The 57,671-nt window shown below is 50.8% G+C and carries 44 protein-coding genes and 1 tRNA gene (2 of these 45 running past the window's edge); 22 read left to right on the forward strand and 23 right to left on the reverse strand.

Annotated features, from left to right (window positions below; all coding sequences use genetic code 11):
• The 8 genes from ACFMKP_RS18950 to ACFMKP_RS18985 all read left to right on the forward strand — a co-directional run.
• On the forward strand, positions 1–1,354 hold the 3' portion of the coding sequence (locus ACFMKP_RS18950; protein WP_382294082.1) for an aldehyde dehydrogenase family protein. It extends 143 nt beyond the left edge of the window; the window shows 1,354 of its 1,497 coding nt (coding positions 144–1,497); the start codon falls outside the window, past its left edge; its stop codon occupies positions 1,352–1,354.
• Between the two features lie 216 nt (positions 1,355–1,570).
• A complete protein-coding gene (locus tag ACFMKP_RS18955) occupies positions 1,571–4,087 on the forward strand; it encodes a flippase activity-associated protein Agl23 (protein WP_382294084.1) in 2,517 nt (838 codons plus the stop codon).
• Between the two features lie 43 nt (positions 4,088–4,130).
• Positions 4,131–7,646, forward strand: a complete 3,516-nt coding sequence (locus ACFMKP_RS18960; protein WP_382294086.1) for a flippase activity-associated protein Agl23 — start codon at positions 4,131–4,133, stop codon at positions 7,644–7,646.
• Positions 7,647–7,776: 130 nt separating this feature from the next.
• Positions 7,777–8,178 carry a hypothetical protein gene (locus tag ACFMKP_RS18965; RefSeq protein WP_382294088.1) on the forward strand — a complete coding sequence of 134 codons (402 nt, stop codon included), beginning with the start codon at positions 7,777–7,779 and terminating at the stop codon, positions 8,176–8,178.
• 39 nt (positions 8,179–8,217) lie between these two features.
• The gene (locus ACFMKP_RS18970) at positions 8,218–8,973 is read left to right on the forward strand and encodes a hypothetical protein (protein ID WP_382294090.1); all 756 of its coding nucleotides are present in this window, start codon (positions 8,218–8,220) and stop codon (positions 8,971–8,973) included.
• A gap of 82 nt (positions 8,974–9,055) precedes the next feature.
• Positions 9,056–9,355, forward strand: coding sequence for a CsbD family protein (locus ACFMKP_RS18975; protein WP_054535810.1), 300 nt, complete (start codon positions 9,056–9,058; stop codon positions 9,353–9,355).
• A gap of 152 nt (positions 9,356–9,507) precedes the next feature.
• A complete protein-coding gene (locus ACFMKP_RS18980) occupies positions 9,508–10,557 on the forward strand; it encodes a hypothetical protein (protein WP_382294092.1) in 1,050 nt (349 codons plus the stop codon).
• A gap of 369 nt (positions 10,558–10,926) precedes the next feature.
• Positions 10,927–11,445, forward strand: coding sequence for a hypothetical protein (locus ACFMKP_RS18985; protein ID WP_382294094.1), 519 nt, complete (start codon positions 10,927–10,929; stop codon positions 11,443–11,445).
• A gap of 57 nt (positions 11,446–11,502) precedes the next feature.
• Here ACFMKP_RS18985 and dnaE read toward each other — a convergent pair whose 3' ends face one another.
• The gene (gene dnaE, locus ACFMKP_RS18990) at positions 11,503–15,438 is read right to left on the reverse strand and encodes a DNA polymerase III subunit alpha (RefSeq protein ID WP_382294096.1); all 3,936 of its coding nucleotides are present in this window, start codon (positions 15,436–15,438) and stop codon (positions 11,503–11,505) included.
• 394 nt (positions 15,439–15,832) lie between these two features.
• On the opposite strand from dnaE, the gene ACFMKP_RS18995 reads away from it, so the two are divergent.
• Positions 15,833–16,270 (forward strand): hypothetical protein, encoded by a 438-nt coding sequence (locus ACFMKP_RS18995; RefSeq protein ID WP_382294098.1) that lies wholly within the window; start codon positions 15,833–15,835, stop codon positions 16,268–16,270.
• Between the two features lie 92 nt (positions 16,271–16,362).
• Here the strand turns inward: ACFMKP_RS18995 and ACFMKP_RS19000 are convergent, their stop codons facing one another.
• From ACFMKP_RS19000 to ACFMKP_RS19010, 3 genes are all read right to left on the reverse strand, one after another.
• The gene (locus ACFMKP_RS19000) at positions 16,363–18,525 is read right to left on the reverse strand and encodes a hypothetical protein (RefSeq protein ID WP_382294100.1); all 2,163 of its coding nucleotides are present in this window, start codon (positions 18,523–18,525) and stop codon (positions 16,363–16,365) included.
• A gap of 152 nt (positions 18,526–18,677) precedes the next feature.
• Complete coding sequence (locus ACFMKP_RS19005; protein ID WP_382294102.1) at positions 18,678–19,520, reverse strand: phosphatidate cytidylyltransferase; 843 nt, start codon at positions 19,518–19,520, stop codon at positions 18,678–18,680.
• Between the two features lie 54 nt (positions 19,521–19,574).
• Entirely contained in the window at positions 19,575–20,051 is a 477-nt protein-coding gene (locus ACFMKP_RS19010) for a DinB family protein (RefSeq protein ID WP_382294103.1), read from the reverse strand.
• Between the two features lie 167 nt (positions 20,052–20,218).
• Between ACFMKP_RS19010 and ACFMKP_RS19015 the strand changes: the two genes are divergently transcribed.
• Complete coding sequence (locus ACFMKP_RS19015; protein ID WP_382294105.1) at positions 20,219–21,508, forward strand: MFS transporter; 1,290 nt, start codon at positions 20,219–20,221, stop codon at positions 21,506–21,508.
• Positions 21,509–22,029: 521 nt separating this feature from the next.
• On the opposite strand, the gene ACFMKP_RS19020 is transcribed toward ACFMKP_RS19015, so the two are convergent.
• Together ACFMKP_RS19020 and ppgK are read right to left on the reverse strand one after the other, a co-directional pair.
• Entirely contained in the window at positions 22,030–24,135 is a 2,106-nt protein-coding gene (locus ACFMKP_RS19020; RefSeq protein ID WP_382294107.1) for an ATP-binding protein, read from the reverse strand.
• A 32-nt stretch (positions 24,136–24,167) separates the two neighbouring features.
• Positions 24,168–24,935, reverse strand: coding sequence for a polyphosphate--glucose phosphotransferase (gene ppgK, locus ACFMKP_RS19025; RefSeq protein WP_382294109.1), 768 nt, complete (start codon positions 24,933–24,935; stop codon positions 24,168–24,170).
• A 408-nt stretch (positions 24,936–25,343) separates the two neighbouring features.
• On the opposite strand from ppgK, the gene ACFMKP_RS19030 reads away from it, so the two are divergent.
• Both ACFMKP_RS19030 and ACFMKP_RS19035 read left to right on the forward strand, forming a co-directional pair.
• Positions 25,344–25,610, forward strand: a complete 267-nt coding sequence (locus ACFMKP_RS19030) for a hypothetical protein (protein WP_382294111.1) — start codon at positions 25,344–25,346, stop codon at positions 25,608–25,610.
• Positions 25,611–25,837: 227 nt separating this feature from the next.
• Positions 25,838–27,130 carry an MFS transporter gene (locus ACFMKP_RS19035; RefSeq protein ID WP_382294113.1) on the forward strand — a complete coding sequence of 431 codons (1,293 nt, stop codon included), beginning with the start codon at positions 25,838–25,840 and terminating at the stop codon, positions 27,128–27,130.
• 64 nt (positions 27,131–27,194) lie between these two features.
• On the opposite strand, the gene ACFMKP_RS19040 is transcribed toward ACFMKP_RS19035, so the two are convergent.
• The 7 genes from ACFMKP_RS19040 to ACFMKP_RS19070 all read right to left on the reverse strand — a co-directional run bounded on the left by ACFMKP_RS19040 (position 27,195) and on the right by ACFMKP_RS19070 (position 36,681).
• Complete coding sequence (locus ACFMKP_RS19040; protein WP_382294115.1) at positions 27,195–27,965, reverse strand: class I SAM-dependent methyltransferase; 771 nt, start codon at positions 27,963–27,965, stop codon at positions 27,195–27,197.
• Between the two features lie 394 nt (positions 27,966–28,359).
• Positions 28,360–29,316, reverse strand: coding sequence for an aspartate carbamoyltransferase catalytic subunit (locus tag ACFMKP_RS19045; protein WP_204753411.1), 957 nt, complete (start codon positions 29,314–29,316; stop codon positions 28,360–28,362).
• A gap of 73 nt (positions 29,317–29,389) precedes the next feature.
• Positions 29,390–32,473, reverse strand: coding sequence for an AAA family ATPase (locus ACFMKP_RS19050; protein ID WP_382294118.1), 3,084 nt, complete (start codon positions 32,471–32,473; stop codon positions 29,390–29,392).
• Entirely contained in the window at positions 32,473–33,009 is a 537-nt protein-coding gene (gene pyrR / locus ACFMKP_RS19055) for a bifunctional pyr operon transcriptional regulator/uracil phosphoribosyltransferase PyrR (protein ID WP_054535825.1), read from the reverse strand. Before pyrR ends, ACFMKP_RS19050 begins: the two co-directional genes overlap by 1 nt.
• 103 nt (positions 33,010–33,112) lie before the next feature.
• Positions 33,113–33,829 (reverse strand): dolichyl-phosphate beta-glucosyltransferase, encoded by a 717-nt coding sequence (locus ACFMKP_RS19060; RefSeq protein WP_110514117.1) that lies wholly within the window; start codon positions 33,827–33,829, stop codon positions 33,113–33,115.
• Positions 33,830–34,486: 657 nt separating this feature from the next.
• Positions 34,487–35,785 carry a fumarylacetoacetase gene (gene fahA, locus ACFMKP_RS19065; protein ID WP_382294121.1) on the reverse strand — a complete coding sequence of 433 codons (1,299 nt, stop codon included), beginning with the start codon at positions 35,783–35,785 and terminating at the stop codon, positions 34,487–34,489.
• On the reverse strand, positions 35,785–36,681 hold the full coding sequence (locus ACFMKP_RS19070) for a hypothetical protein (RefSeq protein WP_382294123.1): 897 nt from the start codon (positions 36,679–36,681) through the stop codon (positions 35,785–35,787). Before ACFMKP_RS19070 ends, fahA begins: the two co-directional genes overlap by 1 nt.
• 226 nt (positions 36,682–36,907) lie before the next feature.
• Here ACFMKP_RS19070 and ACFMKP_RS19075 point away from each other — a divergent pair, with 226 nt between their 5' ends.
• The 5 genes from ACFMKP_RS19075 (at position 36,908) to ACFMKP_RS19095 (ending at position 42,243) form a co-directional block, all read left to right on the forward strand.
• Positions 36,908–37,465 carry an RNA 2'-phosphotransferase gene (locus ACFMKP_RS19075; RefSeq protein ID WP_382294125.1) on the forward strand — a complete coding sequence of 186 codons (558 nt, stop codon included), beginning with the start codon at positions 36,908–36,910 and terminating at the stop codon, positions 37,463–37,465.
• A gap of 129 nt (positions 37,466–37,594) precedes the next feature.
• Positions 37,595–38,152 (forward strand): CvpA family protein, encoded by a 558-nt coding sequence (locus ACFMKP_RS19080; RefSeq protein WP_382294127.1) that lies wholly within the window; start codon positions 37,595–37,597, stop codon positions 38,150–38,152.
• Positions 38,153–38,194: 42 nt separating this feature from the next.
• Positions 38,195–40,618 carry an endonuclease MutS2 gene (locus tag ACFMKP_RS19085; RefSeq protein WP_382294171.1) on the forward strand — a complete coding sequence of 808 codons (2,424 nt, stop codon included), beginning with the start codon at positions 38,195–38,197 and terminating at the stop codon, positions 40,616–40,618.
• A gap of 53 nt (positions 40,619–40,671) precedes the next feature.
• Complete coding sequence (locus tag ACFMKP_RS19090) at positions 40,672–41,052, forward strand: hypothetical protein (protein ID WP_382294129.1); 381 nt, start codon at positions 40,672–40,674, stop codon at positions 41,050–41,052.
• Between the two features lie 90 nt (positions 41,053–41,142).
• Positions 41,143–42,243: a sensor histidine kinase gene (locus ACFMKP_RS19095; protein WP_382294131.1), complete on the forward strand. Its 1,101-nt coding sequence runs from the start codon at positions 41,143–41,145 to the stop codon at positions 42,241–42,243.
• Positions 42,244–42,276: 33 nt separating this feature from the next.
• On the opposite strand, the gene ACFMKP_RS19100 is transcribed toward ACFMKP_RS19095, so the two are convergent.
• Entirely contained in the window at positions 42,277–42,957 is a 681-nt protein-coding gene (locus tag ACFMKP_RS19100; protein WP_204753400.1) for a deoxynucleoside kinase, read from the reverse strand.
• Between the two features lie 655 nt (positions 42,958–43,612).
• Between ACFMKP_RS19100 and ACFMKP_RS19105 the strand changes: the two genes are divergently transcribed.
• Positions 43,613–43,688: transfer RNA gene (locus ACFMKP_RS19105), tRNA-Thr, on the forward strand.
• Positions 43,689–43,718: 30 nt separating this feature from the next.
• Here ACFMKP_RS19105 and ACFMKP_RS19110 read toward each other — a convergent pair.
• From ACFMKP_RS19110 to ACFMKP_RS19120, 3 genes are all read right to left on the reverse strand, one after another.
• The gene (locus ACFMKP_RS19110; RefSeq protein ID WP_382294134.1) at positions 43,719–44,597 is read right to left on the reverse strand and encodes a YitT family protein; all 879 of its coding nucleotides are present in this window, start codon (positions 44,595–44,597) and stop codon (positions 43,719–43,721) included.
• A gap of 512 nt (positions 44,598–45,109) precedes the next feature.
• Positions 45,110–46,663 (reverse strand): histidine kinase, encoded by a 1,554-nt coding sequence (locus ACFMKP_RS19115; RefSeq protein ID WP_382294136.1) that lies wholly within the window; start codon positions 46,661–46,663, stop codon positions 45,110–45,112.
• 110 nt (positions 46,664–46,773) lie between these two features.
• Positions 46,774–47,256, reverse strand: coding sequence for a DUF2306 domain-containing protein (locus ACFMKP_RS19120; protein ID WP_382294138.1), 483 nt, complete (start codon positions 47,254–47,256; stop codon positions 46,774–46,776).
• 203 nt (positions 47,257–47,459) lie between these two features.
• Here ACFMKP_RS19120 and ACFMKP_RS19125 point away from each other — a divergent pair, with 203 nt between their 5' ends.
• A complete protein-coding gene (locus ACFMKP_RS19125; RefSeq protein WP_382294139.1) occupies positions 47,460–48,041 on the forward strand; it encodes an AhpC/TSA family protein in 582 nt (193 codons plus the stop codon).
• A 3-nt stretch (positions 48,042–48,044) separates the two neighbouring features.
• Here the strand turns inward: ACFMKP_RS19125 and ACFMKP_RS19130 are convergent, their stop codons facing one another.
• The 6 genes from ACFMKP_RS19130 to ACFMKP_RS19155 all read right to left on the reverse strand — a co-directional run bounded on the left by ACFMKP_RS19130 (position 48,045) and on the right by ACFMKP_RS19155 (position 54,124).
• A complete protein-coding gene (locus tag ACFMKP_RS19130; protein ID WP_382294141.1) occupies positions 48,045–48,791 on the reverse strand; it encodes a tetratricopeptide repeat protein in 747 nt (248 codons plus the stop codon).
• Complete coding sequence (locus ACFMKP_RS19135) at positions 48,788–49,801, reverse strand: VWA domain-containing protein (RefSeq protein WP_382294143.1); 1,014 nt, start codon at positions 49,799–49,801, stop codon at positions 48,788–48,790. The genes ACFMKP_RS19130 and ACFMKP_RS19135 overlap by 4 nt, the downstream gene beginning before the upstream one ends.
• The gene (locus ACFMKP_RS19140; RefSeq protein WP_382294145.1) at positions 49,801–50,793 is read right to left on the reverse strand and encodes a VWA domain-containing protein; all 993 of its coding nucleotides are present in this window, start codon (positions 50,791–50,793) and stop codon (positions 49,801–49,803) included. Before ACFMKP_RS19140 ends, ACFMKP_RS19135 begins: the two co-directional genes overlap by 1 nt.
• A gap of 220 nt (positions 50,794–51,013) precedes the next feature.
• On the reverse strand, positions 51,014–51,934 hold the full coding sequence (locus ACFMKP_RS19145; protein ID WP_382294148.1) for a hypothetical protein: 921 nt from the start codon (positions 51,932–51,934) through the stop codon (positions 51,014–51,016).
• A 10-nt stretch (positions 51,935–51,944) separates the two neighbouring features.
• Entirely contained in the window at positions 51,945–52,832 is an 888-nt protein-coding gene (locus tag ACFMKP_RS19150) for a DUF58 domain-containing protein (protein ID WP_110514133.1), read from the reverse strand.
• Positions 52,833–53,146: 314 nt separating this feature from the next.
• On the reverse strand, positions 53,147–54,124 hold the full coding sequence (locus ACFMKP_RS19155) for a MoxR family ATPase (protein ID WP_239583658.1): 978 nt from the start codon (positions 54,122–54,124) through the stop codon (positions 53,147–53,149).
• 311 nt (positions 54,125–54,435) lie between these two features.
• Between ACFMKP_RS19155 and ACFMKP_RS19160 the strand changes: the two genes are divergently transcribed.
• The 3 genes from ACFMKP_RS19160 to ACFMKP_RS19170 all read left to right on the forward strand — a co-directional run.
• A complete protein-coding gene (locus ACFMKP_RS19160) occupies positions 54,436–54,918 on the forward strand; it encodes a plastocyanin/azurin family copper-binding protein (protein ID WP_382294150.1) in 483 nt (160 codons plus the stop codon).
• Between the two features lie 158 nt (positions 54,919–55,076).
• Complete coding sequence (locus tag ACFMKP_RS19165; protein ID WP_382294152.1) at positions 55,077–56,156, forward strand: PstS family phosphate ABC transporter substrate-binding protein; 1,080 nt, start codon at positions 55,077–55,079, stop codon at positions 56,154–56,156.
• Between the two features lie 2 nt (positions 56,157–56,158).
• Positions 56,159–57,671: the 5' portion of an ATP-binding protein gene (locus ACFMKP_RS19170; RefSeq protein ID WP_382294154.1), read on the forward strand. The gene runs 161 nt beyond the window's last position; 1,513 of the gene's 1,674 nt are visible here — the first part of the coding sequence; it begins with the start codon at positions 56,159–56,161; its stop codon lies off the right edge, out of view.

The following is a 57,671-nucleotide window of genomic DNA, read 5'->3' on the forward strand; positions in this document are numbered from 1 at the left end:
CGATGCGGTTGCTGCCGCCAAGGAAGCCTACAATGCATGGCGGCTCGTACCAGCGCCCAAGCGCGGCGAGTTGCTCTATCGGGCTTCGCAAATTCTTCAAGAACGCAAAGAGCAATATGCCAACGATATGACCCGTGAAATGGGTAAGGTTTTGGCTGAAACTCGTGGCGATGTGCAAGAAGCCATCGACATGGGCTATTTTATGGCTGGTGAAGGCCGCCGTTTATATGGCGTAACCACACCCTCGGAATTGCCCAATAAATTCCAGATGAGCGTGCGCCAACCCTTGGGCGTGTGTGGCTTGATTACGCCATGGAACTTCCCAATGGCCATCCCATCGTGGAAGATCTTCCCAGCGTTGATTTGTGGCAACACCGTGGTGATCAAGCCTGCCGAAGATACTCCGCTCTCAACCTACAACTTTGTACAAGCCTTGGTTGATGCAGGTGTGCCAAAAGGCGTAGTTAACATCGTTTCGGGCCATGGCCCAAGCGCTGGTGAGCCATTGGTGCAACATCCCGATGTCAAGGTGATTTCGTTCACTGGCTCGACCGAAGTTGGTCGCCATGTCTCAACTTTGTGCGCCCAACAAGGCAAGCATGTTTCGCTCGAAATGGGCGGCAAAAACCCCATGATCATCATGGACGATGCTGATCTTGATTTGGTCTTGGCTGGCGCAGTTTGGGGTGCGTTTGGCACGACTGGCCAACGCTGTACCGCCACCTCGCGGATTATTGCGCATCGCTCAATCGTCGATGAACTGACCAGCCGTATTCAAGCAGAAGCCAAAACCATTCAAGTGGGCAATGGCTTGCTTGATGGCATGCAAATGGGGCCATCAATCAACGAAGGTCAATTGAACGTGGTTGAAAAATACGTCAAAATTGGCCGCGAAGAAGGCGCTGAATTGGTATTGGGCGGCGAACGCTTGACCGATGGCGATTTGGGCCATGGCTTCTTCCACCAGCCAACCATTTTTGGCAATGTCAAACGCAACATGCGCATCGCTCAAGAGGAAATTTTCGGGCCTGTGGTTTCGATCATTCCCGTCGATAGCCTTGAAGAAGCGATTGATGTCGCCAACGATGTGCCATATGGCTTGTCATCGTCGATTTACACCCGCAACGTCAACAATGCCTTCATTGCCATGCGCGATCTCTACACGGGGATTGTCTATGTCAATGCGCCAACCATCGGGGCCGAAATTCACCTGCCCTTCGGTGGCACCAAAGGCACGGGCAACGGCAAGCGCGAAGGCGGCACGCAGGTGCTCGATACCTACAGCGAATGGAAATCGTTGTATGTCGATTACAGTGGCGGCTTGCAACGCGCCCAAATCGATAACGCCGAATAATACTAATTTCAAGCGTGAGCCAGCTCTTTGGTTGGCTCGCGCTTGGATGTTTGAGCGCGTTAAGACTTTGTTTCTTGTCACTCCCCCCTCGTTCGAGTACAATACCAAAAAATTCTGGCACATTTCGTTGTCTCAATGAGCAGCGCTGCTCCAACCCCTTTGCAACGACACAGAGAACACATACTTATGATCGCAACATCTTCACGACAGGTAGCCGTGCCACGCACACAACGTCGCCGCTTCACGGTTGAACATCTGGCCTATATTGGCCTTGGCTTGCTCTCGGTGCTTATGCATCTGTGGGCGCTTGGCGGTCGCTCATTGCACCACGATGAAACGATTCATGCGTACTACTCGTGGTTGCTCTATCGCGGCGATGGCTATTTGCACGATCCGTTGACCCACGGGCCGTTTTTGTATTATTGGACCGCCTTGCAATACTTTTTGTTTGGCGACAATGAGTTTACAGCCCGTTTGGCCGCCGCGACCTTTGGCATAGCCCTCACATTAACGCCGTGGCTGCTGCGCAAAAATATTGGGCGTGGCACGGCCTTGATGATGGCAGGCTACCTGTTAATTTCGCCAGTAACCTTGTATGTCGGGCGTTTTATTCGCCACGATATTTTTGCAGTTACCCAAGAAATTATCTGTTTGATTGCGATCGTTCGCTATATCTCCACCCGCCATGTGCGCTGGATTTATATTTTCTTTGCCTCGTTTGCTTTAATGTTTGTCACGATTGAGACCTCGTATCTCTTTACCTTGACCCTTGGCAGTTTTATTGTCTTGGTCACGCTCTGGCAGGTCAATCGCAAGCTCTTGATTCTGTTTGGGGTTTATGGCTTGTTGGCGGTAGCCTGTCTCAAGGGCATTCCTGATCATCGCGGCTTGGTGGTTTCGGGCAGTGGCAACCCTGCTCCGGTGCTCGATGCCAATGGTCAAGAGCAATGGTTACCGCTGCCATTGGTCACCGAAAGCCAAGCCTTGATCGTGCGCAACCAAGGGGATGATCTGTTTTTCGACGATACAGCGAATGGTGGTTTGCGCCAAGGCTACTTCTCGAAATTACGCGAAACCTTGTTTGGCATTAGCGATGCTGAAGCCCAAGCCAACCAAAGCCGACTCTATCATCAAGTCAAAAATCAAACCCTGTATGGCAATAATGGCGTGTTTATGCACATGCCAATTACGGCCTTGACCATTCTCACGGTGGTCTTTTTGATCGCAGTGATTGTGATTATTTGGTTTTACAAGGGCAAAGATCAAACCCAAACCATGTGGAAACGCGCCGTCAGCCAAGCACCAGAACGCAGTTTGCTGCCAGCCTTGGATTCACTTTGGGGTATGCATGGCGCTTTGGCGGTGGTCTTGGGCTTGGTGATTTACGCCGCCTTCTTCACCTCGTTTGGGGTGCATCCAGTTGGCGTGGTTTCGGGGATTGCTGGCTCGCTGCTGTATTGGGTAGCGCAACACGACGTTGAGCGTGGCGGTCAGCCCAGCCATTATTACTTTGTGCAATTGCTGGTGTATGAGCCATTGTTGTTGTTTGCTGGCTTTGCGGCCACCATCGCAGGTATTGGCCACTTGGCCTTACAAATCAAGCGTGGCGCTGCTTTGACTGCGCAGCGCATGGCTCCTGGCTTGTTGGCGTGGTGGGCAGCTGGCTCGTTTGCCCTCTATAGCTGGGCTGGCGAGAAAATGCCATGGATCACCTTGCACGTTGCAGTGCCCTTGATTTTTATTGCTGCTTGGGGCATAGGGCGCGTGTTTGCTTGGGGCTTCCAGCCAATTCAACGGGCATGGCTGAGCAAAGAATTACCAACGCGCCGCACCGAATGGCTTGGCCTAGTGAGCTATTTGGCGGTGATTGGCTTGGTTGCAAGCTACGCAGTGATGCAATTAACCAGAATGGTGCGCATTCAGCCGAATATTGCGCCAACTGGCAGCCCAGCTACGCCAATGTTCCTTGGTAGCATGATCTTGATTGTGTTGGCGATTACTGGCTTTTATAGCATGTTCCACGGCTGGCGACGGGCAGTAACTGGCTTAACATTGGCATTAACCATCATCTGGAGCATGTATTCATTCCGCTCGGCGTGGCGCTTGAATTACCAAAATGGCGATATTCCGATTGAAATGCTGGTGTATGTGCAAAGCTCGCCCGATGTTGGCCGCGTGATGGACGATTTGCGCAAGGTTTCAATTGCCGAAACAGGCCGCATGGAATTGCCGATTATGTACGATAATGAGCAAATCTGGAAGTGGTATGTGCGCGAATATACCAAAGCAACGGGCTTTTCTGGCGCGATGAACAGCCCTGCCACCCCAGAAACAGCGGCAATTTTGATGATCGATAGCAACTGGACGACCAACCAAGCCAATGTCGAAGGCTTCCTTGAAGGCCGCTTCCCATTGCGCTGGTGGTTCCCTGAATCGCAGTTCTATCGCTTTGCAGAGGTGCCTGAGCTTGATGCCAATGGCCAAACCATGCGCGATAGTAGCGGCGAACAAATGATGCAGCCAGCGCCATACGATCAAGATTCGACGATTGGCCGCCTGATTCGTAACCCATTTGATGCCAAAACCCAAAATGAGCTTTGGCGCTATTTGCTGTTCCGTCAGCCGCCAGGCCAGCTATCGTCGGTCGATTTCAAAGTCTATGTTCGTCCACGCTATGCCCATGTGTTGGGCGTGCAAACCCAAAATATGAATGGCCAATCGCAGGTGCGTTAGGCCGGTCTGTGTTTCCACTTTGTAACGAGATGATTTGTTGCTTATGACCACACCTGACTTAACCAAAAAGCGTCTGCGTCGCGCTCAGCCACTGCAAGTACGCCGTCGGCAGAGTTCATCATGGTTAGATCGTTCAATTGCCTTTGGCTGGCTGAATAGCGAGTTAATTGGCTATCTTGTGTTGATTGCGCTGAGTGTGTTTATGCACCTGTGGCAATTGGGCAATATGGCGATGCACCACGATGAATCAATTCATGCCAAATATAGCTGGCAGTTTTATATGGGCAAGGGCGGTTTTCAATGTGGCATCGACAATGCCGCCTCGGATACCTACTGCTATAACCCAGTGTTTCACGGACCAACCCTGTATCTCAGCACCTATCTGAGCTACTTTTTGTTTGGCGCAAGTGATGCGACCGCGCGTTTGCCCATGGCCGTGGCTGGCATCGCCCTCGTTGCTTCGTGCTGGATGTTGCGGCCATTGATTGGCAAACGTGCAGCCTTGCTCAGCGCAGGCTTGATGGTGATTTCGCCAACCTTGCTCTACTTTACGCGCTTTGCCCGCCACGATGCCTTGGCGATTTTGTTTACCTTCTGGCTGATGGTCGGATTGTTCCGCTTTTGGCAAGATGGACGTAGCCGTTGGCTGAATTTGGCAATGGCGAGCTTGGCATTGCTCTGGGCAACCCACGAGTTGGTCTTTATCATTGGCTTTATTATCATCAGCTTTTTGGTTCAGCGCCTGCTTTGGGAAGCGCTTGGCTCGAAAAAATTTGTGATTGCGTCAGGCATTCTGATGGCAATCACCGGGGTCTTGATGATCTTCCAACCCCATGTTTCGTTGCCAACCGCTGTCAATCAAACCGCCAATGAATTGAATTTTGGCGGCTTGGGCCTGATTGGCTTTTCAACGCTGCTGTTTGGTCAATTAGTGAGCCTGCGCTGGAGCGAAGCGCCGTTGTTTCGCCAAGGCTTGCGCTACGTGAGCAAACGGGTCTTTTGGCAAGCCTTTGCTGCCTTTGCCGTAACCTTTGTTGTGCTGTTTAGCACCTTCTTTACCTATCCACGCGGGATTGTCGATGGCCTGTTTGCCGGCATCAGCTATTGGTTTGGTACGCAGCAAACGTATGCCCGCGGCGACCAACCATGGTTCTACTATTTCATGCAATTGGGCATTTACGAGTTGTTGCCCGTGAGCTTGACCTTGGTTGGTTTAGGTGGTTGGCTGGCAAAAATTGGCTGGCGTAAGGCCGTTACCAATTCCAGCATTTGGGATGAAGCTGGCGATGAACCCGCCAAGCCTGCCGCTGACGCAACTGTTGCTGAAGCCGCAGCTGAGCCAGCAGTTGTCACAATTGAGCCAATCAGTGATGGCGTACCAGTTGGCGAAAATCCAGTTGTGGTTGCTGGCCAAACCTCGTATATGGCCCAAGCTGAGGCCGAAATTCGCGAAACCACGTTTGAAGAAACTGTGCCTGCAATTTGGCTGGGCTTTTTGTTCTACTGGTTCTTGATGGCGCTGACCCTGTTTTCGTGGGCTGGCGAAAAGATGCCTTGGCTGACGATTCACATGACCTTGCCAGCAGTCTTGGCCGGCGCATGGGCACTCGATAAAATTGTTGAGCGCACCAATTGGGCCGAAACCAAACGCAGCATTGCCTGGTTGGCAATTCCTTTGGGCAGCATCGGCTTTGCCCTAATTATTGCAATTATGGGGGCGATTGGCGCGGCGACCGGTGCCAGCCAACAAGTGATGAGCACCCGCGTTAGCGCTTTCTTGCTCGTGGTTTTGTTGCTGATTGTTGGCGTATTGCTGTGGATGTTGATCCAACGAGCACGCTTACGAGTGATTGCCGCCTTCGCTACCTTGGGAATTTTGGCCTTGCTTGGGCTCTATAGCCTGCGCTCAAGCGTAGTCGCGGCCTATATTCAACCAGATGTGCCAGTTGAATTTTTGGTCTATACCCAAACTGCGCCGGATATGCCAGTGATTGTGCGCGAAGCTGAGCGCTTGGCAATTAGCCAAACCCGCAACAGCCGCTCAATCGAAGATCCAACTGGCGGCCATACCATGAAAATCCTGATTAGTTCAGGCGATGAATCAAGCGCAAGCCGCGAAGGTGGCTTAAATCAGCCGCTCGATTGGTATTTCCGCGATTGGACGAATATTCAGTGGGTCAGCAAGGGCCAAATCGCTACCCTCGACCAAACCATGCTCGACGCACCAATGGCGATTTTTTCCAAATCGAACTTGGCTACTGACACCACTCAACGTATGGAACAAGCAGGCTATGTGCAGCTCTACGATACCTACCATAACTGGTGGTTTCCTGAGAGCAGCAGCGATGGCCTATCGAGCTACAAAGATAAACTCTACGATCCTGCCTATGGTTGTGATCCAGCCATGAAAGGCCAGCAGGATGTCAATGGGCGCTCGAAGTTTAATTGTACCCTCGGCGGCGCTTTTATTCTGACATGGCCGTTGCGGCCATCAAACTGGGTGACAATGCGTGAATATATGCTTTCGCGCGAGTTGCCCTCGACCGTTTCTTTGGGTGGTCGCGAGATTGTGGTCTTCGTCAAGCGCGATTTGGCCAACTTGCCAGTTGGCGAAGGTGGCGCTGTAGCCGGTACGGGCAGCACGCTCAAATTGGTTTCCGAAGGCCAATTGTTGGGCGACGAGCCAGCCGAGCCACGCGGCATTACGACTGGCCCAGATGGCTCGGTCTATATCGCCGATGCGCCCAATAATCGAATTTTGGTCTATCAAACCGATAGCCAAACCAAGATTATCAGCGGCACAAATACTGGCGCATTGCTCGAACCATCAGGCGTAGCCGTCGATGAAGAAGGCTTTGTGTATGTTGCCGATACCTGGAATGCGCGAATTGCCAAATTTGATGCCCAAGGTAAATTCGTTACCAGCTGGGGCAGCGGCAGCGAAGAGCTACAACCTGGCTCAGGCAAGCGCCTCACGCGCACTGGCGGCACGGCTGAAGGCAATGCTGCCAATCCATTGGGCTTCTTTGGCCCGCGCAACTTGGTCGTCAGTGGTGGGCGGGTCTATATCGCCGACACTGGCAACAAACGGGTCGTCGTGACCGACACCGAGGGCAATTACCTGGGCCAAGTTGGCACTGCTGGCGCAGGCATCGGCCAATTCAACGAGCCAATTGGTTTGGGTACTGCCAACAACAGTTTGTATGTTGGCGATACTTGGAATGGCCGGATTCAGGTCTTCCCGCTTGATGCGAATGGCGTGCCCCAAGCAACGCCAAGCGTCCAATGGTCGGTTGCTGGCTGGCAAACCGATACCTATCTCGACCCATTTATTGCGGTCGATACCCAAGGGCGGGTTGCGGCTGCGATTCCAAGCAAAAACCAAGTTGCCTTGTATGGGGCAACTGGCCAATTGTTGCTGGTTTGGGGTGGCCAAGGTAATGATGATGCCTCGACTGGCCAACCAAGCGGCATGGCATTTGCCCCTGACGGCAGTGTCTATGTTAGCGAAAAAGCCAATCGGCGGATTCAGCGCTGGGTCTTGCCCAAAGTTCGCTAAATTAACCTGATTGCTCAAGCCCATGGTTTTGGCCATGGGCTTGTATGTTTAACCCATATAGCTATGCTACAATGGCGCTCTAGCCTCGTTTTGTGGATCTACTACCGTTTTTCGTAGGTGAAGGTGTGTTATGACTCAGCCGCAAACCACATATGACCCCGACAGCGATAGCCTGTTGTTACGTTTGGCCTATGGTGATGAATGGTTGCAGTTTAATTTAAATGAATATGTGCAAGTAGAGACCGATCCCGAGTTGCAAATTTGCTATGCATTGATGCTTAACGATTATTCTTTGCTGATTGCCCAAACCAAATATGGTCAGCGTTTTTTTCCCCTCGATGGCTTGCAAGGCCTGAAACAGGAGCAACAGGAACGGCTGTTGGCGTTACTCTTGAGCCAAGGTCTGCAACCATTTTTGAGCGTTGCCGCTTACACACCATCGTTGGTCGATACCGTGCCCATGATCAGCATCCACGATTCAATTAGCTTCAATCAGGTTGAATGGCAATCGCGCTTCGAGCAATATCCTTAATCGATCAAATGGCATTAATTAGAATAGAGAGAATCTAGTATGACGACTGATTTGTTTCAGGCTGCCCAACAGGCGTTAAATCAACAAAATTATCAGCTTGCCCAACACCATTTGATCACGCTAGTGCGTGCTAATCCCAGCCATGGCGAGGCATGGTGGCAGCTTGCCCAAACCTTTGATGACCCCCAGAAACGCCAAGATTGTTTGGATCGTGCGCTACGCCATGGCTATCAACCAGCAGCCCAAGCTATCGAGCCAGAATCGGTGCTCTTGCCGTGGGAGCAAGCTGATGCTTGGGATAGCCCACCAGCACCAAATTCTTCGGCAGCGGCAGTTGCTATGCCACCACTGGCGAGTGCTCAGACTCCCAATCCAAGTGCTTCAGGTGCATCAAATGCATTTCAATTGCCAGCAGCACCACCCTACCCACAGTTAAATCCCGCTGATCTCAATCAGATCGTCAAGCTGTTAAAAAGCAATGCTGATCGTTCGCAGCAAATTCAAGCAGTTATGAGCATGTTTCATTGCTCGGCAGAGCATGCCGATCTGTTGATCCAAGGCGTTGCTTATCACTATCCGCAGCTGTTGCGCCCAGTCAAAATTGACATGAGCCGCTTTGCGCTTGAACTGGTTAGTGTGATTCTTGGGCTTGGCCTTGCCTTTATTGGTGGGTTTTTGCTCTTTAATCCTGATACCGTGCGGCGCAAATGGCCATTACGGCTTTTTTTCATTGGCCTATTTATCGCTGTCAGCGCTGGTTTGCGCATGATTATGCTTACTCGGAATCCTAGCTAAACTATCGTGGCACAGCATTTGCTTTTATACAACCATATGAAAGCCTGATAGTAGTTAGTTTATGATAACAAAGGAGTTAGCAATGGGTAACTTAGGCGAACGGATTAAAGGTAAAGCTGAAGAAGTATATGGCGATGCCAAAGAACGTCTTGGCGATGCTTTAGATAACGAACAAATGCAAGCCGAAGGCCGCGCAACCGAACTCAAAGGCGAAGCTCGTCAAGAGGCCGCTAAAGCAGCCGAACGCCTCGGCGGTATGGCCGATGAAGCCAAAGGCAACCTCAAACAAGTTGCTGGCGATTTGCTCAACAACGAGCAAATGCAAGCAGAAGGTGTAGCCGAAGAGCTCAAAGGCGAAGCCCGCCGCAAAGCTAACCAATAGACCTATTGCTTTCCCCCTCATAGCAATAGCTCACCTAACACTGCCAATTCATGGCGGTGTTAGGCTTTTAGGGTGATTTTTCGCCTAGTACCTGCTGATTTTGCCCAACTTGTGGCTCTAACGCGCGTAGAGCTTTACAAATGGAGGCATGTATGCAGCGTTTAATCATCCGTTTAATGGTGTTACTGATAGCAATCTCGCTACTCCCAACAGCTTCACAGGCAAGCCCAAGTGTGCCACCTACGCGCTTTATCGATCAGCCGTGGCTTAATCTTTATTATACAAATTTGGTATGGGAAACGAGCGGCCAATGTGCTGGCATGTTTCGGGTTCAAACCACCAATTTATGTACCCACGGCCCCGATCCTATTGAGCCACAGCAACCCCAAAGTTGGGATAATGAATTGAATTATCCTAACAATAAAATACATGTGTCAATGACTCAATCATCCCAACCTTGCCTTGATGATAGTACCAACTACTATCGAACCCAAGTCTTGTATGTTCGGGCGAGCGATACCCAAGACAATAGCTCAATTATCGCGCCAGTCTTGCGCAAGCAATTAGTCGGTGTGGATAGTATTTATAACCAAAGTGCGCAACTAACTGGCGGCCAACGCCATATTCGCTGGCAACTCGATCAGGCTTGCCAAATTGATGTTCAGCATGTGGTTATTGCGCCGAGTGCTGATAACGATTTTGGCTCAACGATTGCCGCTGTGGCAGCCCAAGGGTTTAATCGCGCTGATCGCAAATATTTGATGTTTGTTGAGGCCCGTTATTACTGTGGAATTGCCACCGTGCAGCACGATACCCAAGCCAGTAGCGCGAATACCAATAATCATACAGTGGCGTATGCGCGAATTGATGCAGGCTGTTGGAATGCGCGGGTTGTTGCCCACGAACATATGCATATGATTGGTGGCGTTCAGCCAAATGCCCCGAATACAAGCAGCAGTTGGCATTGCACCGATGAATGGGACATTATGTGCTACTCCGATGCGCCATCGTACCCACAATTAGTTATTGCTTGCCCCGAGCATAGCATTCGCGATATTTTCGATTGTGGGCATGATGATTATTTTCATACCAATCCACCAGCCCAGAGCTACCTTGCCACCCATTGGAATAGCGCCAATAGCCTGTTTTTGAGCCAGCAAAGCCAGTTTTGGCAGGTTTATCTCCCAGTGGCAGCCCATTGATAGGCACGATTATATGTGCCAGTCCTTGTTTGATATAGGAGTAGTATCCAGCTGTGGATTGTTTTGAAATACCGATGGAATATACCTTTCGGGCTATAGGCAGTTTACCGCTTAAGCCGTAACCTTAGGGCATCAATTTGCTTTCCCTATGCAGTCCCTATGCTGCCAAGGTGTTATAGCATTGAGCTTTGTAGCACCAGCCATGTGAACTTCAACAATTGAGATGAAAGCTGGATTGTTTCGGTTTAGGAGCGCGTGAAAACCTTTCCAAGATTTGACGAATTGTCTATCGATAGGCCATAGCGAAACGCTATTGATCACGTTTTACCTACGTTTTACCTAGCAGAATAGCCTTAGAAGGAGCCGTCCATGTCAGCCAACCCAACCACCGAATGGCGTTTCAAAATTTTGGTCGCTGGCCTTGTCATTATTTTTATGTTTGCAGGTTTGAGCCAAGCCAGCGGTAAAAGTGGCCCTATCGAAGGTGGCTATCCTGCGCCAATAACTGCGCCAATTGTCTTTGTTACGCGCACGCCGAAGCCAACGCTCGTGCCAATTACCCGTACACCGAAGCCAACGCCGCGCAGTCCATATCCAACGCCGATCGTCAGCCGAACGCCAGAAGCAACGCGCACCGCAACCCGCACGCCAGAAGCAACGCGCACCGCAACCCGCACACCAGAAGCAACGCGCACCGCAACTCGCACGCCGGAAGCAACGCGTACCGCAACCCGAACGCCAGAAGCAACGCGCACCGCAACCCCAACGCGGATGCCCGCACCAACCCGCACACCAGAAGCAACGCGTACCGCAACTCGCACGCCGGAAGCAACCCGCACGCCGGAAGCAACCCGCACGCCGGAAGCAACCCGCACGCCGACCCTTTAATCAGCTTAAATACAAAGCGTGGGCGATCAAGCTTGATCGCCCACGCTTTTGATTAACTTAAAGTTGTTCGAGGACGGCGCTCTCTTGGCCAAGCATTGAGTAAAGGTTGCTGAGCAAGCCTTCTTGCGGGTTGATGCGGTAACTTGGCTCCAACATCACTTGGCCCATGGGGTTGGGTAGATAGATCGTAATTGGTTGATCACCTTCATAGCCTCGTAACACCCGATCGATTTCTTGCATGCGCCGAATATCAGTTTCGTTGTTGCCTGAGCGGGGCAAGTAAATATGCAAATGGAAACGTGGCCCGCTGGCAACCGCAACGCTGCTCGTATCTTCATGGCTGGCTGCTGGCGCGACGCTTACTTTGCGTCGAGGTCGTGGCACAATCGTAACTGCCGCTGGAGCTGCGGCTTCACTTTGGCCATTGCCGTTGCCGTTGGCATAATGACCATTGCCATTGCCGTTACTGTGTCCATTGCCATTGCTGTTGCTGTGCCCATTGCCATTGCCGTTACTGTGTCCATTGCTGGCAGCATAGCCATTGCCATTGCCATTGATCGGTGCAGAAACGCTTGCAGTGCTCATCGCTGGACGTACCTCAACATAAACATCATCATTGAAGGCTTCCTCTGGCAGTGGTGCGCCATCATCAAGATAGGCGGGCATTTCGTCGATTGCGCCAACTGAGCGCCGAACTGCCACGCTTGGCGCAGCAGGCTTAGCAACATTTTTTTGCTCAACAGTGAAGGCACTCACCGATTCAATCATCAATTGCATTTCGTCGCGGCGATTGTCGACTTTGGCGGTAATTTGGACAATTGCATCATCAACCAAGAATTCAGCATATTGCTCTAAGGTGCGTGGGAAGGCCACAAATTCGATTTCGCTTTCCAAATCCTCGACCTTGCCGACCAGCATCGAATCGCCTTTTTTGGTTTGAATCCGTTTGGTATTCTTAATCATGCCAATCAGGCGGATGGCTGTACCAATGTGTTTTTTCGTGATCATGCCAAGGCTGATGCGGCCAGGATCGTGCGGGGCACTCTCTAAGGCTTGAGCCATCGGATGCTCAGAAATATACATGCCCAAAAGTTCTTTTTCCCAGTTGAGCAATTCGCGCTGCATTTCGAGGCCGGTTGCGATCGGCGGGAAGGGAATTGGCGCAATGGTTGGGGTGCTCGATTGTTCGCCGCCGCCAAGCATATCAAACAGGCTATTTTGGCCTGCTTCACGGGCTTTTTGGGTTTCATGGCCGGCACTAATCGCCCGATCAAGAATCGCAAGTTTCTGGTGGCGCGTGCCTGGCAACGAATCCATTGCGCCACATTTGATCAAGCTTTCCATCACCCGCTTGTTGAGCACGCCGCGATCAACCCGCGCACAAAAATCTTCGATACTGCTGAAGGGGCCGCTTTCATCGCGCACTTTCAAAATTGCTTGAATTGGGCCAATCCCAACGTTGCGAATTGCACTCAGACCAAAGCGAATGCCGCGATTGTATTTGATGCCCTCAGGCAAGGTTCCGTTGATTTCAACAATCGTAAAGCCTTCTTTACTGCTGTTGACATCGGGCGGCGAGACGGCCACGCCCAAGCGTGAGGCTTCGGCCACACTCTTGGCAACTTCGTCGATTTCGCCCGACGCTGCCGAAAGCGTGGCGGTCATATACTCAGTGGGATAATTATTTTTGAGCCAAGCAGTCTGATAGGAGAGCAATCCATACAGCGTCGAGTGCGGGCGGTTGAACGAATAGCCTGCAAAAGGCAGAATCAGTTCCCACAATTCGTCTGCTTGGGCTTGGGTCAAGCCTTTACGAATACAACCCTCTTTGAAGCGTACTGAGTTTTCGGCCATCAGTTCTTTGTTCTTTTTGCTGATGGCTTTGATCACGATATAAGCTTCACCAAGCGTATATTCGGCAACCGCTTGCAGCAATTGCATAATTTGTTCTTGGTAAACGATAACCCCGTAGGTATCCTCAAGAATTGGCTTGAGAATCGGGTGAATGTATTTAATCGCGTGGGGATTATTTTTGTTGTGAATGTAAACCGGAATTTGTTCCAGCGGCCCTGGCCGATATAGCGCCACCATACCGTACAAATCATCAACCCGCGTGGGTTTGAGCTGCACAAGGTAACGGGTCATGCCCGCCGATTCAAGTTGGAACACGTCGACCGTTTCGCCCCTGCCCAAGGCCTCGAAGGTTTTTTTATCTTCCAGCGGAATATCCGAGAGCCATAGCGTTTTGCCAGTGGTTTGCTCGATTAGTTGCAAGGCTTCGGCGGCCACCGAAAGGTTGGTCAAGCCCAAAATATCCATTTTGAGCAAACCCATTTTGGCGAGGGTTGGCCCTTCAAAGGCTGCCATGATGCCATGTTCATCTTTGGTGGGGCGCTGCAATGGCACCATATTTTCAAGCGGATGGCGACTAACGACGACCCCACAGGCATGGGTTCCGACGCTCTTCATCCGCCCCTCGACCTTTTGCGCCCAATCCATCAACTCGCGCAATTTGGGGTCGCTATCATAAATTTGCTTGAGTTCAGGCACTTTATCCAGCGATTTGGCGATCGTCATGCCCACGGGCAAGGTGGGAATTAACTTTGCAACCCGATCGACCTCGCTGAGCGGAATATCGAGCACGCGGCCCATATCGCGCAGCGCTGCTTTGGCTCCCAGCGTGCCATAGGTGATAATTTGGGCCACGTTCTCGCGTCCATATTTGGTCGCAATATAATCGAGAATTTCACCGCGCCGCGAATCAGCAAAGTCGGTGTCAATATCGGGCATTTCCAAGCGTTCGGGCGAGAGAAAACGCTCGAACAGCAGCTTGTTTTGCACTGGATCAACGTCGGTAATGCCCAAACAGTAGAGCACCAACGAAGCACCAGCCGAACCCCGCGGCAGACATGGAATCCCATTCGAGCGCGCAAATTTGACATAATCCCAAACGATCAACATATAATCGGGAAAGCCCGTTTGGTTGATCACATCAAGTTCGTAGCTCAGCCGTTGCACATATTCCTCGGTTGGCTCGCCGTTGCTGCGCTTGATCAAGCCTTCTTCACAAATCAGACGCAAATACGAAGCTGCATCGTGGCCTTCGGGAATATCAAACTCTGGTAATTCAACCCGCCCAAAATCTAATTTCAAATTGCACATATCGGCGATGCGACGAGTGTTTTCCATCGGCGCAGTGCCATACATCTTGTAGCGATCCCACATTTCGTCGCCAGACATAATGTGGTAGGTTTCGTCCATTTGATAATTTTTCGAGCATAACTCTTGGAGCGTGAGGTTAAAGCCCATCGCCATCACCCGTGAGTGGGCTTCAAGGTCTTCGCGGCGCACAAAGTGGGTATCGTTGGTTGCGACCAAGGGCACATGCATTTCCTTCGAGATGCGCACCAGTTCTTCATTAATTTCTACCAGTTCAGGCGTATTGTTATGCAGTTGCAATTCGAGGAAGTAATTCTCAGGCCCAAATAAATCGCGGAACCAAGCCACGGTTTCAACAGCTTTTTGGCGTTGCTTTGATTGAACATTTTGAATCACTTCGCCAGCGATACACGATGAGGTAACGATCAAGCCTTCGTGATATTGCTCAAGCAACTGGCGATCGATGCGTGGGCGGGCGAAAATACCTTTGCCCATGCCATCGAGGTGCGAGCGCGAAGTCAATTTGACCAAGTTGCGATAGCCAACCTCATTTTGGGCGATCAGCAGCAGGTGATAATAATTTTTACCGCCCTTGACCATCGGATCTTTATTCGAGTTGGGGGCGATATAGGCTTCCATGCCAATAATTGGCTTGACGTTGGCTTTTTTGGCGTTGGCATAAAACTCCATCGCGCCATACATCACGCCGTGGTCGGTTATGGCGATGCTATCCATCTGAAGCTCAGCAGCACGTTCGGCGATGGCTTTGGTTGTGGCATAGCCATCAAGCAAGCTATACTCCGAGTGAACGTGAAGATGGACAAAATCTTTCATAACAAACCTCTTTTATAGCTAGGGTTGCCCATAGCGAAAGCCGCCCATAGATTGGCGGTAAAAAAGCAGAAAATGCTTTACACAAATGAATCACGAAAGGTGGTTTTTAGGCCATCGCTATGGTAGAGAAAGCGCTTATTCTCAGCTTGGTGTGTCAAGGGAGCATGTAGTTTACTCAGAATTTGAGGTAAAAAAGCCCGTTTTGCTGGCTCCCGCTTCGTCTTTGCATTATACCATACCTGCTTGTGGATAACTACGTGAATAAGCTGTGGATTAAAGGTGTAAAACATTATGTCGAGGTTTACTACTAACCAAAATCATAATCCTGACATATATTGACAGTTGAAATCTTCTTTGCTATAGTTGGATTTAGCTATATGGATAGTTGGGGGATATGGCGATGTTAAGGCTATTACATTGGCTGGTAAAGCCACTATTGCTCGTAATTGTTGCTGGAATAAGCTTTTTTTTGCTTAAACGAAGCTTCAATTTTAGTGCAGATCAAGATATCGATCTTTTTATTGGCATACAGGCAATTGTATTAATTCTTAGTATGGTTAGCATGAATCAATCAATCAAAGTAATAAGTTTATATGGATTGACGTTTGTTGGAATGTGGTTTTTATGCTATTACCTCTATGTTTTGCTTCAATCAAATCGTTCAAATAACCAATTTTGCGATGATATGTGCCTTGGCTATCAATTTGAAAATGATCCAATCTATTTCGGGTTACTAATAACCGGTTTAGGTTTTGTTTTGATTGGATTATTATTTAAAATCATTACCAATAAATATAAAGGCAAGCTACTGAATGCTCAGGCGATAATCTAGAACCAATTTTTCCTGAATTAGATGAAATTGCCCAAGAACGCTAAGTTAAGCATGAGCCTAATTGGCTAAGAAATTAGGCTCATGTTTGTTATTTAGCGTACAACCTGCGGCAAATAGAACAGATATGTTTCAACTTCGCTCGCGCCAAAACGCAGGGCCGCCACGCCCAACGAGGGCGTGGCCCCAACATGGGTAAATTTGCCTGCAATATACAAATGCTGATCATTGGCACTAATTTGGGTAATTTCGCCATTCGCAGGCTGGTTGAGGCCTTGCCATGTTGTGCCATCCCAACGGGCTAGCGTGCCAGTAGCAACATTATCGACGTGCTCGAATGGCCCACCAACATATAAAAAATTATTATCATCGGCAACCAACACATTGGGCACCTGATCGAAGGTTGCAACCACTTGACAGTCTGTTCCATTGAAGCGGCACAATTGATTATGGTCTAGGAAATAGAGCGAGCCGCGCCAACCAACAATTTGCAGGCTCTTTTGGCTATCGGCAATTCCAACAGTGTCAATTTGTTGCCAACTTGTGCCATTCCAGCGCTTAAAATAGGTGTGCCAATAGCCGCGTTCGCCACTTGGCTCAACTGCATATAATTGATTATCGGTCATCAACACCTTATCAAACCAGCCCAGGATACCGCCATGATCGGCTAGATTGCTCATGTTGCCTTGATCAAGCTTGATCACGCCTTCCAATGAACCGCCATAAAGCTTACCCAGAAGCTGCGTGCCAGAAATAGACCACGTGCTAATCGTTGCACTCTGACTGAGCGGATCACTGAATGAAACGTCTGGCTGAATTTGCCAAAGGTTGCGTTTAATGGTGTCGGTGGTCGTAATTGGGGTTTCAGCAGCAAAATAGCTGGTTTGATCATCAACCGATAGCACTTCGAACGATTCTGTGGTTATTTTGCGTAGCAACGGTTGCCAACTCTGGTTATGCCAACTAAAAAGCGTTTGATCAGACCATGAAGTTAATGGGTTGAAGTCGCTCGTAAGGGCAATTGGCCGACCTTGCTGGCCGCCAAGGCTCGCAACATTGGCATAGCGAATGGTTGTGGCCAGCGATTCAAGCTGGGTTCCATCCCAACGGACTAGGCTGCTTGGCTGCCCATTGAGTGTAAAATCGCCTGCAAGATACAGGATATTGTTATGGTTGGCGAGGGTGTTAATCTGCCGAATTTGCATCGGCAAATTGACCAATTGCCAAGCATCGGAGGTAAGTTGATGCAGGTATTGGCTATCGCTGACATACGTTTGCTGATTGGCGAGTTGGGTCAAGCTCATATAATTCAAATTGAGCGAGGTTGGAATGCTATTCGTCCAATCATCGGTTTGCCAAAATTGTAATTGGCTGATCGTGCGGTTTGAATCAGCATACATTGGGCGATAGAAGCCATTATTGCCTGCAAAAACCCAATCAAAATTATAGCGTTGGATTGGCCCAAGCCAAGGCGGCTCAATCCATTGATTATTTTGCAAAAAAGCATAGCTCAGCGGATATTGCTCCTTGCCTGGATAAACATGGGTGATCATCATGCGATTATCAACCAGCGCCATTTGGCGTACGTCGGCAATCGGATGGCTGGGTAAGTTTATAACTTGCTGATTACGCCAGCCAATGATTCCTGGGGTTAGTCGATTATTGAAGTGATTGAAATTACCTGCTAAATAGAGCGTATCGCTCATAACCCCTAATTGATTAATTCCTGCTGGGTCACCATTCTCGTAACTAACCCCCGTGCCCACTTGCTCAAAACTTGTCCCATTCCAACGAGCAATTCCGTTCAGCGGAGTTCCAGCCAAGTGCTTAAACCGACCACCAACATACAGCTGATTGTGATAGTAGGTGGCTGTCGCAACCGTACCACTTTCTTGCGCATGCAACCCGTAGCTTTGCCAAACTCCTTGCTGATTCAGGGTGGCTAGCCCATTCACGAATTGACCATTGAGATAGTTAAACTTGCCCATAATGGTTAATCGGCCATCATCGGCAAATACCAAATCGGTGATCGTCCCCGGAATATTGAGCTTGTTGGCCAACTCGCTATCCCATGTTCCTGTGATCGATTGAGCCTTTGGGAGCGGTCTCATACTTGGGTTAAATTGCTGCGAAGCACTGAGAACCGCAGGTGATTGAGCCGCAACCACTGGCGATCGCCGCATAAGGCCCAAAATTACTAACTGCAGAACAACGAATAACAACAGCATCCGCCAGAGTGATGAACGGCTTGGCAGCATTGACAAACTCCTTAATCATTGTTGAGCAAAACAACTAACTATGTATTGGTATATAGCAGACTTTTGGTTATTTGTAAACATTGTAAAGCGAATGAAAAAACCCTGCTCCATATTTGGAACAGAGCTGTCAGAGTAGTTGCTCAGCCAAGTTGTTAGAGCCAAGCCGCCAGCAGATAATAGACCAAGGGCGCGGTAAACAGCAGCGAATCAACCCGATCGAGCAAGCCACCATGGCCAGGAATCAGGTTGCCCGAATCTTTGACTCCTGCTTGGCGCTTTAACAATGATTCGGCTAAATCGCCCAACGTGCCGCCGCCAGCGCCAATCATGCCTAGAACAATCATTTGAACGATGGTTAGTTGCATGCCTAAAAGCGCGACAATCCCAATGCCAGCAGCAATTGAGGCGATTGTGCCGCCAACAAAGCCTTCCCAGGTTTTCTTGGGGCTAAGCAAGGGAGCCATTTTGTGCTTGCCAAAAGCGCGGCCTGCAAAATACGCGCCGGTATCTGAGGCCCAGGTTACAGCAAAGGTTGCGTAGATCCAGGCTGCGCCAGTTTCGATATTGAATGAGTTTAGTGGGCCGCCACTCAGGGTTGGGCTAGAATCAGCGCGTAGCAAGACAAAATGGCTGAGCATCGCTCCCGCATAAATTGCACTGCCCAAACTGGCAGCCCACGCATCAAGCGCGCCCGTGCGATCCTTGCGACTAATTTCGTAGATCAAACTAGCCATTGCGCCAAGCGCCACCACCGCGCCAGTTAAATTGACGTTGGTGCGTGGTTGAGCGACCGCTGCCGCAACAAAGGCCAAGCCAAGGCCAACCGCTAATGGCAAACGTGGATGATAGCCACCAGCCCGCAAAATCCGTTGAATTTCATAGATGCCGATGACCACGGCGATGGCAATCAGCGCGGTTGTCCACCAACCGCCCAACCACACAATGATCAACACGACCGGAGCTAATACCAAAGCGCTTGCAATTCGCGTGCCCAACGTGGCCTCCTCTATGCGTTTAAAGGCTGAGAACGTTGGTTAGCATACCACGAATTAACGTCCCCAAAAATGCTGCACAATATCTTGATCGAAGGTTTTTTGACCATAATCGTGCAAGATGCGCAAGATCTGTGCCCGATGGTCGGTCGCATGGTTGGTAATTTGCAGCAAAACCTGCCAGCGCGCCAAATTAATGCCCGGCAAGACCTCGGCTAATTGCTGATCATTGAGTTGCTCGACATAGCTGGCTACTTGGCCGCGGATGTCGTTAAAAACTTCGCGCACGCTGCTAATCGTCGTGTATTCCGCTGGATCGAGGTGGGGAGGCCGTTGGCCAGATTGCAACCCAGTGAGCCAAGCCCGTTCGACGCTGGCAACATGCACCAAATGGTTGCGCAATGAGCCATGAGAATAGGCGTAATCGGCGCAAAATTGTTCGTCGCTCAAGCCCTCGATGCTTTGCCAAATGCGTTGATCAAAATCGGCGTTATAAGCCACCAAACTTTTGATAATCGTGAGTGCTTCCATCATATACCTCAACACAAAATCAATGAGCCAAATGATAACATAATTCATTTCAATTGTGAACATTTGTGCGTAAATATAACTCCTGCATGAGACTGATGGAAACGTTCTCGGAATACATATAATGCGTTTATGGACATATCATAGTTTTTGCAAACAAGGCTAGGCAGGTTATGGAACAGCAGGAAATTGACGCGCACGTTCGGCATAATGTGGTGGTTAATGTCGCCGATGGAGCATTTTTTGGAGCCGCAACCGGCATCGCCTCGTTTGTGACGGTTATTCCATTGTTTATGCATACCTTGACCGATTCGGCGCTCTTACTTGGTTTGATTTTGGCAATTCGCTCGGTTGGTTGGCAGTTACCCCAATTATTAACGGCGCGGCGCGTAGCTTCGTTGCGACGCTACAAGCCAATGGTGCTGCTCATGACAATCAACGAGCGCATGCCATTTTTTGGCTTGGGTTTAATTGCCTGGTTTGCTGCTGATTTAGGCCGTGAATTGGCGTTATGGCTGGCCTATATGCTCTTAATTTGGCAAGGCTTGGGTGGCGGCTTAACGGCGACCGCTTGGCAAACCATGATCGGCAAAATTATGCCTCAACGTTGGCGCGGCACGTTCTTTGGGGTGCAATCTGCTGCCGCCAATCTTTTAGCGAGCATTGGCGCGGTCGGCGCTGGCATTATTTTGAATAAACTGCCCTCGCCGCTGGATTTTGCGCTGTGTTTTGGTATTTCGGGCATCGCGATGGTTATCTCGTGGTCGTTTTTGGCCACCACCAAAGAGCCAAGCCGCGAGCCAGAATATACGCATGGCAGCCAACGTGATTTTTGGGCCAGCATCGCCACTATTCTCAAACGCGACCACAATTTTCGCTGGTTTCTGGCGGCGCGCATTATCTCGCAGCTTGGCTTGATGGCAACAGCCTTCTTCACGGTTTATGCAGTAAAACGCTTTGGGTTGGATGATCAAACTGCTGGAATTATGACCGCGATTTATTTGGTTACCCAAACCATTGCCAACCCGATTATGGGCTGGCTGGGCGATCGAATTGGCTATCGGCGGGTGATGGAAGTCGGTGCACTGTTGGCCTTAGCTGCTGGCGTGGGTGCATGGTTAGCTCCAGCCTTGGGTTGGTTTTATCTGATTTTTGCCCTGGCTGGCATGGCAAACGTAGCCTTGTGGACGATAACTATGGCCATGACCTTGGAATTTGGCAGCCCTGCCGAGCGCCCAAGCTACATTGGTTTGGCCAATACGCTGGTTGCTCCGGCAACCTTGCTTGCGCCCTTACTTGGCGGTTGGCTGGCCGATTCGGCAGGCTACACCTATACGTTTGCGGTGGCGGCTACTGGCGGGTTGCTGACATGGCTGATTCTGCGCTTTGGCGTGCGCGATCCCCAAACTGCCAAGCCAACCAACGAACCACAGATCGATCAACAGGTTGTAGCACTTTCCTAATGTTGATCCACGAAGAGCACGAAGAGCACGAAGGAAGAAACCGCGAGGCACGCGAAGATTAAGTTTTTTCGCCACAGATTGGCTCAGATTGTTCTCACTAGCCTAAAGCTTGGCCACTGAACCCTATGCTCTATGTATAATGGTTTATTGCATTAACAACGACTTGATCCCCTCACCCCAACCCCTCTCCCACGTGGCGGGCGAGGGGCTTTAACACCCTGGTTTTACCGCAATTCTTCATTCAAAACGGCGGCTCCCCCTCGCCCACGTTCAGTGGGAGAGGGGGCTGGGGTTCGCGATAATTCCCATTCCATTCGCCCGTCCTCGCCCCCCCTCGCCCGCGTTCAGTGGGAGAGGGGGCTGGGGGGTGAGGGAACATGGTTGCTAATCCAATGTACCAATACATCTATGTTCTATGTTCTTGGTGTTCTTCGTGGTTTCCTTCATCCTTCATCCCTCATCCTTCATCCTTTCTGAGCCTCTGCGTTAAACATAAACTTTCATCCTTCATCCTTTGTTGCTTATCCTCGGCGGGCTAGTTCGGTGGCAATCGGCAAGGTTACCCAGAAGGTTGTGCCACGGCCAAGCGTGCTGGTGGCCCAAATCCGCCCGCCATGGAGTTCGATCAAGGCTTTGGTGATTGATAAACCTAAACCTGTGCCGCCAATTTTGCGGGTTGTCGAGTTGTCGACGCGGAAAAAGCGCGTGAAGAGCTTGGGTAAATCATCTTCGGAGATGCCCATGCCTTGGTCGCGCACAGCGATAATGACCGAGCGCTCGTTGGGCAGCGGCGGCGCACCAGGCGGCACTTTGCGCAATTCGCGCACAATCAGCGCCACTTGGCCGCCATTGGGCGAATATTTGATCGCGTTTGAGAGCAGATTGGTCAAAATCTGGCGCACTTTATCTTTATCAGCAAAGATCGGCGGAATAGCTTCGGGAATATCAATTAACAAACGATGCTTCTCGGAAATTGTTTCGTTGAGCTGCTTGGTAATTTCGCGAATAATTTGGTGCAGCGAAACCACCCAGCGATTGAGCTTGATCTGGCCAGCATCTAAACGCGAAAGATTGAGTAAATCATCGACCATTTTCGAAAGTTGATTGGCCTGATCATACACGGTTTGAATAAATTCTTGACGCTCGACTGGCTTGAATTCACGGGCCAGCAGCAATTCGGTATAGCCCAAAATCGAGGTCAATGGTGTGCGCAATTCATGCGATACCACCGAGACAAATTCGTTTTTCATCTTGTCGATTTCGCGCTCGCGGGTCACATCTTCAATCACCACCAAACGGCCAGTAATTTGATGTTGGGCATCTTTGACCGGAGTTGAGCGCAATTTCAAATCTTGCAGCGGCTCGCTCAAGCGCAAAGCCAATTCGAGGGTTTCATCGGGGTGGGCTTGGCATTCGGCAAAGAAATCGGTCAATTCTAATGGGTGAGATAACCGCTTCAGCAGCAAGGGCAAAATATCCCATGGCAAATACAGCGCAGTTTCATCGGCTGGCTGCTCGATTTGCCAAAGCTGATACCAGGCAGGATTGGTGCGCAAAATCTTGCCTTCGCTATCGGTTAAGGCTAAACCCAAGGGCAAACTAGCCAATGTTTGTTGCAATTGCATGCGCGCTTCGAGCAATTCGCTATAGCTGGTAGCACGTTGTAATGGCCGCGCCGCCACATCGGCTAAGGCTTGGATAAAATACAGATCGCGGGTGCTAAACAATGGCTCGCGATTGGTTGAAAGCACAAGCACCGCCCAAGCCTCGCCCTCAACCCGAACTGGCACGACGATTTCGGCTCGCACATCGGGAGTTGAAAGCTGCCATTCGCTATCGTGGGCAATATCGGTTAATAATGCAGCTTTGCCAGTGCGGGCTACGCGCCCAACTACGCCAACATTCCATGGCCACAAGGCACGCTCGCTAATGCCTGAGGCAGCAGGATACCCCTGCGATGCCACGAGTTGATATTCGCCATGCTCGCGATCGACCAGATTGATTGCGCCAGCGCTGGCCTTCACGCCGTGGATCGCCCGCTGCAAAAGCGTGGTTAATAGGCTAATCACATCGGGCGCAATCTCTAAATCGTGGGTTAATGCTCGAACATCAAGTTGTTGTTCGCTGTTTGTCGGATGAATCGGTCGGCCCCAGTGTGATTCGCCAATGGCGGTAGCGAGCAAGGGCAATAAATTGCTCAATAATGTGCGTTCGCTAGCGCTGAATGTGCCATTGCGCCGCGCCTCCAACACGCCCCACAAGCGGCCTTCCCACTGCACTGGTAGCCCCAAATAGCATTGCATATCTGCTTGCCATTCGCTGGCAACGATTGAGCTGGTGGTAAATGGGCTGGGTGGCAAGGCTGGCGCAGTATGCTGATCGATCACGACTGGTTGTCGCCGCCGCACCACCTGCAGCATCCTGGTGTTATCCCACACGGCGCTGGTACGATGCAACGGCAAGACAACGTGGGGGCGAGCATCTGGCTCATTGAATAAGGTTAAGCGTAAATCGAGCTGAGGATAGCTATCCGCCAACATGCCAAAACAATGTTGCAGGCGTTGCTCGAAGGGTGTGGTTGCCAGCAACGTTTGAGCCAAGCTACTAAATAAAGCAAGCGTCGACATAGAATCCTCAAAGGTGTAGCGGTTGTCAAAAATTAGTGGGCGTTGGGAATGTGGTGGCCTTGCTCAAAGAGTTCGCTCGCGGCCAAGGCTGCACCGATAATGCCAGCGTTATTTTGCAGCGTAGCGGGAACCAAGGGCGCGTTGGTTTGCAAAAATTGGCCAAATTTATCGAAGCGTTTGCTCACGCCACCGCCCATAATCAACAAATCGGGCGAGAATAAGGCTTCGATGCGGGCCAAAACTTCGTTGACTTTCTCGGCCCATTTTGGCCAATCCCAACCTTTTTCTTCGCGCACCCGATCCGAGGCCCGATGTTCAGCGTCTTTGCCGCGAATTTCCAAATGACCAAGCTCGGTGTTGGGAACCAGCAAGCCTTGCACAAACAAGGCGCTGCCAATGCCAGTGCCAAAGGTCAGCATCATTACAACCCCATGATGATCTTTGCCTGCGCCATATTTCATTTCGGCCAAGCCAGCAGCATCAGCATCGTTGAGCATATGAAACGGGCAGCCAGTCGCTTGCTCGAACAATTGGTCGGCATTTGCGCCAACCCACGCTTGGTCAACATTTGCAGCACTGAGCGTATGCCCATTTTTGACGATTGCCGGAAACGTACAGCCAATCGGGCCATGCCAATTTAATTGTTGAACTAATTGCTGCACCGTTTGAGCCACAGCCTCGGGGGTTGCTGGTTGGGGCGTGCTAATCCGCAAGCGTTCGCTAATCATCGTGCCTTGAGCGACATCAACAATCGCCCCTTTGATGCCTGAGCCACCAATATCAATGCCCAAAATTGCCATTGTCCTACCTCACTACACTACAAGCCATGAATTGCTCTATTGTACTACGCTTGCAAGCCAAAATCAGCCGCGCTGGATTACCAAATGCCAACAATTGGGGGTCGGGGATCAGGAGGAAAATCAAAAGGCAAAAGTCAAAAGTCAAAAAGCAGAACATAGAGCAAAGAACATAGAACATAGGGTTTGGGATTAGTGGCATTGCGTTAGTAGAATATCATCAAATCTGTGGCTAAAACAACCTTCGCGCTCTTCGCGTCCTTCGCGGTTTCGGTCTTCGTGCGCTTCGTGGATCAACCCAAAGGATTAACCAACTTCTCACCAAAACAGGACGATTAGCCAACATTTTTTGCTCAAGCCTTTGTTACAATAGATAACACGATTATTGTCAAGATTCATGAAGGGTAGCCCATGGCTTCATCAAGCAGTTTTATCATCGTTCTTTTAGTAGTGGCATTGATTGGCTGGTTAGCAACTGTCCAGTGGATTCGTACTCACGAACGTTTCTCCGATCGGATCAAGCGCCTGTTGGTGCTGCCTGCCTGGTTTCCATGGATGGGCGCAGCGCTTGGTGTACCGGTGATGCGTGGCGATATGCCGCTTGGTGATTTCGGCAAGGCTATTGCCAGTTTTGTGGTTGGCTTAGGCGTATTTTGGCTTACCCGCCGCGAAGTCTAAAGCGTTTTCGTTCCTCTCTACACCTCATTCCACCCACGCCTTCAGCAATTTTTTAGCAGCATTCCGCTGCTTGCTTAAACCCATGGTTGCATTATTGCATCCATGGGTTTGAGCATGGCTAGTCCCTGAATAGGAACAATGGGGCGATAGTCATTCCTTAGTTGTATGCAAAAATTAGCATATCGTGATATGATTAACCTATTGCTGCTTAGACAGGAATCGTGCAGATGCTTGAAAAACGAACTTTAGCTCAAAGCCTACATCTTCCACGGCAATGGCCGTATATGTTTCGGGCGTTAAATCATCGCAATTTTCGCCTCTTTTGGTTTGGCCAACTGATTTCGCTGATTGGCTCGTGGATGCAATCGCTGGCCTTGCAATGGTTGGTCTACCAAATAACCGGCTCGGCCTTTGCCATGGGCACGGTTGCTGCCTGCACCGCCTTGCCAGTTTTGTTGCTCTCGCCCTTCACTGGGGTCTTGGTTGATCGCTATTCCAAGCGCTGGGTGGTGTTTTGGGCGCAAATGGCCGCCATGATTTCATCGTTGACCTTGGCAATTTTGACCTTCAGCGATAGCGTGGTCTATTGGCATGTCTTGGCTTTAGCCTTGGTCAATGGGATGGTTAATGCAGTGGATATGCCAGCCCGCCAAGCCTTTACCTCAGAAATGATCGGCAATCGTGATGATCTGATGAATGCGATTGGCCTGAATGCCTCGATTTTCAATGGCGCACGGGCGATTGGCCCAGCAGTTGCCGCCATGTTGGTGAGCGCTGTGGGCTTAGCTTGGGCCTTTTTGCTCAATGGCTTGAGCTTTATCGCAGTATTGATTGGCTTGATGATGATGACGGGCCTGATTGCGCCAGCGCCCCGCAAAAGCAATAGCTCATCGGTTAATGATTTTATGGATGGTGCGCGCTATGCCTTGCAAACGCCACTCATTCGGATCATTTTGGTGCTTGTGCTGGTGCCAAGTATTTTGGGCTTTGGCTATACCTCGTTGCTGCCGATTTTTGCCGACCAAATTTTGCTTACGCCGCTGATTCCTGAAGGCTCAACTCGTTTGGGCGCGATGATGGTAGCGAATGGGATTGGCGCTTTGCTGGCGGCGCTACGGGTAGCCCGCACCAATGCCCAAACCGATCGCCGCAAGTTGTTGCTGAATGGAGCATTGGGCTTTGGCTTGGGCATCTGTTTGCTAGCGCTCAATCGCTCGTTTTGGCTGGCTTTGCCAATTATGACCTTCACTGGCTTTTCGATGGTCAGCTTTTTGGCGACCGCCAACACCATTCTGCAAACCACCGCTGTCGATAGCTTGCGTGGGCGAGTGATGGGCTTTTATGTGATGACCTTGGTTGGTTTGGGCTTGGTTGGCAGCTTGCAAGCAGGCTTTGTGGCCGAACATTGGGGCACGCCAATCGCAACTGGGATTGGTGGCTTGGCCTGTGTGATTTCGGCCTTGCTTGGCTTGCGTTCCAAAGCCTTATTGAGCTTGGTTCCACGCCGCGAACAAGCCTGATTGGAGGTACGCAATGGCGCGTGCGAAAGCGCAGTGATCGTTTAGCGATCACTGCGTTCTTAATTTAACGACAGATAAATAAGCCAACTGCTTTTTGAATTGGGAACACCCCTTGGTTGGCGGCTAATTGCTCGCTGACCAACTCGCGACACAGATCCAATGATTCCTCGCTTAGGCGTTGGGTTGAGCGCACATACGCCACAATTGGCTCAACTTCGGTGACGGCCAAATTATTCTCAAAATCGATTCGCTCGACATGAGCAAATTGAGTTTGTAATAATTCAGCTCCGTTGTCGAGGTTAAAACTCAAACTAAATGGCGTAATATCGGCGCTGGGATCGACCGCTTGAATCAGCTCTTTGATTTCGTACATATGCTGGTTACCATTGGTAGCGGCAAAAAACGTGCCATTTGGCTTGAGCACACGCCGAATTTCGGCTAAGGCCAAGGCTTGGTCGGCAACGTGATAGAGCATATGGTTGGCAATTACCACATCAAACGAAGCGTCGGCAAATGGCAAATAATGGGCATCGATTTGGCTGAAATTAAGCTGATCAAGCGCGCTAAGCTGAGCTTTGGCTGTGTGCAGCATGCCCAGCGAATGATCGCTAAAGCTAATCTGCAACTGGCCTAAATGGTTGCGCTGCTCGTGCCATAAGCGCCCAGTGCCGCCGCCAAGCTCCAACACTCGCCCTTGTTTGGGCAATTGCATGGTTTCCCACAGCCAATCCACCCAATCTTGTTGGTTGGTGCTAAATCGCTCGTGAATCGCGATGCGGGCTTGGAGATTGGTGCTAGTGCCATATTGCTTGGCTAATTGCTGGCGCATAGTCATAATCAAGCTCTCCCACTAAACAATCCTAGCCTTGGAAAATATGTTGATTGTGATAGCGCAAAAAGGCTGGATCGGGCTGAAACCTCGCAGGCAGTTCGATCTGCCGTTGATCGTAGGCCAATAATAGATCGTTTGTAGCCGAATTAGCTGAGGATTTGATGAGGGTTGCAGCAATGGATGAGAACTTCCCCTCACCCCAAACCCCCTCTCCCGTGGCGCGGGCGAGGGACTTTAACGCCGTGGTTTTTGCATGATTGGTGGTGAAAATTGATGCTCCCCCTCGCCCGCGTTTTCGTGGGAGAGGGGGCTGGGGGTGAGGGAATGTTTGACCACCACACTCTTTATTAACAACCTACCCTTGAAAGGAGGTGGCTGGGGGTGAGGGAACTAAATTCTAAACCTGCTCGCTGCCAGTTGCGAGGTAGTAGAACAAGGCCATGCGCATGGCAACGCCGTTGGTAATTTGGGTTTCAATGACTGAGTGCGGGCCGGTTGCTACATCGGGCATAATTTCAACGCCTTCGTTCATCGGGCCTGGGTGCATCACAATCACATTGGAGTTGGCGCTGGCGACACGAGTCGCATTCAAGCCAAACCGGCGGCTATATTCGCGCAACGATGGCAACAAGCCGCCTTCCATGCGTTCGTGTTGCAGGCGCAAGGCCATCAATACATCAGCGCCTTCGGCGGCGTGATCGAGGCTATGCGAAATTTCGACCTTGGGCCAAGTGCTTTGCCAATATTTGGCTGGGCCAATCAGGGTTGGCGGGCCACAAACCACGACTTTAGCGCCCATTGTGGTGAGTGCCCACAAATTGGAGCGCGCCACGCGGCTATGCAAAATATCGCCGACAATCACCACTTTTTTATCGGCCAGTTCGCCCAATCGTTCGTGCATCGTGAAGAGGTCGAGCAAGGCTTGGGATGGATGGGCGTGGCGACCATCGCCGCCATTAATCACCGAGCCACGGAAATGCTGGGCCACCAAGTAGGGCGCGCCACTTTGGCCATGGCGCATCACAATGTAATCTGCGCCTAGCGCTTGCACCGTGCGCACCGTATCAACCAACGATTCGCCTTTTTTGACGCTGGTATCCTTGGCTCCGAGGCTGAGCACATTGGCCGAAAGCGCTTTGGCAGCTAGCTCAAACGATGAACGAGTGCGGGTGCTATCTTCCCAAAACATATTGACCACAATTTTGCCGCGCAAAGTTGGCACTTGCTTGACCGGGCGCGCCAAGATGTCTTTCATCTGGGCGGCGATAGTCAACAAGCTGCGTAGTTCGTCGGCACTCCAATCATCAAGATCAAGCACATGCCGACGGCGCGGAGTAGTGGTTGGCGAACTCATAGAAATTCTCCATCTATAGCAAGTTGCATATTAATCAAAAGCGCTTAGGTTGTGGCCTAAGCGCCTTGACGATTTAGCGACGGGCTGGCAATGCTGCTCGCCAGCGTAACGCCGCTTCAATAAAGATGTCAAGCTCGCCTGCAAGGGCGGCTTTGGGATTTGTATGCACGGTTTCGGTGCGCGGGTCTTTGATGGTTGAGCGTTTGCCCAAGTGGTAGCTGCGCACCACCGAACCCCAAGCATCGTCGCTTGGCTGAATAAAATCATCGAGCTTTTTCATGGCCAAGCGGGCTAAAAGCAGGCTGTGCAAGAGTTCGCGCACTGCCCGCTCGCTGCCTGCGCAGGCAAAGGCCGCCGTGCCACTATAGCGATGTAACGCTCGCCCAGTTACCCGCAGCTTACGCAAAAAGTAGCCATCGGCGCGAGTATTGTTGACAGTCGTTTCGATTTCGCTGCTCGCTGGGGCTGGCGTATCTTCGGTTGGCACTGGCAAAACTGTAATTTGCACTTGGGTGACCGTTTTGAGCCGTGGCTCGCCGCCAGTTTCGGCAATTCGATGCGTGCCTGCTTCGCTGCGCAATAAGCCAAACGCTCCTGAGCCGCTAACCTGCAAGGTCACCCGAATCAGATTATCTTCTGCTGGCGTTTCATCAATGACCTTGGCTTCAAAGCGCTTGCCCAGCGACCATTCCAAGTAGGCATTGGCCAAGTTGCGTACCCAGCGCAAGCCAGCTTGGTCGCTCTCCAAAACGATATAGGCATCGTGCCAATCTTCTGGGTTGCTGAACAACATTTCTAGCTCGGCAAAGCGCAACTCGCGTTCGAGGCGTTTGGCCATGCGCATCAGTTCGGGGAACAAACGGCGTTCGTTGCGCTCGCGAATGCGTTGCAAAAGTTGATCTGCATCGTGGTACAAGCGCCGCAGATCGTCGCAACGGCCAACGCGCCGTGCCACATTGCTCAACTCAGCCAGCAAAAACTGCGCTTGATCGTGATCATCCCAAAAGCTGGGGCTGGACATTTCGTCCATCAGCTCGGTTTGGCGTTCGCGCGCTTCGACCACATTCAATTGCGCGATCAGATGATTCAGTCGCTTGTGCAATTGCTCGATAAATAGCGCCGCTTCTTCGACGGTTTGGGGCAATTGCAGCGCTTGCTCCTCGGGCGAGGGCAATAGCGGCTCATCATCATCATTCGCTACCCACGAAGCCTTAATTTGCTCGCGGGCAACGTACAAGCGCAACAAGCCATTGGTTTGTTCTGGGCGGGTCAGCAAAGCCGAGGCCAAGGGATAGGTGACCATCTTTTCGATTTGGCGCTTCAGATAGCGCGCGCCATAGCGAATGCTGTAGCCATGTTTGAGCAAAATATCGAGCACAGCGTCGTCAAGCTCAACCTGCACGTTGCGCCGCACCAAGCCTTCGCGTTCGAATAATTTGCGCATTTCGCGGGCGGCAATTTTGCGCATATCGCTCTGCGAAAGTGGCTTGAAGAAAATTACGCCATCAAGCCGATTGATAAACTCGGGCGAGAAAAATTCTTCAGTTTCGCGCAAAACCCGCCGTTCAACTGCTTCGATGCCTTCGCGGGCAGCAAAACCCCAAGTTTCGCCTTGCACAATCGTCGCGCCAAAGTTGCTGGTCATAATGATGATCGTATTGCGCAGGTTGATTTCCTCGCCCATCGCATTGACCAAAATACCTTCATCGAACAATTGCAAAAAGCGATTGAAAATTGAGCGATGGGCTTTTTCGAATTCATCAAGCAATAGCACCGCAAAAGGCAAATTGATCAGCGCCATGGTCAGCTTACCACGGCGTTCTGCATCGCTATCGCCCCAGGTGCGGCCAAATAATTGGGCAAAATCGTATTCGCCGCTGTAATCGGCCATATTGAAGCGCACAAACCGCTCTTCGCTGCCAAACAAGGTCGAGGCCAAGGTTTTGGCTAGCTCGGTTTTGCCCACGCCAGTTGGCCCAAGGAAGAAATACACGCCCATTGGTCGCGCCGGATCGTGCAGCCGCGCTTTGAGCAAGGCCAACTTTTGCACCATGGCGATGACCGAGGGATCTTGGCCAAGCACGCGTTCGCTGAACGAACGGCGCAGGGCAATTTCATCGAAGCGCTCATTTTCATCGAGCAATAATTTGGTGAGGCCAGTGCGATTGCCAAAACATTCAACCACATGGCGCGGCAACACTTCTGGCTCCTGCTGGCGTTCTGCCAACAACAGCGAATCTTCCAGCAATTCAATTGCCTTGCCAGGAAAAGCTTGGTTGAGAATAAAGCGGCCAGCAATATCAATTGCGGTGGCTTGGCTGGCTGGCTCAATAGTAGCGCGCTGGCGATGGCGCTCGGCCACATGCTGCACAATTTCGGCCACTTGCTCTGGTTTGGGAATCGCCAAATGAATTGAGGTAAACAAATCGGCGAACGATTCGCGATCGGCAGCGATTGCCTGCCAACGATCGGGCCGCGCTTCGGCGATAATTTTCAATTTGCCATTGTGTAAATTCGATTCAAGCGCGGCGGCCAAATCATCATCATCATCATCGCCACGTTTGACCCCAGCCCCGACCGCCGCGTGAATATCGCGAATAAACAGCAACACCGCGCCTTGCTCAGCCAATTTTCCAAACAAGGTCGAGAGATTGGCGCGCCAGCCCTCGCCAAATTGCAAGCCAGCCAACAACGAAGCAGGAGTCATCTCGTACATCGGTAAATCGCGTAGTTTTTCGGGCATATCTTGCGGCGTTTTGACCAACCGGCGCACCAATTCATGCACCAAGGCGGTTTTGCCCGAACGCGCCTTGCCCAAAATAATCGGATTGACATGATCCATCGAGGTTAATAATTGCTGAACCGCCAGCAAATCTTCTTCGCGCAAAAAGGCCGGACGCAACTCATCGCGTTCGGCGCGGGCGCGCAGATCGATGGTACAGCGGCTTAATAAATTGGCTAGTTCTTCATCTTCGACCATAATTCTCTGCTCATCTAACAATGGTGCAAGTTCATCAAGGGTCGCCAACAATGCAGCGGTTTCTGCGCGGCCATCTAATTGCAATGGTGCCACCGCTGCTCGTTTGCGCCGTGACCCAACGTGCTCCAAAAAGCGTGATGTCCGTCGCCGTCGTCGTGCTTGCCCGCTTCGCCCCATCAGTCCTCCTGCACAATTACAACACTATCTTGGGCTGAATCAATTTCACTGAGTTGCACATCAACCCGCTCATTTTTGGCGGTGGGAATATTTTTGCCCACAAAATCGGCGCGAATTGGCAACTCGCGGTGGCCGCGATCAACCAGCACTGCCAGTTGGATGGCGCTTGGTCGACCCCAATCGCTCAATTCGTTTAATGCGGCGCGGATGGTGCGTCCGGTGTAGAGCACATCGTCGACCAAAACCACGACCCGTTTGCCTAGTTCAGGCAAAATCGTGCGGCCTAAGATTGGGGCTGGCCCACGCGAATGTAAATCGTCGCGGTAGAGGCCAATATCTAGCTCGCCAACTGGCACTTGCACATGTTCGGTTTCGGCGATCATGGCGGCTAGGCGGCGCGCCAATGGCACACCCCGCCGATGAATCCCGACCAAGGAAACCAAACTTGCTCCTGCATTGCGTTCGACAATTTCATGGGCGATGCGTTTGAGGGCGCGGCGAATTTCCTCATCATTCATCAACTGTTTGGGTGTCATCGATCTGCTCCTGCCAACCAAATCTGATCCGTCGCGTACCATCTATTGTAGCCCCGATTTGGTGCGAACGCTACCGCACAGCGACCTAGGGCTAATGAATGAGTTAGCCACCCAAGCGAACCCGCACCAAGCCTTTAATATCTTGCCATGCAGTTTTAACAATTTTGACCGTCGTGCCCAAATCTTCAATCCATTCAACTGGCACTTCAAAAATGCGATAGCCCCGTTTTTCTGCTTTGAGCAAGAGTTCAGTATCAAAAAACCATTCGTTATCGCGCACCGTTGGGATGAGTTCTTGGGCTGCTTGGCGGGTAATGGCTTTGAAGCCACATTGGGCATCACGAAAACGATGCCAAAAGAGCAAGCGAATCAAGAAATTGTAGGCGCGTGAGATCATTTCGCGCTTCCATTGACGGGTTACAATCGCCCCGTGCATCAAGCGCGAGCCAGTGCCAAGGCTATAATCGCTATGAATTAATGCTGCCAGCAGCGGCGGCAAGGCACGGAGGTTGGTCGAAAGATCAACATCCATATAACAAAGCACATCAGCATTGCTTTTGAGCCACGCGGTGCGCAAGGCCCGCCCGCGGCCCCGTTGCTCCAAGCGTTCAAAATCGACCTCGCCAGGAAAGCGGCTGCGCAAATCGTGGCAAATCTGGGGCGTGCGATCAGTCGAGCCATTATCGGCGACCACAATTCGCCAACGATACGGGCATGAAGCCTGCAAAAAATCACGCAGCGCCAAGACGCTTTGCTCGAGCTGCTGCTCTTCATTCAATACCGGAATCACGATATCAACGGAGTAGTCGGTATGTGCCATACAACCTCGGAGAAACAACAAACCCCAAGCCGACGATCCGACCTAGGGCATGAGCGAAAATGCGCAAAAATTGCTATTGAGCTACACGCCTTCGCAGCCTCGCCGGACCGCATTTAAAGGACTGCTCGATTATAGTTGGCAGTCTAGGCGGTGTCAATCCTAGAAAGGATGAAGCATGAATCCTAGAAAGGATGAATTATGAAGGATGAAGAACAGAGAGCAAAGAACAATGATAAGGGCAGAAGGCAAAAATCAAAAGTCAAAAAGAACATAGAATATAGAAATGAGATTAATCGACGAAATGAAGGCTAGCGGCTGAGGACTATTGGATTGTTTGAAATGCCAACAGATGCTCCGCTAGCCAATAGCTGTAATGGTACATCGGATTGGCAACCAGGTTCCCTCACCCCCCAGCCCCCTCTCCCACGAAAACGCGGGCGAGGGGGAGCCGATCGTTTTTTACCAAGGAATTGGGAGAGAACCATGGAGTTAAAGCCCCTCGCCCGCGCCACGGGAGAGGGGTTGGGGTGAGGGGATCAGGCGGTGGTTAGCCTCATCTACCAATAGCCAATAGCCTACAGCCCATCGCCTCATATGCTCTGCGCCTCTGCGTTAAATAGCGCCAAGTTTATGTTCTATGCTCTCTGTTCGATGTTCTTAATCTAAAACGATGCCGCGACACTCGCCAAAGCCAATTTTCAGGCCATCGGTGGTGCCACACCAACCACGGATAATCAGCTCGTCGCCAGCTTGCAAGAAACGCCGTTCCTCGCCGTTGCTAAGGTGAATTGGCTCCTGCCCACGCCACGTTAATTCCATCAAACAGCCACGTGAGTCTTTGCTTGGGCCGGAAATTGTGCCACTGCCCAATAAATCGCCAGGCTGAAGATTGCAGCCATTGCTGGCGTGATGGGTCAGCATTTGGCCAAATGTCCAATACATATCGCGGAAATTGCCAAGGCTCAGCACCTCGGCGGCTTGGCCAGCCGCGCGCATGGTGGCAGTTTGTAGGCTTACTTCAAGCACCACATCAAGGCCGCCAGTGCTGCGATTGGCTGGGCTATCCAAATAGGCTAACGGAGCCGGATCGTCGGCTGGGCGCTCGAAGGCGGGGCAGCGATAGGGCGCAAGCGCTTCGAGGGTCACGACCCATGGCGAGATGCTGCTGATGAAATTTTTGGCCAAAAACGGCCCAAGTGGCTGATATTCCCAAGCTTGAATATCACGTGCCGACCAATCGTTGAGCAAGCAAACCCCAAAAACATGATCTTCGGCCTGCTCAATCTTGATTGGTTGGCCAAGTTGGTTGCCTTGGCCGACCCAAAAGCCCAACTCTAGCTCATAATCGAGCAAGCGACATGGCCCAAAACTTGGCACTGTTGCATCGGGAGCTTTGGTTTGGCCGTGTGGGCGTTTGACCTGCGTGCCACTGACCCGAATCGACGAAGCCCGGCCATGGTAGCCAATCGGCACATATTTATAATTGGGCAACAGCGGATTGTCGGGGCGGAACATTGAGCCAATGTTGGTGGCATGAAAAATCGAGGCATAAAAATCGGTGAAATCGCCAATTGCTGCTGGCAAGGACAACTCGGCCTCTGCTTGAGCCAGCAACAACGGCTCCAACGCTGCTTGCAAACCCGAACCTTGGCGCAACATGCGGCTTAATTGTAGGCGAATGCTATGCCAAACCGCAGGCGTTAAGCTCATTAATTGATTCAGATTGCTGGCCCGACAGGCAGCTAACGTCGCGTGATCTAAATCGCTAAAATGCTCAGCAGCTTGGCTCAAATCGAGAATTTCGCTGCCGATTGCCACGCCAATGCGCCATTGTTCGTTGCTGGATTGGCGGCGAAACACGCCAAACGGTAAATTTTGAATCGGAAAATCGGCTCCAGCTTGGTTGGCGCTCGCTACCCAACTGCGCAACGCTGGATCATGGGTTTCGTTTAACATTAATTGCTTGCTCCATAGGCCAAGGCTGGCTGCTCGCTAAAACTGGCAAATTCGTTAATTGGCTCTTCAAATGAGCACGAACCAAAGGCAATCAGCCCACTCTGACGCACTGCTTGGACATCATCAGCTTCAAACTGCCAATTGCGCCAATCGATTGTTTGTTGACTAAACTTGATTGCACTTGGATCATGCTCAACCAAGGCGGCAAGCACATCGTGATGAGCGGCCTCTGTTTGCAGTAAGGCGCTCGCTAACAAAAGATTAAGATAGCCATACATCCAGCCCTGATCGCTATCCGTTGCATAGGTTAGGCGGTATTCGCCGCGCAACGGGTGATGCAAGCCAGCGGTTGCTTTGTAGGCCACGCCATTGCTGATGCAGGCATGTAAAAAGCGCAAAATGTGCTCTGGCTCAGGAAAAGCAGCGGCGGTGATGCCACCAGTGCGTAATTTGGCGCGTAGCCCAGTGCTGCGCAGGGCAGCAATTAAGCTGCTTGGGTCGGGATCGTGAGGAATTTCAACGAAGACCGTAACATTAGCGGGCTGCGCTGCATGAATTGCTGCAATCTGTTCGAGGCGGTCGGCCTTGATTTCGGCACTATCAATCACCAACCAGCCTTGGTAATGTTGGTTGAGCGCCGGAATTTTAGCAAGTTGGGCTGGATCGTTGACCAAGAGGCTGATCGGCCAAGGCTGGCTTGGTTTGCTGCCAAGGCTGGCCTGCCATTCTGCAAGCCGGCTATAGGGCAAAATAAAACGCGCTAGATAGCCGTGTTGGTTGCTAGAACGATACGTGGCATAGTTGCTGGTGGCTTGATGCATGCTTAAAGCTGCTGGCGGAAAAAGCCCAGCATAATCGATTAAGCCCGTCAACAGTGGTTCCCAAATCGGTGACATAGCCAAAATCCTCCACGTCATTGTGGGACATACGATACACGCTCATACTGCAAGTGTACGTGAATTGAGGATTAGGGGCAAATAGGCTGATCAATTTCCATCGCAAAACCGAGGCGCGGTCTAAATCCAGAGACTGATGTCAAAAGCCTAAAGTTATGGTCAAATAAAGCTAGCCCTAAAATTCAAGCGGCAAACAAGCGCGTGGTGCAAAGGAGCCAAACCTGCAATGGATGAACGTCGATTAGTTCGGGTGAGCAAATATCTGAGTAAACATCTACGCCATCAGCCAGAGCGGTTGGGCTTGACCCTTGAACACGGTGGTTGGGTTGCGGTCGATGCCTTATTAGCGGCCTGTGAAGCCAATAATTTTGCCATTACCAAAGCCGAGCTTGAGCAGGTTGTGGCTCAAAACAACAAACAACGCTTTGGCTTCGACGAAAGTGGCCAAAAAATTCGCGCCCATCAAGGCCATACGGTGACGGTCGATCTCGGGCTTGTGGCCCAACAACCACCAGCAAGGCTCTATCACGGCACGGCCAAGCACAACCTAGCCACGATTTTGCAAACTGGGCTGCGGCCTATGCAACGTCAGCATGTGCATCTTTCGCTCGATCAGGCAACTGCTTTGCAGGTTGGCGCACGCCATGGCCAAGCAGTGCTTTTGATTGTCAAGGCCGCAGAACTCTTCAATGCTGGGCAAGCATTTTTTTGCAGCGACAATGGCGTTTGGCTTACCACTGCCATTGATCCAGCCTACCTGGAGCAAGCGAGTGAGGCTCGTTAGGCGCTTCTGAAGCGGCAGATCGGGCTATGCTATAATACGCCCATCGCGCTTTGGCCACCCATGATCCAGCAACATCAAAGGATTTCCCCGGATGTTTTGGTTCTGCGTGGGTAGATAAGGGACTTGCTCATGCCATTTGTAGACATTCTCTTGCTGCTATTCGTTGTGATTGGGCTTTTTTACGGGTTTTTTCAAGGCATGTTAAAGGTGGGGATTGCGATTATCGTCTTTTACCTGACGATTGTGCTTTCATCACTCTATTTTCGGCCATTAGCCTCATTTATAAGCAAAAATTCGACAACACCATTCCAAATTCTGGAAATGTTATCATTTTTGACTTTGTTGTTCGTTTTGTTTTTTATTCTGCTTGCCGTTGCAAGTTATACCTTTCGGTATCTTAAGGTGGGCGGCAAAGCCCAATTTATCGATAAGGTGATTGGTTCATTCCTTGGGTTAATTCTTGGGGCAATGATCGCCAGTATTTTTGCAATGATGTTGCGGTATTTATTTACAACAAATGTAGCAGCAATCCTCGATTACCCAGCGATGGAATTTTTGCAGGCGAGCACTAGGGCATCAGTTTTAAAAGATGTATTTTTAAATATTATCTTGCCGCTGATTTATGCACCGATTAGTCCAATTATGCCAGAGAGTGCCGATGCATTATTCCGTAGTATTCAACGGTAATCGGGCGGTGCTTGTTGCACTTGCAATAGAAGAAGTTTCGTGATGATATCAGAAGTTGTACTCCAAACCCTTGAATTTGATAAAGTTCGTGATCAGCTTGCACGTCATGCTGCGTTTAGTGCAAGCCGTGAGTTGGTTGCGCAACTCCATCCATCAACCGATGGGCAGTGGATTCTCCAGGCGCAAATTCGTACCAGTGCCGCCCGTGCTTTAATTGAATCGTTTGCCGATGTCTCAATTGGCGGTGCTCGCGATGTTCGCCCTGCGGTAGAACATGCTCGTCGTGGTGGGATTCTTGAGGCGAGTCGGGTGCAAGAGATTGCCTCCACCTTGGCGGCAATGCGCCGCTTGCGTGGCCAAGTTTTACGCAATCATCCTGATTTTGTTCCGTTGCATCCCTTAGCCGAGCAACTGCCAAATTTGGCCACGCTTGAGCACGAAATTGAACGCACAATTGGCCCCGATGGCGAAGTTTTAGATAGTGCTTCTGCTGAATTGGGCCGTTTGCGCAGCGCTATTCGGGTGGCATTTAATCGTTTGCAAGAACGTTTGCAGGCGATTATCAATTCATCGCAATATGCCGATGTGTTGCAAGAGCCAATTATTACCGTCCGTGATGGCCGCTATGTTGTGCCAGTCAAGGCTCCGCAACGCCGCGCCCTGCGTGGGATTGTCCACGATCAATCATCATCTGGCGCAACCTTGTATATCGAGCCATTGGCCACCGTTGAATTAAATAACCAATGGCGCGAGTTGCAATTGGCCGAACGCGAAGAGATTCAGCGCATTCTGGCGGCGCTTTCGGGCAAAATTGCCAGCGAAGGCATGCCGATAATTATTGGGGTAGAGGCAACCGCTGAATTAGATTTAGCCTTTGCCAAAGCCAAATATAGCATTAGCCTGCGTGCGAGCCAGCCATTAATTAATGCGCCAGCCCCTGCCGATGATTTGCATCCAGAATCAACAGTTTCGTTGTTAAAAGCGCGCCATCCGTTGCTCAACCAAGATCTGGTTGTGCCAACCGATGTTTGGTTGGGCGGCCCCACCCAAATGATTATTATCACCGGCCCAAATACTGGTGGTAAAACCGTTGCGCTCAAAACCGTCGGTTTGATGTCCTTAATGGCTCAAGCAGGCATGCACATTCCAGCTCATCAAGGCTCGCGCTTACCCATTTTTGGCAAAATATTTGCCGATATCGGCGATGAACAAAGCATCGAACAAAGCCTCTCCACCTTCTCCTCCCACATGACTAACATCATTCAAATCCTAGATCGGGTAACTCCTGATTCGTTGGTGTTGTTTGATGAATTGGGTGCTGGGACGGATCCGGTCGAAGGCGCAGCCTTGGCGCGGGCAATTATCGAACGCTTGCTGAATGTTGGCTGTCTGGCGATGGCAACCAGCCACTATGCTGAACTCAAGGCCTTTGCCTATAGCACCGATGGAGTTGAAAATGCCTCGGTTGAGTTTGATGTTGAAACCTTATCGCCCACCTATCGGCTTTCAATTGGCTTACCAGGCCGCTCGAATGCCTTGGCAATTGCTGAACGCTTGGGGCTTAAACGCGATCTAATCGAACGCGCTCGGGCTACGATTAGCCGCGATAATGTCCAAGTTGAAGATTTGCTGGCCGCGATTCATCGTGAACGCTCAACCGCTGAAACCGAAGCCGCCCGCGCCTTGGAATTGCGCGAAGATGCAGAGTTAGTCCGCGATCGCTTAAGCCGTGAATTGTACGAGTTTGAACAAGATCGCGAACAGCAATTAGCCAGTTACCAACGCCAACTTGACGAAGAATTGCGCGAAGTGCGCGCCGAATTACGCCGTTTACGTGATGAATTTCGCTCAGTTTCGGTTAGCCGCCAATGGATGGAACAGGCTGAACAACGCCTTAGTCGGGTTAGTGAACGGGTTCCTCAGGCTCCTACTCCACCCAAAGCCAAACCTCCGGTTGTTCCCAAAGTTGCAATTGCCCCTGCTCCTCGCACCATCCAAGTTGGCGATCAAGTCTTTGTGAGCAGCGTTAAGCTTTCGGGCGTGGTCTTGGATTTGGATGAAGAGGCCAGCGAAGCCGAAGTGCAGTTGGGTGGTTTTCGGCTGCGGGTCGATTTACGCGAGTTGCGTTTAGAAAAAGCTGGCACTGCCCCAACCCAAGCGGTGCAAAAATATATGCCTGCTCAGCGCATGATCAATACTCCACCACCGCCACCAAATGTTTCGATGCAGCTTGATATGCGTGGTTGGCGTGCCTCAGATGTGGAAAATCAGCTCGATCACTATCTCAACGATGCCTATTTGGCCAATCTTTCGGAAGTGCGTTTGGTGCATGGCAAGGGAACTGGAGCCTTGCGCCAAGTCGTGCGAACGCTGCTCAAACGTCATCCTTTGGTCGAATCGTACAATAGCGGTAGCCAAGGCGAAGGTGGCGATGGCGTAACGATTGCCAAAATGTCCACTCGTTAACTACTAACAGGGTTGAGTATGCTCAGCCCTGTTGCTATTTTAGGAACCATGCTATGTATATTGTGCCCTTCGACCGAGATAGCTACCAAAGCATTAATCAACACCTGTTATGGCTTAGTTTGCTCAATGCTGGCTGGAGCGTTTGGGAAAACTATCAGCGTTTGCTGCTGACCGATTGGCTTTGGATTGGCGGACTATTGGCTGGCTATACAATCCTGATTGGCTGGCTGCGCACCCAAAGTTTTTATCGCCGCCGCTTGGTCATCGATGGATTGTTGATTGTGCTGAGCATTGTCATTGGCATTATGGGAACGCTGCTTTTTATCAACATAAGCGCAATTGGCTTGCCATGGCCATGGTTACGCCAAATCAGCGGGATAGTTGGATTATTGCTTTGGCAACAATGGCGAATGATTTCGACCGAAGCGCGTTAATCGTGCTGCCAAAGAAGCACTTTTTTGGTATGATCTCTGCAAGCTAGCGATTGTGGTTTTCAGCCAAATCTAGTGTGGGGCCAAGACGGCATGATGTATTCGGCAACGTGGTTACGCCAGCGCCATCGGCGGGTGATGCGTGGGTTACGAACATACTTTGGGGTGCAATTGGTGCTCTCGGTTGGTGGTGCATTGCTACTCTATTGGCTTGGTGAGCGGCCTGTTTCGCCGTTAATCATCGTTAGCGGAATTTTGATTGGGCTTTTGCTGTTGCCGCAGGCGCGGCGTTGGTTGAGCTGGCTCTACATCCCCAGTTTATTGCTCACCGATTTGGTACATGTGACGGCTTTGTTGTGGCTGACTCCCGCCGATGCCTTGCAACGCGGCAGTTTATGGGCTTTGGCCTATATTCCGCTCTTGGTTGCTGCTGGGCGTTGGTGGAGCTATAGTGGCGGCGCAATGGCCCTAATTGCAATGTTGATTGCCGATGCTGCTGTGCTGTTTGGGCGTTTGGCGTGGCGCGATGCCTTGCCAGTCTTTATTTTTCAAGCAGTAACGGCTGCGCTTGGCACATGGGCTGCAGCGCATAACGAATGGCGCACGCGTCGCGATTTGCTGCATAGTGAAGCCTTTAATCTCAGCGAATCGCGCGTCAAAGAGCTAACCAAAAGCTACCAACAAACGATTCAGCAATTGCACAGCCTGCGCGAAGCGCCTGATGCGACGGCAATCGATCAACTGCGCCAACAAATGCACCGCAGTTTGCGCTCGGTTGGCGGCCTGCCATTGGCCCAACGTACCTTGCCCGAAGCCTTGGCCGCCGAATTGCGCACCCTCAAAACCGAAGGCAATTTGAACATCAATTTCACATGTGATGGCCATTTGCCTGTGCTCTCGCCAACTGCGACGGCCTATGTTTGGCGTGCCGCCCAAGAATTGCTCAGCAATGTGCGCGAACATGCCCAAGCTCAGCATTTAAATGTTGAATTATATGGCGATGAGGCGGTTGTGGTTTTGCAGGTGCGTGATGATGGCGTTGGTTTTGATCCTGAGCAATTGCGCAACGATCAGCATTATTCAAGTTTAGCGGCGCTGGCGACCCAAGCCGAACTGTATCGTGGCAACTTCGAATTACAATCGGTTCCGCAACAGGGCACAACAATTACCTTGCGGGTTGAAGGGCAGCATTAAGCCCAAGCCGATGCGCGACTTGGGCTATTTAGCTTATTCTTTGTCGCCTTCGATTGGCAAACGATATTGGAAATTGCTGCGCCGACCAACTGCCTGACCAATAATCTCAATCACTTGCTGGCGATGATCATCGCGATTGACCACATCCAAGTCGTCGGTTTCAATCGTCAGCACTGGACATAATTCAAAACGCCGCAACCATTCATCGTAGCGATTGTTCAAATGGCTCAAATAATCGGCGCTAATATTCATCTCGCTTGGCCGCGCACGTTTTTTGATGCGCTCCAAAAGCGTTGGCACCGAGCCGCGCAAATAAACCATCAAGGTTGGCGGCGTGGTCGATTGGATGAGCGCTTGGTAGAGCTTGCGATAGCTGCGAAAATCGCGATGGCTCATAATGCCCTGCTCCAACAAACCCTTGGCAAACACCTCGTAATCCTCGTAGATCGAGCGATCCTGAATTAGTGAGATCGGCGTATCGGCGATTTCGCGTTGTTGCTCGAAGCGCTGAGCCAAAAACCACATTTGCGAATGAAAGCCCCAGCGATGTTTATCTGCATAAAAATCATCGAGATAGGGATGATCGGCCACAAATTCGTAGTAGGGCTGCCAGCCAAACGCACCAGCTAACGTCTCGACGAGGGTACTTTTGCCCACCCCAATATTGCCAGCGACGCTCAAATACAAATGCTGGCCGAAAAATGTATGTCCCATTGTGCTTCAATCCTTGTTCACATGCGAATTGTTGTTCTGCAACCAGTCCATTATAAAGTCAGAAATCAAAAGTCAAAAATCAAAAGGATGAATTATGAAGGATGAGGAATGAAATCAAAAGTCAGAAGTCAGAAAAGAACACAGAGCATAGAACACAGAGCATAGAACATAGAACATAGAACATAGAGCATAGATGTACTAGCTCATTGGGTTGGCAACCATGTCTCCTCACCCCCCAACCCCCTCGCCCACTGAACGCGGGCGAGGGGGAGCCACCGTTTTGAATGAAGAATTGCGGGAGAACCACGCGTTTAAAGCCCCTCGCCCGCGCCGTGGGAGAGGGGTTGGGGTGAGGGGATCAGGCGGTGGTTAACCTGATGAATCAGTACACAAAGAGCATAGAACATAGAGCTTTTAACGCAGAGGCGCAGAGGATGGGTGGCTATTGGCTGAGGGCTATAGGCTATCGGACTATTTTGTGGTACGTCAATAATTCCCGATAGCCTATAGCCTATAGCCTTCGTATCCTTCGCGGTTTCAGGCTTCGTGGTTCAAATAGTATGCTATGTGACTGACCCCTGACCCCTAACCTCTGATCCCTCGTATGCTATTTGACAAGGCTGATGGGCACTGCTATAATTTTCAGCGCACATCAGCCGATGTAGCTCAGTTGGCAGAGCAACTGTTTCGTAAATAGTAGGTCACGAGTTCAAGTCTCGTCATCGGCTCCATACAATCACTCGCTTCGGCGGGTGATTTTTTTATTCGGCCTTGGCGGGCCTGAAACCTTCGCCCAAGACTTCGACTGCTTCAGTCATCACCACAAACGCCCGTGGATCGATGTTGTAAATCAGTTTTTTGAGAATTGCAATTTCTGCTTGGCTGATCACACACATCAACACCGCTCGTTCTTCGCCACTATAGCCGCCCCGCCCTTCGAGCATAGTCACGCCCCGATCAAGATCATGCAACACTGCATCGCGAATCGCTTCTGGTTTATTAGAAACAATCAAGGCTGAACGGCCATCGCTAAAGCCTTCCAACACAATATCGATCACGCGGGTTTCGATAAAGGCCAGCAACAAGGCATACAGCACTGGCGTTGCGCCATAAATCCAGCCTGCTGCGCCGAAAACTACGACGCTGGCAATCAACATCGATTGGCCTGGCCGAATGCCACGCCATTGTTGCAACAAGCGGGCAACAATATCCACCCCGCCAGTTGTGCCGCCAACCCGCAACACCAAGCCTGTGCCGATGCCGCTCAGTACAGCTCCATACGCGATATAGAGCAACGGCTCGCGCTGCACAAACTGACCTACTCGATTGGCCGTCAAATCAATAAAGACTGAAAGCATAACCGTCGCGAAGACGGTACGCATGCCAAAAACAAAGCCGCCCAAGCGCTTCAAGCCGATAATAAACAGTGGAATGTTGAGCGCCAACGAGGTTATCCCGATTGGCAGGCCAAACAAGGTTTTGAGCATGGCCGCAATCCCTGTGACCCCACCAAAAATTACATTGTTTGGTTCGAGAAATATATTCAAGGCGAGCGCGATACACAATGTACCAATCGTCATCACCAAATAATCACGCAGAATGCCGGGAATTTGTTCGCGGCGAATAGCTAAACGGTGCATAAACCCCTCAAGATGCTGATAACCAACCAAAAAGACCACCTCAATTAGGTGGCGCATCAATGACTCGCTATCAGGGTAGCTGTTGATGTCGCTATCCTACCGCGAAACTATTAATTTTCCAACCCATAGCCCTATACCATTAGTCCTCAGCATGGAAAGGATGAAGGATGAATTATCAAAAGTCAGAAGTCAGAAGTCCAAAATCAAAAAAGAACATAGAGCAGAGAGCATAGAACAAGGATGAAGGATGAATTATGAGGGATGAAAACAAAAGTCAAAAGTCAGAAGTCAAAAGTCAAAAAGAACAGAGAGCAAAGAGCAAGGATGAAGGATGAGGGATGAAAGCAAAATCAGAAGGCAAAAATAAAAGAGAACATAATCTTAAGCATCTGTGCCAATTTGTGGCTAAAAAACAAACTTTTGTGTAATTCGTACAATTCGTGGCTAAAAAGCTTCGTGAATCTTCGCGCTCTTCGTGGTTAAACCAAATCCTTGGCCCCGATCCCCAAGATTTACAACGGCAAACACAAGGTCAACAGCGTGCCAGCGGTTGGCTGGCTTTGAATCGAGAGTGTGCCATGGATTAGCTGCGTGCGTTCGCGCATGCTGGTGAGGCCAAAACCCCCGCTAGCGGTTTGCTGAACCGTGGCCAGTTCAAAGCCTTGGCCATCATCGCTGACCGTAATTTGCAATTGGCCCGCAGCAACTGTTGAGCGAATTGCCACATGCTGGGCTTGCGCATGCTTCTCAACATTACTCAGCGCCTCATTGACCACCCGCAGCACCTGAATCGCCATCTCGCTGGGCAAGTTAAGCTCCTGCCCATCGTGGCTATATTGGCTTTGAATATTGGTGCGCTGATGAAAAGTATCCACCAATTCGGCCAGCACATCGTTGAGTACCCGCCCATCAATCGCTGGCGCAGATAAATTCCAGACGCTGCGGCGCAAATCGTGCAAGGCTGCCAAGGCCAAATCGTAGGCTTTTTGCAAGCGAATTTGGGCTTTTTCTGGCTGATGCAGGTTGCGCATGCCAGCCTCAATTTGCAAACGCAAGCCAGTTAATTGCTGGGCTAGCGTATCGTGAAAATCGCGCGCGAGGCGGTTGCGTTCGGCGAGGGTGGCCGAGAAGCGGGCTTGTTCGTAAAGCTGAGCATTATAAATTGCCAACGCAGCTGCATCGGCAAATGGCTGAAGCGCTTGGCGCAAGGCTAAATTGGCTGGCTCAGCACTCCAGCAGGTCAAACGCCCAATTACTTCGCCCTTGGCATGCAGCGCTATTTCGAGGCTATGTTGGTTTGGTTCGGGGCTGCCAATGCTGGTCGCGATCCTCCATTCGTGATCTTCGCGCAACGCAACTGTTACCGCTTGAGCATTAGCGAGGGTGCGGCCTGCCTCGGCCACTTGGGCTAAAACCCGACTTAGTTCTACTTCGCTCGATAACGCAGCGGTGCTGGCGCTGAGTTGACGTAAATAATCACGTTCTTGGGCCAATTCTTGGGCTAGTTGCTCAACTTGGTGGCGGGTCAAGACCGATTGATTGGTCACATAGCCAAACAAGGTGACAAATAAGAGCAAAACAATCTGGCTCGATAAGCCAGAGAAGCCCATACTATTGAGTGGCAAGCCCGCTAAAATAAAACAGACACTCATCAAAATAGAAATAAAGCCTGCAATCACCAGGGTTTTGGGCAATGGGTAGGTTCCGGCAATAAACACCATTGGTACCATAAAGGCAATTGGTTGGGTCGTAAAATCGCCGCTGATTAATTGCATTAAGGCTGCAAGGCCAAAAACTACGCTAATTAACAATTGTGGATAGCGCCGCATGCGCAAACAAAACGCGGTTTCGGCCCAGAAAACCCGTTTGAGTAAAAAATAACAGCTGCCTGCGGCAATATACACTGCTAAGTGCCAACCATACAGGCTGCCATTGCTGACCCCAATGATCAGCGGCACGATACAGGCCACCAGCCCTGCGATAATTCCCGACCACGATAAACTCTGGCCGTGAATCCGATCTTGCTGGGTTTGTTGTTCAGTTGTGGTTGATTCCGGGAGCATCATAAAAACCATCTACTCGGCTAAATCGGCCTCAATACTATAGCATTCTTGCCCAGCCCAACCCCTAGCCCATAGCATAGGCGAGGGGCTTGCAATGCACTCAATGGTTGAGCCTAATTGCTGGCAGTATTGCCCAATGGGTTGGGCTTGGACGCAAAGCCATAGCGTTGATCAAGCTTTTTGCCCACATACGGCAAGATAAAGAATGGCAAGGAAACCTCAGCCGCAAAGATCAAAAAGGTAATTTCAATCCCCATGCGGGCAATTAATTGGTTGAGGGTTGCGACACACACAAAGGCATACGATTGGCTCATCCATTGATAGTGCAAGCGCAACCAGCGCCGCCCCAAGCGTTTGCGAAAGAAGATTACGCCATAGGCGAAGGCCGCAGAAGCCATGCCCAAGCCATTGAGTACGTCTGGCGCAGTAATGCCTTGGCGGCTAATAATAATGCCAGTGCTAAATAACGTGACCCAGCCAAGCAAATAGCCTTTGCCAATCCAGCGGTGAATTTTTGTGCCATTTTGCCAGCGATAGGCTGCCAAGCCCGTGCCCAGCGCCACCAGTGCTCCAATAATATGCAAAACCAGAAACATTGCCACACCTCACCAGTAAAGAACTAACATTTCAATACCAGAAGTTTAGCAATGTGCGCGGGTTAGGCCATCAGTACTAAGTGTTACAGCTAAACTAGATCAAAAGAACTAGCCGAAGTTAACCATAATGTTGCCTACTATTGTGTGTCGGGCAATGCTATCGTATGCCTAGTGCTCGCTTTTACTCCACGAGGAACCTAGCGATGGATACAGCCCTGCCCCTGATTGCAATTCGCGATATGTATAACCAGAGTTTACCGTTTGGCTCATTATGGCGCGATCAAGCGGCGCTCTTGGTTTTTTTGCGCCATCCAGGCTGCGCGGTGTGTCGCAGCAATTTGCTTGATTTGTATGAGTACACCACGGCGTTTCGCATGTTGGATATTAATTTGGCAGTAATTACGATGGCTGAGCCAGCAGCAGCCCAAGCCTTTGCGCGGCTCTATCGCTTGCCAATTCCAATTTATAGCGATCCTGAGCGCCAGATTTATCGGGCAACTGGCTTTGGTGAGGGGAGTTTGTATCGCGTGGCCAGCCCACAGGTGATGTTGCATCAGGCTTGGCAATTTTTGCAGGGACATTGGGTTGGGGGTGGGCAGGGCCAATCATTGACCCAATATGGCGGTCACGCCTTGATCAAAGCTCGCGCAACCGCCCCAAGTTATATTCACGTGGCCGATCCCATCTATCGCTACCCAGCGTGGCAAAGTGTGTTGGAATATAGCCAACAGCGTTTTTATGCCAGCGAAGATATTGCACCCACGCTGGCTCGCCAATTGGCCTAGATCCTACCAGCCTTCGTCATCTCCACCTTGGTTATCGGTGGGCTGACCATCTGCGCCAACCGCATAATTATCGTAAAGATCCTCACGATTGCGATCTTCGCTGCGTTTCAATTGGTCTAACTGGCGCTCAGCTTCATCAGGGCTGATGCTTGATGGCGGCGCTTCAGGTCGTTCTGGTGGTTGTTGACCGCCGCCAGGCTCTTGCTCAGGTGGTTCTTGGCCATTCTGGGGCGGCTGATTGGGATCTTGCTGGCCATCCTGTGGCTGCGGCTGATTGGGATCTTGCGGATTCTGCGCTTGTTGTTGCTGCTGTTGCTGCTGCTCTTGAATTTTTTGGGCTAGCTCCAGATTATATTTGGCATCAAGATCATCGGGGTTGATGCGCAGGGTTTTTTTATAGGCATCAATCGCCTCGTCAAGCTCCTCAAGCCGAAAATGGGCATTGCCTTGGTTGTAATAGATAATCGCTTGGGTGGCTGGGTCAGCAGTTTGTAAGGCTGCATTTGGAGCTTCGACCGCGCCTAAATAATCGCCCATTTGATAGCGCGTATTGCCCAAATTAACATGCGGCTCTGGCCGATCAGGAGCCATCAAGGCTGCTTCTTTGTATTGATTGAGCGCTTGGCCATAAACACCCTGCTCGTAGAGTGCGTTGCCCTCTGCATTCATATCGGCGGCAGACGGTGCGCCACAACCAGTGAGGGCTACTAACAGCAAGCCCGTGCTCACAATTGCTGGTGTTCGTTTCATGCTGTAGCCACCTTTCCTTGATCCAAGCGCCCAATATAAACATCAATAATCAATAAAATAAACGCTAGCCCTGCGAAAAGATAAAACCGCTCGCTATAAATCCGTCTGGTTTGATCGGCCATATCGACAGGTGCGCTTTGTTCGAGCGCTGTTTGCAACTTGTCGAGATCTAACGAACTGCCGTCGAAGTAAGTTCCCCCAGTCGCCGAGGCAATTTGCTCAAGCAACGGCTGGTTGAGCTTGCTAATCACCCGTTGGCCTTGATCTTCGACATAGCTAATATTGCCAAGTTCATCATAGACTGGAATCTGGCCGCCAGCCTCGGTGGCCATACCAATTGTATGAATCGTCAGGCCCATTTTGGCGGCTTCTCGAGCGGCAGCAACCGCCTCGCCATCAGCTTGTGGATCGGAGTCGCCACCATCGGTAATTAAAATCATCGTGCGGCCTTCGACTTGGCCAATTGGAAACGATCGCAAGCCTTCGGTGATGACTTCTTCAACATCAGTGCCACCAAGCGAAAGCCCGCGTGGGTTGATTGGCTCGACCAAGGATCGCGCCGCTGCAAGGTCGCTGGTCAAGGGAAATTGCACATAACTTGATGAACCGAACATCAGCATGCCCACCTGATTGCCATCTAAGCGATCAAGCATTGCGAGCACAATTCGTTTGCTGGCATCGATTCGCGAGGGCCGAACATCTTGCGCGGCCATACTGCGTGAGCCATCGAGTAAAATCAGCACTTGCAAGCCGCTGCGCTTGAGCGTTTCGTCGCCGCTGCCCCACACTGGGCGCGCTAAGGCCACAATAATTAAGCCAACAGCGCTCAGTTGCAAGGCCATGCGAATGCGGCGCTGGCGCTGTGGCAGCATCGAAAGCAACGAGGCAATCAGCCCAGGATCACCCAGCGCCGCCCGATCGCGCTCTTCGGCGCGGCGAGCAAGCCAAAACACGCCAGCCAAGGGCAACAAGACTAATAAGAGCCACAAATTTGCAGGAACAAGTGCCATTAGCCAATACTCCGTAGGATCGTATTGCGTAGCAAAATTTCAATCATCAAGAGCAACAGTGCGCCTGCGGCCCATGGTTGCCAAGCCTCGGTGTAGCGCACCAATTTTTCGCTGGCAACTTGCGAGCGTTCCATTTTATCGATTGTGTCGTAGACATCGCGTAAGCCTTGCTCGTCGCCAGCGCGAAAGAAAATGCCGCCGGTTTGTTCAGCAATGTCGCGCAGCGCCACTTCATCTTCGGCGGTTGGCGCAGGAATCAGGTAGGTTTCATCGCGCCACGCATCATGGACGGGATACTCGCCGCCGCCTGGTTTGCCCACCAAAATCGTGTACACCCGCACATCCAAGGCCCGCGCAATTTCGGCAGCTTGAGCTGGCTCAATATCGCCACGATTACTTGAGCCGTCAGTTAGCAAAATCACGACTTTACTTTTGGTGGTGCTGTTGCGCAAGCCATTGACTGAGTGGGCCAAGGCCGTGCCAATCGCTGTTCCGTCTGGGCGGCGCACTGTTTGCACTTGGCTCAACAAATTTTGCAAAAAGTCATAATCAAGCGTCAATGGAACTTGGGTAAAGGCATTACCCGAAAAAACCACCAAGCCAATCCGGTCATCTTTACGACCCTTGATAAACTCAGCAATTACTTCTTTGGCTACGGTAATCCGATCTTTGGGGTCGAAATCGCCAGCTTTCATACTTAGCGAAATATCCAAAGCCAGCTGAATATCAATCCCTTCGCGTATAACCCGCTCGGAGCTTTGGGCATATTGTGGTCGCGACAAGACGACGACCAACAAGCCCAGCGCCGCAGCACGCAGCGAAATCAGGACTGGCCGCATGCGAATGCGCCACGATGGCTTGACCCCGCGCAACATCCCCAAATCGGAGAAACGCATGGTTACGACTTCGCCCCGACTGCGGCGATACATGGCCCACCACACAATCGGCACAATCGGCAACAACCAAAATAACAATGGATAAGCAAATGTCATAAGCAACTCAAGTAAAATCAGAAGGCAAAAATCAAAAGTCAAAATAATCAACGATGATGAAACAAATTCTCGATGCTAAATCAGCAAATTCATTATTTTGTACCCTTAGCCTTCTGAATTGAGTAAAAGTACAAATCTAAATTCAAAACCGAACAATGCGAGCACTTAATCGAAGATACGATCCAATTTTGCCCTTTGACTTCTGACTTTTGATTTTATATCAGCGTGTTGCCAAAATTGCTTGGCGGGCATTATCGATCATGGCGTGGGCTTCGATTGGGTTTGGCAATTGGCGGGCAAATTTCACGCCATCGGATTCAGCCAACAAAATCAATAATTGATCGCGACGTTGTTGCATGCTTGGGTGCGAGAGCGCCAAACGCACTTCATTCGTGGTTCGCTCAAGCGCTGGTACCGAGAAACGATCGGTAATGAAGGTTCGCAGCACATCGGCAATCAAGGCATAATGTTCAACAATTCGGCCTTGATCGATCAAGCCTAAGCCGCGAATTCGCTCAAGCTCGGTCATGGCGATGCCAAATGGATCGCGGACTGGTTGCGGGACGGCGGCTGGCACTGGCACTGGGCGATGTTTGCGGAAGTAGTTAATGGCCCACACTGCAAAGCCAGCAACCAACACTGCTAACAACGAAAGCCCGATGATCAACAAATAATTTGCTTGTTCATTCATAATCAATTGTGGTTTCAATGGTTTAATATCTTGGGCATTTTCATCAAGCACCGAAGCCACTTCGACGCTGACAGGCTGTGTATTGGCGCGGCCAGTGCTTCCATCGGGGTTGGTTATTTTGACCAATTGAGTTGGAAAGGCATGAATGCCCACATCCCAGTTGGTTAATTGACAGCGCCAGCCTTGGCGTAGCCCCTCGGCGACTGTTGTTTCATCCAAGGGCGCACACTCACGCACTTCCCATTCGCCAAACATTTTGGTTGGCATCGCTGGAAGTTCGCTTTTAAAGCCGTTGGGCGTGGTCACTTGCAATTCGTACTCGACCAAATCGCCAACCGTAATCTTGGTGCGATTGAGTTGGGCACGCACGGCTACGGCTGGCTCGGCGGCTGCGACCGGCGCAATCAAGAGCAAACAACTTAATCCTAATAGCCACCACAATTTTGCCATAGCTGTTCCTCTAGCCGCGTTCACGGCGTTTCATCCGCCGATTAAAGAAGCTTTGCAATGAATCAGCATAGCGTCCATCGGTTTGTAAACTCATATGATCAACGCCAAGCGCGCGCAGCTCGGCCACATGGCTTTGATGCTGGGCTTCTGCTTGTTGTTCAAACATCGTGCGTAATTTTTCGTTACGCAAATCGACAACCAACTCTTGGCCGGTTTCTGCATCTTGCAAGCGTACCAAGCCAACTTTGGGCAATTTGCGTTCGCGTGGATCTTCAACCCGAACCGCCACTACATCATGGCGACGAGCAGTAATCCGCAACGGGCGAATCCAATTGTCCAACGAACGAAAATCCGAGATGATAAACACCAAGGCTTTGCCTTCGACCACATTATTCAGGTAATCCAGGGCTTTAGTGATATTGGTGCCGCGATGCTTGGGATCGATGGTAAGCAGCGAGCGCACAATTTGCATCACATGGTTACGGCCTTTGCGCGGTGGCACAAACCGCTCAACTTCTTCGGTAAACAACAGCATGCCCACGCGATCGTTGTTGCGCACCGCCGAAAAGGCCAAGGTTGCGCACAATTCTGCTTCAAGCTCACGTTTGAGTTTGCGGGTGGTACCGAAATCTGCTGAAGCGCTCATATCAACCAGCAACATCACGGTCATCTCGCGCTCTTCAACAAAGCGTTTGATAAACGGACGGCCTGTGCGCGCGGTCACATTCCAATCGATCGCGCGGACATCATCGCCAGGTTCGTATTCGCGAATTTCATCGAACTCAACGCCACGCCCCTTGAAGCTGCTCATATACATGCCAGCAAACACACCAGTTACCAACTTGGTCGTTTTCAATTCAATGAAGCGCACTTGGCGCATGAGTTCTTGTAAATTCATAAGTGTTGTTGGGGTCGGGGGCTAGGAGTCGGGGGCCAGTTTGGCTTACCCAGCAGCTAGTTCACGACCATATCCATATAAATTTGATCCACGAAGGACACGAAGTTTGAAACCGCGAAGAACGCAAAGGGCATGAAACTTCCGTTTTTGGCCACAGATGAGCACCGATTATTAGGATTATGGATCTCTACCCGACGCATTTTAATTTGCAATCTGGCTTTCATCCTTTATCCTTCATAATTCTTCCTTGCTCTGCGCCTCTGCGTTAAAAACTGAATCCTGAACCCTATGCTCTATGTTCTATGTTCTATGCTCTACGGAACGCGTACCCGATTGAGAATTTGGGCAACCAAGTTTTCCGAGGTAATATTTTCTGCTTCAGCTTCGTAGGTTGCAATCAAGCGGTGGCGCAACACATCCAAGGCCATATGCTTAACATCATCTGGCGTAACATACGCGCGGCCTTGCAAGAAGGCTGCACCTTTAGCGGCCAAGGTCATAAAGATGGTTGCCCGTGGCGATGCGCCAAATTCGATGTAGGGCTTAATTTGCGCCAAGCCATATTGCTCTGGCTTACGGGTAGCAAACACCAAATCCAAAATATAATGCTTGACCCGATCGTCAATATAAATTTGATGGAAAATCTTGCGCGCGTTATCAAGCTCTTCGATCGTCATGGTTGTGCTCATTTTGGGCGTGCTGGCCCCAGTCATGCGATTGAGAATTTCGTATTCTTCTTCGCGGGTAGGGTAATCGACCACAACTTTGAGCATAAAACGGTCGACTTGCGCTTCGGGCAAGGGGTAGGTTCCATCATTTTCGATTGGGTTTTGGGTTGCCATCACCAAATAAGGGTGCGGCAATTTAAAAGTATCCGAGCCAATCGTCACTTGGCGCTCTTGCATGGCTTCGAGCAACGCGCTTTGCACTTTAGCTGGCGCACGGTTAATTTCGTCGGCCAGCAAAAAGTTGGTAAAAATTGGCCCTTTTTTAATCGAAAAATCACCAGTGCGTTGATTGTAAATTTGAGTCCCAATCAAGTCGCCAGGCAGCAAATCGGGGGTAAACTGAATCCGTTCAAATTGGGCATGAATCCCTTCGGCCATACTTTTAACCATCAAGGTTTTGGCCAATCCTGGCACACCTTCAATTAATAAGTGACCATTGGCCAACAAACCAATCAAGATGCGTTCAGCTAAGGCCCGCTGCCCCACAACAATTTTTCCTACTTCGCCAACCAGGCTTTGTAAGGCCTCGCCTGCGCGGCGTACATCGCTACTATTTGTTTCCAAGGTGAACCTCGCACGTCAACAACGGGTAGCCCAAGCTTTCTGTTGTGGATAATACCATAACCTTGGGCCAAAAACCTGCTTTTTTAGCTGCGTTTAAGCCAATTCTCACCATAGTTAAGCTATGAAGAAACGATGAAGCTGCGCAAGCTTAACCCAAGCTAGAAAATTAGCAAATCCTTGTGCTTCTTTAGACAATCAGGTTAATACCTGATACCCAGCCCCATGGGGGATGGTATACTCAATGTGAGCCTTCCAGCCGTTGCTATAACGCCAACGGTTGTTTTAATGATAACACTTGAAAGGATGCTTCTGTGAAGAAGTTGAGTTTTGCACTCTTGCTCGTCGTTTCACTGACTTTAGCCGCTTGTGGCGAAGAAAAAGCAACTCCAGCCCCAACTACAAATAACGGCGCTGCAACCAGCGCACCAAGCACCGGGGGCGGTAGCTCAGCAATTACGATCGATGCTGCCGATGGTGGCACCTTGGCCTATAAAACTACCGCAGTTGAAGCAGCTGCTGGCGAAGTAACCGTCACCTTCAATAACCCAGGCGCTTTGGCCCACAACGTGGTCATTGTTAAAGCTGGCGACGAACAACCAGCCGTTGATGCCTCAATGGCTTCAGCTCCTGATTTCTTGCCACCAGCCGACAAATCGTTGGGCCATAGCAAAACGATTGCAACTGGCGCAAGCGATACCTTTACCGTCAGCCTGCAACCAGGTACCTATAGCTTTATCTGTACCTATCCTGCCCACTACACCGCTGGCATGAAGGGTACATTGACCGTCAAATAAGCAACGAGCCAGCCTCGTAGCTCGCAACGCCCATGGAACTCCATGGGCGTTGCGTGTTTAATCAACAACAGGCATTTTGCCGATTCTTAACCTCGATATGACCAACACTTAACAATTGGCTACTACCCTACAAGCTGTATAGTTTGTGGAGTGTGGCTGTGCTACAACGATTTCTTTTGCTTTGCTGCCTATTGACGCTGGCTGGATGTGGTGCAAACACCGCCCAACCAACGGCTACAAGCCTCCCCGCAACTGCGACTCCCCCACCAACAACGCTCGCGCAAGCAATCCCGTCGCCTGCAGTAACCGCCAACCCAGCGTTGCGCGGCTCAATTGTGATCGATGGCTCAAGTACGGTGTTTCCCATTACCGAAGCAATTGCGCGTGATTTTGCGCTGATTGCGCCCAACGTGCAAGTTCAATTAGGCGTAAGCGGCACTGGTGGCGGGTTTAAGAAGTTTTGTGCTGGAGAAACGGTAATCTCCGATGCTTCACGGCCTATCAAGCAGAGCGAAGCCGCCGAGTGTGCCGCCAATCAGGTTGATTTTGTGGAAATTCCAGTGGCCTTCGATGGCCTTTCGTTAGTTACCAACCCCAATAATACCTGGCTCGAATGTATTACGCTGGCGGAGTTGAACACGCTGTGGCAGCCAGCAGCAACCAATACTATCACTGCTTGGAACATGGTTCGTGCAACTTGGCCAACCACAACCGTGCAATTGTATGGCGCTGGCCAAGATTCAGGCACCTTTGATTATTTTACCAGCGCGATTGTTGGCACCGAAGGCTCAAGCCGTAGCGATGTGATCAGCAGCGAAGACGATTATCTGATTGCCCAAGATATTGCTGGCGATCCCAACGGCTTGGGTTATTTCGGCTATGCCTACTACCGCGAATACCAAGATCGCTTGCAATTGGTCGCAATTGATGCAGGCAATGGCTGTGTGTTGCCTTCCGAGCAAACAATTGCCGATGGCTCATATCAGCCGCTTTCACGGCCAATTTTTATTTATGTTCGCGCCGATGCCTTGGATCGAGCCGAAGTTGCGGCATTTGTCGATTTTTACCTGAGCGATTTGCCGCGCGTGGTGGCTGCTGTGAAATATGTGCCCTTGCCAACGAGAGCTTATCAATTTGCCCAAGAACGGGTACAACAACGCAAACTTGGCTCGATGTTTGAGGGTGGCTCGCAAATTGGGGTTTCGATTGAACGCTTGCTTGAGCTAGAGGGAGAGTAGCAATGCGGCTTTCGTTTCGAACAAAATTGCTTGGCTCAATTGCCCTCGACTTGGCCCTGATGATCGCCTTGGGCATTTTTGCGTTAAATGGCTTTAGCAGCGTTTTCCAAAAAGCCTCGATGATCGAACAAATTACCATTCCTTCGCTCGATTTGAGCGATCGAATTAATTTTATTAGCACTAAATATCATGCCTTGCAACTTGAATATATTATCAACAACAGTGTTGCTGATAAAGCGCGCATCGAAGGTGAAATGCAAACGCTTGAGCAAGATATGCGCACGGCCTTCACTGCATACCAACAGCTTGATACCAGCATGGTCGAAGGCGAAACCCTCAATGCTGTCTCGATGGCGTGGCAGCGTTTTGTCCAAGCGACAAATGAGCAATTTTTGCCAACCGCCCGGCTTGGCAACACTGGCAGCGTTCAGCCAGTGCTCAATCGGCTTAATCCTTATTACGAAGATGTGCTGAGCGCAACCGATATTTTGGGCCAGCTGAGCCAAAACCAAGCCAACAATGCTTTGGCTTCGGTCGGCCAAACCTTTGAATCGTCGCGTTTGGTGATTTATGGCCAAATTGCCTTTACCGTGCTGCTCTCAGGTGCGATTGGCTTGTTGTTGGCAACGCGCACTGCACGGCGGATTCGCAAGTTGACCGATGCCACGGTAGCAGTCGCTGGTGGCGATCTTGAGCGCATGGTTCAAGTTGGTGGGGGCGACGAACTGCAAACCTTGGCCAACAACTTCAACAGCATGGTGCGAAGCCTGCGCGAACATCGCGATATGCTTGAGCTGCGCAATGCTGAGCTGGCCGAAAGTTTGTATGTGCAGCAACAACTAACCGAGGATATTATTCGGCGCAAACAGGCCGAGGAAACGGCGTTGCGCGCTCAGGCAGCGGCAGAAGCTGCTAGCCAAGCCAAAAGTATGTTTGTGGCAACCATGAGCCATGAATTGCGCACGCCGCTGAACGCAATTTTGGGCTATACCCAGCTGCTGCATCTTGGAGCCAAAGCCCGTGGCCAAGAAGATGTATTGCCGCAGCTGGAGCGGATTCGCTTGGCGGGCAAACATTTGTTGACCCTGGTTTCAAACGTGCTCGATTTCTCAAAAATTGAGCATGGCAAGATGAATCTTGATCTTGGCGAAGTGCAGCTTGCTAGCTTGGTTGATGAAGTGATGGGAATTGTGCAGCCGCTTGCTGAAGCGCGCTTTGATCAACTCAAAACTGATTTTGCAAGTAACAGCGTGGTGTATAGCGATGCTGGCAAAATTCGCCAGATTTTATTCAACTTGTTGAGCAATGCGATTAAATTTACCGAAGCTGGCACTGTAACCCTGCGAGTGTGGGATGAACAGCGAGCCAACGAGCCATGGCTGGTTTTTGCGGTTAGCGATACTGGCATTGGCATGGCTCCCGATCAATTACGGCGTTTATTTAAACCATTTGTCCAAGCCGACGAATCGACCACCCGCACCTATGGCGGGACTGGTTTGGGCTTGGCGCTGAGTC

Source organism: Herpetosiphon sp. NSE202 (assembly GCF_042688385.1).
Taxonomy (GTDB): domain Bacteria; phylum Chloroflexota; class Chloroflexia; order Chloroflexales; family Herpetosiphonaceae; genus Herpetosiphon.

Excerpts from the sequence above, each read along its gene's own strand:
- ACFMKP_RS18970 (WP_382294090.1), top strand. The coding sequence starts at position 8,218 with ATGACGACTGATTTGTTTCAGGCTGCCCAACAGGCGTTAAATCAACAA.
- ACFMKP_RS18975 (WP_054535810.1), top strand. The coding sequence starts at position 9,056 with ATGGGTAACTTAGGCGAACGGATTAAAGGTAAAGCTGAAGAAGTATAT.
- ACFMKP_RS19060 (WP_110514117.1), bottom strand. The coding sequence starts at position 33,829 with ATGGCACATACCGACTACTCCGTTGATATCGTGATTCCGGTATTGAAT.
- ACFMKP_RS19085 (WP_382294171.1), top strand. The coding sequence starts at position 38,195 with ATGATATCAGAAGTTGTACTCCAAACCCTTGAATTTGATAAAGTTCGT.
- ACFMKP_RS19145 (WP_382294148.1), bottom strand. The coding sequence starts at position 51,934 with ATGGCAAAATTGTGGTGGCTATTAGGATTAAGTTGTTTGCTCTTGATT.
- ACFMKP_RS19020 (WP_382294107.1), bottom strand. The coding sequence starts at position 24,135 with ATGTCGACGCTTGCTTTATTTAGTAGCTTGGCTCAAACGTTGCTGGCA.
- ACFMKP_RS19010 (WP_382294103.1), bottom strand. The coding sequence starts at position 20,051 with ATGATGGAAGCACTCACGATTATCAAAAGTTTGGTGGCTTATAACGCC.
- ACFMKP_RS19045 (WP_204753411.1), bottom strand. The coding sequence starts at position 29,316 with ATGAGTTCGCCAACCACTACTCCGCGCCGTCGGCATGTGCTTGATCTT.
- ACFMKP_RS19080 (WP_382294127.1), top strand. The coding sequence starts at position 37,595 with ATGCCATTTGTAGACATTCTCTTGCTGCTATTCGTTGTGATTGGGCTT.
- ACFMKP_RS19050 (WP_382294118.1), bottom strand. The coding sequence starts at position 32,473 with ATGGGGCGAAGCGGGCAAGCACGACGACGGCGACGGACATCACGCTTT.
- ACFMKP_RS19040 (WP_382294115.1), bottom strand. The coding sequence starts at position 27,965 with ATGACTATGCGCCAGCAATTAGCCAAGCAATATGGCACTAGCACCAAT.
- ACFMKP_RS19110 (WP_382294134.1), bottom strand. The coding sequence starts at position 44,597 with ATGCACCGTTTAGCTATTCGCCGCGAACAAATTCCCGGCATTCTGCGT.
- dnaE (WP_382294096.1), bottom strand. The coding sequence starts at position 15,438 with ATGAAAGATTTTGTCCATCTTCACGTTCACTCGGAGTATAGCTTGCTT.
- ACFMKP_RS19015 (WP_382294105.1), top strand. The coding sequence starts at position 20,219 with ATGGAACAGCAGGAAATTGACGCGCACGTTCGGCATAATGTGGTGGTT.
- ACFMKP_RS19100 (WP_204753400.1), bottom strand. The coding sequence starts at position 42,957 with ATGGGACATACATTTTTCGGCCAGCATTTGTATTTGAGCGTCGCTGGC.
- ACFMKP_RS19135 (WP_382294143.1), bottom strand. The coding sequence starts at position 49,801 with ATGGCACTTGTTCCTGCAAATTTGTGGCTCTTATTAGTCTTGTTGCCC.
- ACFMKP_RS19070 (WP_382294123.1), bottom strand. The coding sequence starts at position 36,681 with ATGTCACCGATTTGGGAACCACTGTTGACGGGCTTAATCGATTATGCT.
- ACFMKP_RS19125 (WP_382294139.1), top strand. The coding sequence starts at position 47,460 with ATGGATACAGCCCTGCCCCTGATTGCAATTCGCGATATGTATAACCAG.
- ACFMKP_RS19130 (WP_382294141.1), bottom strand. The coding sequence starts at position 48,791 with ATGAAACGAACACCAGCAATTGTGAGCACGGGCTTGCTGTTAGTAGCC.
- ACFMKP_RS19095 (WP_382294131.1), top strand. The coding sequence starts at position 41,143 with ATGATGTATTCGGCAACGTGGTTACGCCAGCGCCATCGGCGGGTGATG.
- ACFMKP_RS19115 (WP_382294136.1), bottom strand. The coding sequence starts at position 46,663 with ATGATGCTCCCGGAATCAACCACAACTGAACAACAAACCCAGCAAGAT.
- ACFMKP_RS19075 (WP_382294125.1), top strand. The coding sequence starts at position 36,908 with ATGGATGAACGTCGATTAGTTCGGGTGAGCAAATATCTGAGTAAACAT.
- ACFMKP_RS19030 (WP_382294111.1), top strand. The coding sequence starts at position 25,344 with ATGGCTTCATCAAGCAGTTTTATCATCGTTCTTTTAGTAGTGGCATTG.
- ACFMKP_RS18965 (WP_382294088.1), top strand. The coding sequence starts at position 7,777 with ATGACTCAGCCGCAAACCACATATGACCCCGACAGCGATAGCCTGTTG.
- ACFMKP_RS18995 (WP_382294098.1), top strand. The coding sequence starts at position 15,833 with ATGGCGATGTTAAGGCTATTACATTGGCTGGTAAAGCCACTATTGCTC.
- fahA (WP_382294121.1), bottom strand. The coding sequence starts at position 35,785 with ATGTTAAACGAAACCCATGATCCAGCGTTGCGCAGTTGGGTAGCGAGC.
- ACFMKP_RS19000 (WP_382294100.1), bottom strand. The coding sequence starts at position 18,525 with ATGCTGCCAAGCCGTTCATCACTCTGGCGGATGCTGTTGTTATTCGTT.
- ACFMKP_RS19150 (WP_110514133.1), bottom strand. The coding sequence starts at position 52,832 with ATGAATTTACAAGAACTCATGCGCCAAGTGCGCTTCATTGAATTGAAA.
- ACFMKP_RS19035 (WP_382294113.1), top strand. The coding sequence starts at position 25,838 with ATGCTTGAAAAACGAACTTTAGCTCAAAGCCTACATCTTCCACGGCAA.
- pyrR (WP_054535825.1), bottom strand. The coding sequence starts at position 33,009 with ATGACACCCAAACAGTTGATGAATGATGAGGAAATTCGCCGCGCCCTC.
- ACFMKP_RS19120 (WP_382294138.1), bottom strand. The coding sequence starts at position 47,256 with ATGTTTCTGGTTTTGCATATTATTGGAGCACTGGTGGCGCTGGGCACG.
- ACFMKP_RS18980 (WP_382294092.1), top strand. The coding sequence starts at position 9,508 with ATGCAGCGTTTAATCATCCGTTTAATGGTGTTACTGATAGCAATCTCG.
- ACFMKP_RS19140 (WP_382294145.1), bottom strand. The coding sequence starts at position 50,793 with ATGACATTTGCTTATCCATTGTTATTTTGGTTGTTGCCGATTGTGCCG.
- ACFMKP_RS19090 (WP_382294129.1), top strand. The coding sequence starts at position 40,672 with ATGTATATTGTGCCCTTCGACCGAGATAGCTACCAAAGCATTAATCAA.
- ppgK (WP_382294109.1), bottom strand. The coding sequence starts at position 24,935 with ATGGCAATTTTGGGCATTGATATTGGTGGCTCAGGCATCAAAGGGGCG.
- ACFMKP_RS18960 (WP_382294086.1), top strand. The coding sequence starts at position 4,131 with ATGACCACACCTGACTTAACCAAAAAGCGTCTGCGTCGCGCTCAGCCA.
- ACFMKP_RS18985 (WP_382294094.1), top strand. The coding sequence starts at position 10,927 with ATGTCAGCCAACCCAACCACCGAATGGCGTTTCAAAATTTTGGTCGCT.